The organism is Curtobacterium guangdongense, assembly GCF_049341845.1.
Classification (GTDB): domain Bacteria; phylum Actinomycetota; class Actinomycetes; order Actinomycetales; family Microbacteriaceae; genus Curtobacterium; species Curtobacterium guangdongense.
Window position 1 is genome coordinate 1 of sequence record NZ_JBMPIT010000008.1, and the last position, 57,422, is coordinate 57,422.

The following is a 57,422-nucleotide window of genomic DNA, read 5'->3' on the forward strand; positions in this document are numbered from 1 at the left end:
CAATCACCACCGACCCCACACCGGACTCGGCGGCCAAACCCCATCAGATCGCGTTCACAACCTCACGGGGAACTACAGCTAGGGGGCGAGGGTGGGGACCAGGCCCGAGCCGGTGATGTCCGGCAAGGTGACGCCGGCCGTCGGCAGGACGGCGGTCGCGACGGCCCAGAGCAGCACGAGCGTGCCGACGCCGCCGAGGACGGCCCCGAGGAGCGCGACCGGCCGCTGCCACGTCGCCGCCGGGTTCCGCAGGGTGGCGATCGAGAGCACGACGCCGAGCACACCGATCGCGACACCCGCTGCGTGCACGGACGCGGGAGCGAGGAACCACCACGCCGCGAGTCCGAGCGCCGCGATCCCGGCGACGGCGCCGAGGACAGCACCCGGCGTCGCGCCGAGCGGGCGGCGTGCGGTCCGCTTCGTGGTCGCCTCCACGTCGGACGGGAGGCTCGGCTCGGCCTGGGCGTCGACGGTCGCCTCCGGCTCGTCACGGGTCACGGCGTGGGTCGCCTCGGGAGCGTCCGTGACGATCGGGGCCGGCGCGGCGGCGGTCACGGCGGTCGGGACCGGAACGGCGGGTGCCGGTGCTTCGGCGATCGAGAGCGCCTGGGCGACCTGCTGGTGGGCGAAGCGTGCGGGGGTCCGGTACCCGACGGGACCGACGGGCGCCGGTTCGGTCCCTGCGACGACGACGTGCTCGAGCCCGGGGACCGAGAACCGCGGCTGCCCTGCCTGCGGGACGACGGGGCCGGCGGGCGCGGTGGGACGGGGGGCGGGCGCGCCGACGAGCACCGGCGCGTCGACCGGGGAGACGGGCGCGGGTGACGAGGGGTCGCCGACGAGCTGGTTGAACGGCACGGTGTGCACGGTCGGCGACGTCGGGGCCGGCGGGAGGTGCTCCTCCACGGGCGGGTAGTCGGGCGCGACGGCGTCCGGGTCGAGCACCGCGACGGCGTCGGGAGCGCTGGACGGAGCCGGCGCCGAGACGGCGGCGACCTGCGGCGGGGTGGGCTCGACCGTCTCGGGGACGGGCGCCGAGGTGGCGGACGCGGGTCGGGCCTCCTGATCGGCTGCGCCGTCGACGAACGGGGTCGTCACCCAGGCCGGGACGGGACGGCGGGGTCGTTCGGAATCGGGTAAGCGATGCGACGCCACTGTTCGGCTCCCTCCGTAGGCTGATCCATCGTCAGTTCTAACGGGAACCGGTGCCAGTGTCGCAGCCCCAGTTCCGGGGACGCCGGTACGGTCGGTGCATGGCAGCGATCGAACACCGTCCACTCGGCCCCTCTGGGCTGATCGTCTCCACCGTCGGCCTCGGCTGCAACAACTTCGGCAGGCCGGGCACGGTCACCGAGACGCAGGACGGCACCGACGCCGTCGTGCACGCCGCACTCGACGCCGGTGTGACGCTCCTCGACACCGCGGACATCTACGGCGGGACTCCCGGACAGTCCGAGTCGATGCTCGGCAAGGCGATCGCCGGACGTCGGGACGAGGTGGTCCTGGCGACGAAGTTCGGCATGGACATGCGTGGCGCGAACGGCCCGGACTGGGGCGTCCGCGGCTCCCGTCGGTACGTGCGGCTCGCCGTCGAGTCGTCGTTGCGGCGCCTCGGCACGGACTGGATCGACCTGTACCAGATGCACCGGCCGGACTCGGTGACGCCGATCGAGGAGACGCTGTCCGTCCTCGACGACCTGGTCCGCGAGGGCAAGATCCGCTACGTCGGGCACTCGAACTTCGCCGGGTGGCAGATCGCCGAGGCCGAGCTGACCGCGTCGATCGCCGGCACCACGGCGTTCGTGTCCGCGCAGAACGAGTACAGCCCCCTCGCTCGTGGTGCCGAGGCCGAGGTCCTGCCGGCGGTCCGTGCCTACGCGCTCGGGTTCCTGCCGTTCTTCCCGCTGTACAACGGGCTGCTCAGCGGCAAGTACACCCGCTCCGGCGGCCCCACCGACGGTCGGCTGTCGAAGCTGAAGCCGGAACTCCTCGAGAGCGCGCCGTGGGACGTGCTCGAGGAGTTCCAGGGCTTCTGCGACGAGCGCGGCGTCACGATGCTGCAGGCGACGTTCGCGTGGCTCCTTGCGCAGCCGGGGCTGACGAGCGTGATCGCGGGTGCGACGAAGCCCGAGCAGATCACCCAGAACGTGGACGCCGGCACCGCGTGGACGCCGAGTGAGGACGACATCGCCGAGATGACGGTGATCTTCGACGCGGCCTGATCGCGGGCGCTGTCGCGGCCGCGGGCTCCGCCGAGCCCGCGGCCGCGCAGGGCTCACATGTCGCGGTAGCGCTTCGCGTCGGCCACGGCCTGCTCGAGCTCGACGGCCGCGTACGGCTTGACGTACCCGGGGGTGTCGCGCTGGATGCGCCATCCCTCGGCGAGGCCGCCGATGTCCACCGCGTCGAAGCCGAACTCGTCGAGCAGGTCCGACACGACGCGCTTGGCGTCGGCGTCGTCACCCGCGACGATGAGGGCACGACGACCGGCGGTGCCCGTCGGCGTCCCGGCCGTGGTCAGGTCGCCGGCCGCGATGTGGTTGAAGGCCTTCACGACGCGGGCACCCGGCAGGTGGTCCTGCAGCAGTTCGGCCGTGGTCGTGCGCTCGTCGTCGAGCGCTTCGATGTGTCCGTCGCGCTGCGGGTAGTAGTTGTTCGTGTCGATCACGACCTTGCCGACGAGGGGGTCCACGGGGATCGTCTCGATCGCCGCGAGGGGCGTCGTCACCACGACGAGGTCTCCTGCTGCCGCCGCCTCGTCCCGTGTGACCGCCCGTGCCCGGTCGCCGAGTTCGGACACGAGGTCCGTCAGCGTCTCCGGGCCGCGCGAGTTCGCGATCGCCACGTCGTAGCCGTGCTGCACCGCCAGCCGTGCCAGTTGTCCGCCGATGTTGCCTGCTCCGATGATCCCGATGGTCGTCATGCCCCCAGACAACGCCGTGCCCCTCGGTGCATTCCGAGGCATGATGGCGGCATGGCACACGAGTTCCGCGACGAGGCAGACCGATCGAGGTACGCGATGTACGTCGACGGCGCGCTGGTGAGCGTGCTCGACTACCGCGAGAACGACGACGCCGTCGCGTTCCCGCACACGTACACGGTCCCGGCGCACCGCGGGCACGGCTACGCCGCCGAGCTCGTCGAGTACGCCGTTGCCGACGTCGAGTCCAGGAACGACAAGCGCATCGTCCCGATGTGCTGGTTCGTCGGCAAGTGGTTCGACGACCACCCGGACAAGGCACCGCTCCTCAGCCGCAGCGTGGCGGACTGAGCCCGACGACAGGACCCACCGTGCGACAGATCGTCCCCTTCATCTGGTTCGACGGGCAGGCCGAGCAGGCCGCCACGTTCTACACCTCGGTCATCCCGGACTCGTCCGTCGACCACGTCGAGAAGCTCCCGGACGGCACGACCCTCGTGGTCGAGTTCCGCCTGCACGGCCAGCCCTACCGTGCGATGAACGCCGGTCCGGGGCATCCCCACACCGACGCGATCTCGTTCCAGGTCGACGTGGAGGACCAGGCCGAGCTCGACCGCATCTGGGACGCGTTCGTCGACGCCGGCGGTAGCCCGGTCGCGTGCGGCTGGATCACGGACGCGTGGGGCGTGTCCTGGCAGGTGACCCCGGCGGACATGGGCGAGATCATGAGCGCGGGCGGCGACCAGGAGGGCGCTGCACGGGCGTACGAGGCGATGCGGCAGATGGTGAAGCTCGACATCGCGGCCCTGCACGCGGCGGCACGCGGCGACTAGCCGCGGCTGCGGGTTCGCGCAGACCGGCGCCGGATCGCGCACTGCTCGGCGGTTCACCCGGGCCCGGAGTTGTACCCCACCGGTATCGTGACGGGCACAGAACGACAGGTTGGAGTCAGGATGGACCACCCGAGGTCCGACGTCCGGGACGCTGACATCGGACGCGCCTACACCGAGCTCTCCCGGATCACCCGGCGGGCGAGCATCAGGGCCCGAGGGGACGACGCCGTGCTGAGCGTCGTCGACCAGTCGCTCGTCGACTTCGTCGTGCTCCACCCCGGCTGCATGGCCATCGACATCGCGCGGTACCTCCGGTTGAACCGGTCGACGATCTCCCGGCAGCTCGCCGGGCTGCTCGCCGCCGGACTGATCCGGACGACCGACGGCGGCACGGGGAACGCGAAGCCGCTCGAGGCGACCGACGAGGGACGCGCGGCACTGGCGCGCTCCGTGAAGCTGCACCGCGATGCCCTCGACGAGCGGATCGCGAGCTGGTCCGACGACGACATCGCCCTGCTCGCCGGGCTGCTCGAGCGGCTGGGTGCCTCGGACGAGGCCGGTCTGCCGATGCCGGCCCGGGCGACGGACCCGGACGTGGACCCCGACCTGCCGCGGGCATGACGACCTCGATCGTCCTGCTCTCGGACACGCACCTGCCGAAGCGGGCGAAGGACCTGCCGGCCGGGCTGTGGGACGACATCGACGCCGCCGACCTCGTGGTGCACGCGGGGGACTGGGTGGACCTGGCGACGCTCGACGCCGTCGAGGCCCGTGCCGCGCAGTTCGTCGGGGTTCGCGGGAACAACGACGGCCCCGAGTTCGACGACCGACTGCCGCTCGTCGCGCACGTCGACGTCGAGGGGCTCCGGTTCGCCGTCGTCCACGAGACCGGCGCGGCGACCGGCCGCGAGCGTCGTGCGGCCGAGGCGTACCCGGACGTCGACGTCCTCGTGTTCGGGCACTCGCACATCCCGTGGGACACCATGGCGCCGGGGGGTCTCCGGCTGCTGAACCCCGGCTCGCCGACGGACCGTCGACGCCAGCCGGATCACACCTGGATGCGCTGCACCGCCTCGGGCGGGTCGCTCGACGTCGAGCTCGTCCGGCTGGCGCCGAAGTCCTAGAGCAGGCCGGGCTCGCCGAGCTCGTCGGGCATCAGGAAGAACGCCAGCTCCCACCGGGTCGACTCGCGGAACGCTCGGGCCATGGCGCCCCTGACCGACGGCGGGGCCGCGCGCGCGAGTTCCTCGACGAGATCCGTCGCACGGGCGCTCGCCGCCGCGAAGCCCGGGTCGCCGTATGCCGCGATCCAGTCCGCGAACGGGTGTCCGACCGGTGCGGTGCCGAGCTGTGCGCCGACCCACGCGTACACGCGGAAGCAGGGCAGGACGGCGGCGGCGAGCACGGCCACGTCGGGATGTGTCGCGGCCGCCGCCAGGTGCGCGAGGTAGCCGGCGCACGTCGGGTGCACGGGGTCGTCGGCGTGCGTGCCGGCGAGTCGGCGGTGGTGCAGGGTCGCCGCCTCCTCGCCGCAGCCGGCAGCGGCGGCCTCCCAGAACGCAGCGTCGTCGCCGGTCGTGCGGTGCCCGATCGCCGCGAGGTGCTGCTCGTACGCGCGGAGGTAGTGCACGTCCTGCGCGAGGTAGCCCGCGAACACGTCGGGCTCCAGCGTGCCGTCGGCCATCCGCCGGATGAACGGTGCCGCGATCGTCGCGTCGAGCACCTCGCGGACGTCGTCCCACCAGGCATCGGTGAAGCGGGGTGTCGGCAGCGCGGCACGGACGAGCGCACCGTGGTCGATCGGCCCGTTGCCGCTCCCGACCTCGAGTGCGTCCGCGCCGGCGAGCGCCGCCGTCAGCCAGTCCTTCGCCGCACCGACGGCGACCTCCCAGTCGCCGTGGCGAGCGACGAGCGTCGCGATCGCGCTCGACAGGGAGCACCCGGTGCCGTGGGTGTTGGTCGTGTCCACCCGCGCCGCGGAGAACACCCGGACGGTGCCGTCCGGCGCGACGAGGACGTCGTCCGACCGGTCGCCGCCGGCGTGCCCGCCCTTCGCCAGCACGAGCACGTCCCACGTGGCGGCCACACCCCGTGCCGCCGCGATCGGGTCCGTGTCGTCGACGCCCGCCAGTCCGGCGAGCACCGACAGTTCGGAGCGGTTCGGCGTCACGAGGTCGGCCTGGGCGAACAACCCGGTCATCGCCCGTTCCGCGTCCGCATCGAGCAGCCGGTCGCCGCTCGTCGCGACCATCACGGGGTCGAGGACCACGACCGGCGGCCGGTTCGCCCGGAGCCAGTCGGTGACCTCGCCCATGACCGCGGTCGTGCCGAGCATGCCGATCTTCACCGCGTCCACGACGACGTCGTCCGACACGGCGTCGAGCTGGTCGCGGAGGACACGGACGTCGGGCACGTGCACGGACCGGACCCCGCGGGTGTTCTGCGCGACGACGGCGGTCACGACCGCCATGCCGTAGCCGTCGTGCGCGGCGATCGCCTTGAGGTCGGCCTGCAGTCCGGCACCACCGGTCGGGTCGGTCCCGGCGATGCTCAGCACCCGGGGCGGCCGGCTCACCGCGAGCCGCCCCACGCCGCCACGTACGCCGAGGCCGCCGCGCCGGGGTCCGGTGCCGCACAGATCCCGGAGACGACCGCGACACCCGCGGCACCCGCAGCGCGCAGGGGCGCCACGTCGTCGAGGTCGACGCCGCCGATCGCCACGCACGGCACGTCCGTCGCGGCGGCGAGGCGCGCGAACCCGTCGTGGCCGAGCGCCGGCGGGTGGTCCGCCTTCGTCGCGGTCGGGTGCACGACACCGACGCCCAGCAGGTCCACCGTCTCGTGGGGGAGCCGTGCCACCACGTCGAGGTGCGCCGGGGTGTTCGCGGTCAGCCCGACGTGCGCGTCCGGCCCGAGCAGTGCCCGCGCTGCCGTCACGGGGACGTCCGACTGTCCGAGGTGCACACCGGCGACCCGGTGCCCGGCGTGCCGAGCCGCGAGGGCGACGTCGAGCCGGTCGTCGACGACCACGGCGGCACGGTCACCCACCGCGTCGGCGACGGCGGCCGTCAGCGCGAGGAAGTCCCTGGCGCTCGCGTGCTTGTCCCGCACCTGCACGATCCCGACCCCGGCGTGCACGGCAGCCCGGACGACGCCGAGCACCCCGTGTCCGTGCCGGTCGCAGAGCGCGCCGTCGGTGACCAGGTAGACACCGATGTCGGTCATGCGGCGACCTCCTCGGTGATGCGTGCCGTGGCGACGACGTCGGCGGGTGTCAGCGATGCCAGCCGATCGAGGAACAGCGGCTGGAACGTCCCGGGACCACCGGCGTCCCGCGCGGCGAGCTCCGCGGCGATGGTGTGCACCGCGGTACCGGCGACGGCCGCGGCGAGCGGGTCGTCCGGGGCGATGGACGTGAACGCCGCGATCACCGCGCCGAGTGCACACCCGCCGCCGGTGATCCGGGTGAGGAGCTCCGTCCCGTTCGCGATCCGGACCACCGTGCCGGACCCGCCGGGGGCACCGGTGCCGGCCACCAGGTCGACGGGACCCGACACGGCCACGGTGCCCACGAGCCTCCCGGCAGCGTCGACGGCGGACGCACGCGCGTCGTCGGTGCCGGCCGTGCTGTCGACCCCGCGCCCACCGGCGGAGTCGCCGAGCAGGGCGAGGACCTCGGACGCGTTGCCGCGGAGCACCGTCGGACCGAGGCCCAGCAGCTCGCGGGCCAGGGCGGTGCGCACCGGGAGCGACCCGACCGCCACCGGGTCGAGGACCCACGGGGTGCCGTGCTCGGCCGCGGCGCGGGCGGCCTCGACGGACGCGTCCCGGGGCTCGGCGTGCGGCGTGCCGGTGTTGACGAGCAGTGCGTCGGCGACCCGGGCGAACGGGCCCGCCTCCGTCGGCACGTCGACCATCGCGGCCGAGGCACCGAGTGCGAGCAGCACGTTCGCGGTGACGTTCTGCACCACCGAGTTCGTGATGCACTGCACGAGCGGCGCCCTGGACCTGACGGCCTCGAGCAGTTCGGCGGAACGGTCGGCCCAGGCAGGAGCGGGCGCAGGAGTGTTCATCGGACGATCCCTTCGCGAGTACGAACTCGAGCAGGTTCGACGGGTGTGATCTCAGCCGCCGGATGCGGCACCCCGTGTCTTCGGACGAAACGGTACACGACCTCCGCGGTCACATGACGGGTGCCGTGTGACAGGCTTGGGGCGTGCCAGACGCGCTGCCCCCAGGTCCGCCGCCAGGTCCCCGCGACCCCGGCGACGCCTGGGCGTACGGACCCGACGGCACCAAGGCGTGGGGTGTGTTCGGCGCCGCCGGCCTGCTCGTCGACGACGGCCACGGCCGCGTCCTGCTCCAGCACCGCGTCGAGTGGAGCCACCACGGCGGCACGTGGGGGATCCCCGGCGGCGCCCGGCACGAGCACGAGGACGCGGTCACCGGAGCGCTCCGCGAGTCCGCCGAGGAAGCCGGTGTGCCGCAGGGCGGAGTCGACCTGCGCCACACCTCGGTGCTCGACCTCGGGTTCTGGACGTACACGACCGTGGTGGGGCGGGCCTCTCGTCCGTTCGAGCCGGTCATCGCGGACCGGGAGAGCCTCGCGCTGTCCTGGGTTCCCGTCGACGAGGTCGACGACCTACCGCTGCACCCGGGCTTCGGCGCGTCGTGGCCGGCGCTCCGGGCCGCGATCGAGCTCACCCCGCACGTCGTGGTCGATGCCGCGAACGTCGTCGGCAGCGTGCCGGACGGCTGGTGGAAGAACCGGGCCGGGGCTGCCGCTCGCTTGATCGACGGGGTGACGGCGCTCGCCGCGGTGGGTGTCCCCGCGCCGCTGCTCGACCTCGGGTTCACGCGGTGGTGGCCGCGGTGGACCGTCGTGCTCGAGGGGGACGCCCGTGGGGCCGCTCCTGCGCTGTCCGACGGGGTTGGGGTGGTCCATGCCGACGGTTCCGGGGACGACGCGATCGTCGCCGCTGCCTCGGCTGCGGTCGCCGCCGGGCACGCGCCAGTGGTCGTCGTGACGGCCGACCGGGAGCTCCGCGCCCGCGTCGAGGCGATCGGCGCGTCGACCCGCGGCCCGTCCTGGCTCCGCGACCAGCTGTAGCCGCGGCGCGGCCGCCGCGACTACGCCGGGATGTGGCGGCGGGACGAGACCAGCACCGCGATCCACGACACGACGCCGAGCGCCACGATCACCCAGAGCACGAGCGGCAGCGCCACGACGTTCGCCACCGCGGCGATGACCGCCGGCGCGAGGAACCCCGCGTACGCGGCCGCGTAGAACACCCCGGTCAGCCCGGCGAGGTCCCGAGCGCCCGCGATCCGCTGCACCTCGAGCAAGGACGACACGAGCGCGATGCCGATCCCGACGCCGATCACCACGTTCGCCGCGATGCCGATCCACACCGACTGCAGCTCGATCGCGACGGTGACGATCGCGATCCCGATGGTCATCAGGAGCACCGCGGTCGCGATGCCCCGCGCCGACGTCATCGAGTGCACGTGCTTCGCGAGCGGCTGGACCGCGCTCGACACCCCGAGGGCCACGACCGTCGCCGCCGTGGCGAAGACGAGTCCCCAGGTGCCGGTCGCCCCCTCGAGCCGGGTCGGCAGGTACCCGTACCCGATCGCGGCGGACCCGAAGATCCACGGCGCCCCGACGAGCACCACCCGGGTGAACCGACGGTGCCCGGCGCTCGGGACGCGGAGCTGCCGCCACCACGGGCCGGCGAGCCCACCGGAACGCTGGGTCTCCGGCATCCGCCAGACGATCACGGCGAAGGGCAGCGCGACGGCGATGTGGACGAGGAAGGGCAGGACCTCGGGGATCGGGCCCCACTGCGCGATGAGCCCGGCGACGAGTGCACCGGACGCGGATCCGAGGGTGAACGCGAGCGACGCGCGACGGGCTCCGGATCCGCCGTCCGCCGTCGGGTCGAAGCGGCCCTGCGAGAGCTCCTTCACCCAGCTGTTGCCGACGGCCATCGCGATGCCGACGGTGACCCCCGCGAACAGGCGCCCCGCCATCAGGAAGCCGGGGCCGAACGGGCCGAGCGCGAGCAGGCCGCTGCCGACGACGGCGGAGCCCATGCCCGCGAGCATGAGCGGGCGTCGGCCGTGCCGGTCGGACAGGGACCCGGCGACGAGGAGCGCCGGCGCGAGTCCGAGCACGTACACGCCGAGGAACACGTTCACGAGCACGGACGAGTAGTGCGCGCGCTGTTCGTACATCAGCAGCAGCGGACTGAACTGGTTGCCGCCCCACGAGCACACGAACACGGCACCCCAGGCGGCGACCCACGGCATCACCCGGGCGCTGGACCCGGCCCTGGGGACCGCCAGCGAACCGGTCGTCGGGATCGACCCGGTGGCGCTCACAGTGCGCCCCGGTGCGACGCGACGTGCGCGCTGAGCACCTCGGCGTAGCGTGCGGCGTCGCCGTCGTCGAGCGCTCGGGCGAGTGCACGGTGGTCGTCGAGCGATGCCTGCAGCTGGGACGGTTGCACCCGCATCAGCTGGTGTCGGAGCCGTTGCTGCCGATCCCGCAGCGTCCGGGCGAACAGGACGGCGATCGCGTTCCGCGACGCGCCGATCACGGCACCGTGGAACTCCGCGTCCACCTCGATGAACCGGTCGACGTCGCCGTCGCGGACGGCCGCCTCCTGCTCGGCGAGCATGGCCTGGAGGCTCGGGGCCAGGTCCGCCACGCGGCCGTCGGTGACGACGCGGGTCGCGGCGGTCGACTCGATCGCCTCGCGCATCTCGAGCACGTCCGCCGCCTCGTTCGGGGACATCGGTCGGACGACGGCGCCCTTGCGGGACTCCAGCGCGATGAGCTCCTCGGCCGCGAGGCGGAGGAACGCCTCGTGCACCGGCGTCCGGGAGACGCCGAGGTCCTGGCAGATGGCGTTCTCGCTGATGGCGGTCCCGCCGGCGAGGTCTCCGCGGATGATCGCCCGCTTGACGTGGTCGTAGGCGCGCTCGGATGCCGCCTGGGTCGTCGCCGTGCTGTTCACGGGCACGATCCTACGCCTTGCATGCAACGCTGCATGCTTCCGAGCGCCTGGCCGTTCACCGCACTCGCGCATGCATGCGGATGGATCGCGACATCGCAGCGCCCGGGCGGATACGCTTGCCTCCACGCCGGTGCCCGTCAACGGAGGCTATCGCGCCGGCCATGGCACGTCAACGACGACGACCACGACAGGAGCGGGCACTCATGGAGCGCATCACCAAGGCCGACGACCGGGTCCACCGTCCCGCGGGGCCGTGGACTCCCACCGTCCACCGGCTGCTCGCGCACCTCCACGAACAGGGCTTCGTGGCCGCGCCGGAGCCGATCGAGCTCGACAACACGCTCGAGACCGTGTCGTTCGTCCCGGGGGTCGCGGGGGAGTACCCGTGGACGGAGGACGTCGCAAGCGAAGCCGCACTCGTCACGAGCGCACGGATGCTCCGGCACTACCACGACGCCGCGGCGACGTTCCCGCTCGACCAGGACGCCGACGTGTGGTCGCAGCGCCCGTCCACCCCGGTCGAGACCGTCGTGCACGGTGACTTCGCCCCGTACAACTGCGTCTACGACGGCATCGCCGCGGTCGGCATCATCGACTTCGACACGGCCCACCCCGGCCCGCGGGTCTGGGACGTCGCGAGCGCGGTGTACCGGTTCGCGCCGTTCACCACCGGAGCCGTCGAGGGTGCGACCGCCCCGACGCTCGACGCCCGACTCTCGCGGGCCGCGGAGTTCTGCCGCGCCTACGGGCTCGACGAGGCGTCCCGGTCGGTGCTCGCGCCGACGATGCTCGCCTCGATCACCGCACTCCTCACGCTGCTCGAGACCGAGGCGGCAGCCGGGAACCCGAAGTTCGTCAGCGACCTCGAGCACGGACACGCCGACCTGTACCGCGCCGACGCGGCGTACATCGAGCAGCACGCCGACGACATCACCCGAGCAGTGGCGTGACCCAGGCGCCGACACCGGCGGCCCTCCGCACGATGCGTCTCGCCGCGCAGCGCATCGGGGTCCGGGGCGGAACGGCGCTCGACGTCGTCACCCACATGACGGCACTGCAGGGGCAGGACCTCGGCCAGTCGCTGTGGGCGATCGGGGCCAGGGCCGTCGGCGTGACCCGGGCGGACGTGCACGCCGCCTTCGACCGGGGCGAGTTCGTCCGGTCGTGGCCGATGCGCGGGACCCTCCACGTGCTGCGTGCCGACGATCTCCGGATGCTCCTCTCCCTGACCGGGGCCAGGACCATCCGCCAGACCGCCAGGCGTGCCGCCGAGCTCGGACTCGACGAGGACACCGTGGACCGTGCCCGGGCGCTCACCATCGCGGCGCTCGAGGGCGGTCGTTCCCTGGACCGCGACGGCGTGCTCGCCCGCTACCGGGACGCCGGCATCGACCCGGCCGGTGGGCGCGGCTACCACCTGCTGTTCCGGTTGGCGCAGGAGGGGCTCGTCGCGTGGGGCCCGATGAGCCGCGTCGGGCAGGACCTCGTGCTCCTCGACGAGTGGGCACCCGCGGCGTCGCCCGTCCCGGACCGCGACGACGCCCTGCGCCGCACGATCCTCGGCTTCCTCCGCGGCAGGGGACCGGCGACCGAGGTCGACGCCGCGAGCTGGACGAAGCTGCCCCTCGGGGACGTCCGACGCGGCGTCGCGGCAGCGGGCGACACGATCGAGGACCTCGGCGGAGGACTCCTCGCGCTCGCGGACCGGCCGGCATCCGGCGGCACCGCGACCGGGCAGCTCCTGCCCGGCTTCGACGAGTACCTGCTCGGGTACGCGGACCGCACCGGGCACCTCGACGCCGTGCACGCCGACCGCATCGTGCCCGGCGGAAACGGCATCTTCCTGCCGATGGTCGTGCACCGCGGGCAGGTCGTCGGCACCTGGAAGCGCACCGAACGCACGCGCGACGTCCGCGTCACCGTGACACCGTTCACGCCGCTCACCCCGGCAGCGAGCCGCGCCGTCGAGACGGCAGCGACGGCGTACGCCCGGTTCGTCGGCCTCCCGCTCGCCCTCGACCTGGGCTGATCGTTCCAGCGACTGCCCAGCATCCGTGCGGCTGCTCCCGACGCTCCCTCGGGTAATGTTCCAAGGCCATGACCGACAGCCCGGCCGACGCCACCCCCTACGAAGTCCTCGGCGTCGCCGCGACCGCCGACGACGAGGAACTCCGCCGCGCCTACCGCCGAGCGGCCCGTGAGACCCACCCCGACCTCGGTGGGGACGCCATCCGCTTCCGCCGGGTGCAGGTCGCATGGGAGCGCATCGGCACACCGGCGGCGCGACGCGCCTACGACACGGGGTCGCGCCCCACGTCCGCCCCGTCGGCTCCGTCCGGCAGTTCGTCGTGGAGGCCCGGTTCCGGTCGCGACGAGTACGCGCCGCCCACGGCGCGCCGCGACTCCCGCCCCCGCGCCCGCTCCCACGGACACCCCGGCGGTCGATCGCGTGAGGTTTTCCTCGCTGCCGAGCGCGAATGGGTCGGCCTCGGTGACCCCATCGAGGACCCCTACGCCCCGTCGCTCATCCGATCGGCTCCTCGGCACATCCGACGCCTCCTCGGTGAGGCGCTCGCCGAGGAGGCAACCGCCTCGATCGTCGCGGACATGGGCATCGGCGTGACGGTCTGGCACGACCTCGATGCGGGCGCAGAGGGAAAGCTCGACCACGTCGTGCTCATGCCGAGCGGGTTGTGGGCGCTCGAGTCCATCGACTGGGGCGGGCCGGTGCGGGTCGACCACGGCGAGATCGTCGGCGAGACGCTCGAGCCGGGGGAGCGCCCCGTGAAGGAGCTCGTCCGCGCGGCCCGCGCCGTGCAGAAGCAGACCCGCGTGCGGTTCACCGGCCGACTGCTCGTCGTGCCGGACTCCGCCGTCGACCACGACGTACAACTCGTCGGTTCCCCGAAGAAGCCGACCGCTTACGTGGTCCGGCGCAGTGCGCTCGGGCAGGTCCTCAACGGCGTGTGGTCACCGGAGGGCGCCGTCGACGTGTTCGAGATCCGGGACCGCCTGCAGCAGACCGTCCGGTTCGTCTGAAGCGCTGGACCGTCCGGGCGTTCAGCGCCCGCGGAGCTTCTCGAGGTCCCGGCGCTCGCGCTTGCTCGGACGTCCGGCGCCGCGGTCGCGCATCGGGACGAAGCCGGCCTCTTCCTTCGGCAGGCGCGGTGGGGTCTTGTCCTCGAGGTGCTTCGCCGCCTCGGTGGCTCCGACGCGCTTCAGGATGATGCTCTTCACGACGACGATGCGGTCGAACCCGGCCTGACGGACACGGACCTCGTCCCCGGGGCCGACCGGCTGCGACGGCTTCGCCCGCTCGCCGTTGACCCGCACGTGCCCGGCCTTGCACGCGGTCGTCGCAGCGGACCGGGTCTTGGTGATCCGGACCGCCCAGATCCAGCTGTCCACCCGGGCCTTGTCCATCCCCCCACCCTAGGCGTCCGGTGCCCGGCCCCGGCAGCCCGTAGGGTCGGGGGCGTGGGCGCGGACGAACAGGGGCGGATCGCACGGGCCCTCGCGCTCGGGGTGCTCGCCGACGTCGAGCTGGGGACACGCGTCGTCGTCCGGGCGCACCACGGCGACGGCGCGACCGACGCACTCGGGGACCTCGTCGCACGCACGCCGGACTCGGTCACGATCGACACCCGCCGCGGCCGGGTCGAGGTCGCCCTCGCCGACGTCGTCGCCGCGAAGCGCGTCCCGCCGCCGCCGCGTCGTCCTCGCTGACGAACCGCGCGGTCGCGGCGAGCCGTCGCCGGGCAGGCACCCGTGCCGTCGTAGCCTCTGGCCATGGCAGTCCCCGTCCCACTCGGCACCGAGGACCGCACCGCCCGTGTGACGCTCCGCCGCCCAGACTCCTGGCGACGCGAGGACGCGTCCCACGCCGACCTCAGACTGCGCGGCGACGACGTCGTCCTCACCGTCCGGTCCCGCCCGAGCGACCGCGGCATCGGGGACGAGAACGCCTCCCTCATCGAACGACTCCCGGGGTCCGTCGACGGCCTGCTCCTCGTCGGCTGCGACGTCTGGGGGACGGTCGGCGCACCCGCACGCCTGGTCGAGTACGTCCGCCCCGGCGAGGACGGCGACGACGACCACGAACCGACCGCGATCGTCGGCGCCCACCTGCTGTTCGTCACCGGACGCCACCGCGTCGACGTGACCGTCGAACGTCCGCTCGCGCGGCTCGACGAGACCGACGACGTCGTGTTCGCCGTCCTCGACTCCGTCCGCGCCGTCGGCCCCGTCTCCGCGTCGTCGCCCCGCGACCTCGAGGCGCTGCCGGACGCGCAGCCCACACCGGAGCTCGACGGACCGCACCTCGCCTCCGACGCCCTCACCACGTTGCAGAGCATGGCCGGGAAGCGCTGGAGCCCCACGCTCCTGCGCACCCCCGGTGGACGCGGGCTCGTCGACGCGGGCCTGGTCGGACGCTTCGGGACGGTCCCGCCGACGACCCAGGCCCTCATCGAACCGTGGGCCGGCGACGTGCAGCCGACCATGCTGGAACAGCACCTGCCCGATGGGCGCGTGTCGCGCCTCCAGGCCTGGTCCGGCACCGTCGTGGACGGGACGGACGACGCGGAATCGGTGATCACCCGGCTCGCGCCGGAGCGCGTGGTCGCGATCGCGGCCGGGAGGCTCGGTGTCGGTCCGACTTGGACCTTCCCGTTCCGCACGGGGTCGCTCCGGGCCGACCTGCTCGGCAGGCGGCTGGCGGGTGGCGACGACGCTCCCGACCTGCCGGCGGCGATCGCCGAGGCCGACCCGAGGCTCGCCCGGTTCTGGGCGGCGCCGTGGACGGTGTCGTACCTGCGTCGGCCGGGGAAGCCCCGACCCATCACGATCGTGCACGCGGAGGGCCAGGGCTTCGCCCGCGTCGGACGCACGGAGGCCGGCGCCTCCGCGTTCAGGGCGGAGTCGCCGGCCAACGTGTACCGGTCCTTGGTGCGAGCCTTCCTGCCAGCTCGTACTGACGGGGCCTAGGCGGCGGGGCCCGCGGTGAGCGTCACCGTGACTGTGCTCGCCGTGCCGGCGCTGTTCGTGTAGCCGACGGCGACCTTGTCCCCGACGGACTTCGACTGGATGACCTGCGTCAGCTGGTCCGAGCTCGTGATCGCGGTGCCGTCGATCGACCTGATCGTGTCACCCGCCGCGAGGCCCGCTGCCGCTGCGCCGGACCCCTCGACGGTCCCGGCGACCGCGACCCCGCCCGTGGTGGTGGACGTCCCGCTCACCTGGACGCCCAGGAACGCGGGCAGCCCGATCGTGATCGTCCCGGATGCGTCGCCGGCGAGGATCTTGTCCGCGATCGCCTTCGCCGTGGTGATCGGGATCGCGTAGCCCGTGACGTCCGCCGAGCCCGAGGACGCTGCGGTCGCCATGCCGACGACCTCGCCCTCGCTGTCGAGCACCGGGCCGCCGGAGTCACCGGAGACGATGTCCGCGGCGATCTCGATGAGGCCGGTGAGGGACTCGGTGCCGGTGCCGGACTCGCTCTGCACCTGGATGTCCTGGTCGGTCGCGGTGACGGTGCCCTCCGCGGCGACGAGGTTGCCCGTGCCCTCGGCGTTGCCGACGTCGGTCACGGCGTCACCGGTGCTCGGTTCGCCGTCGTCGTCGAGCGTGACGGTCGAGAGGCCGGACGCGTTCTCCAGCTTGAGGACCGCCACGTCGTTCGTGGCGTCGGCACCGACCACGTCGGCCTTGTACTCCTTGCCCGTGGTCTCGTCGGTGACCGTGATGCTCGTCGCACCCTGGATGACGTGGTTGTTCGTGAGGATCGTGCCGTCCGAGGTCAGGACCATCCCGGTGCCGGCGGCCTGCGACGACTGGTCGTAGTTCAGGATCGTGTTGATCGTGACGACGCCCTTCTTCTGGGCGGCCGTGGCCGCCGTCGCAGCGGACTCGGTGCTCGTGCCGGACGAGCCGCTCCCGCTCCCGCTGCCGTCACCGGGCACCGTGAAGCCGTTCGTGCCGCTCCCGCTGCCGGTGTCCGGCGTGGTCGTCGTGCCCTGGGACTGGCTCGACGTGGTCTCGGTGCCGACCGACGAGAGCCCGAGCGCCGTTCCGCCGGCGGCCCCGACGATCGCCAGGGCGGCGATGCCGGAGCCGATCACCAGCCCGAGCTTGCGCTTCTTCGTGCCGGGGCGGGTGCCGAACGCACCGCTCCACCCCTCCTGCGACGGATACTGCTGTGACGGGTACTGCTGCCCGTGCTGCGCCGCGTGGGCCCAGCCCTGGTGGACGCCGGCGAGGGCGGGGCTGCCGATGAGGTACGGGCCGCGCCCGTCGTGCGTGTAGGCGTAGGGACCGGAGCCGTCCGGGGCGTAGAGGTACGGACCGGAGCCGTCGAACGCGTAGGCGGGGCGGAGCGTGGACGCGTCTGCGTGCGGGGCCTCCCACGTGGAGCGGGAAGCGGCGTCCTGTGCGTCGATCGGGGTCGTGCCCGGTTCGGCGTCGGGGTTCGGGGTCTCGTTCATCGGTGCTCTCCGGTCGCTCTCGACGACCCGGTCGGGCGTCGATGGATACGAGTACAAGCCCGTTTCCCATGACGAAGCTATGAGCGAGCCCTGCGCGCGCTCACGACTCGCTCGGGGATCGCCGAAGAGGAGCGCGGGGGTCGTCGCCACCCGCGAGACGTTAGGGTTGCCTTACTCCTCATGCGTTCCCCGTCACCAGCGCCGCCGGCGCCCCGTTCCGTGCCCCGACTCGTCGGCGCGACGGTCCTCGCCGTCGTGGTGCTCGCCGTGGCGGTCGCCATGAGCGTCGCGTTCGGGTCGCGGCCGATCCCGCTCGGGACGGTGCTCGACACCGTGCTGCACCCGGGCCGGAACGACGAGATCGGGCTCATCGTGCTCGGCAACCGCGTCCCGCGCACGCTCGTCGGGTTGCTCGCGGGTGCCGCCCTCGGGGTCGCCGGCGCCGTGATGCAGGGGGTCACCCGCAACCCGCTCGCCGACCCGAGCATCCTCGGCATCAACTCCGGCGCGGCCCTGGCCGTCGTGACGGGCATCGCGGTCTTCGGCATCAGCGGGACGGCCGCGTACCTGCCGTTCGCCTTCGCCGGTGCCGCGCTCGCCGCACTGCTCGTCTACGGCATCGCCGCGGTCGCCAGGCGGGGGCTGACGCCGGTCGGCCTCGCGCTGTCCGGGGCCGTGGTCGCCGCGGCGCTCGCCTCGATCTCGACGGCGGTCCTCGTGACGAGCCAGAGCCTCCTCGACCAGTTGCGGTTCTGGCAGGTCGGCGCGCTGGCGGGCAAGGACCTCGGGACCGCCGGGGTCGTCACGATCCCGGTGCTCGTCGGACTGTGCATCGCGTTCGCCCTCGGCCGTTCGCTCAACACGCTCGCGCTCGGCGACGAGCTCGCGGCGTCGCTCGGTCAGCGCGTCGTGCTCGTCCGGGCCGTCGGCGGCCTCGTCACCGTGCTGCTCGCCGGCTCCGCGGTCGCCGCTGCCGGGCCCATCGCGTTCGTCGGACTCGCCGTGCCGCACGCCGTCCGGCGGCTGAGCGGCCCCGACCACCGGTGGACGATCCTGCTGTCCGCCATCGTCGCGCCGGCGCTGCTGCTCGTCGCCGACGTCATCGGCCGCGTCGTCGCGTACCCGGGGGAGCTGCAGGTCGGCATCGTCACGGCGCTGATCGGCGCGCCGGTGTTCATCGCGCTGGTCCGGTCGAAGGCGGTGACGGGTCTGTGAGCACCGTCGACCGGACCCGGACCCGGCCCCGACTCGGGGCAGCGCGACGTGAGCTCGTCGTGCTCGGCTCCGTCCTCGTCGTGCTGGTCGGGCTCGTCCTGGTCGGGCTCGGCGTCGGCGAGATCCCGCTGTCGCCCGCTCAGGTCGTCCAGGCGCTGTTCGGCCACGGGGACACGGTCTCGGACTTCGTCATCGGGCAGCTCCGCGGACCGAGGACCCTCGCGGCGCTCCTCGTCGGGGCCAGCCTCGGCGTCGCGGGTGGCATCGTGCAGAGCGTCGTCCGGAACCCCATCGCCAGCCCCGACGTGATCGGCATCACCTCCGGCGCGAGCGCGTCCGGGCTGACCGCGATCGTGCTGTTCGGGGTCTCCGGCATCGGACTGTTCTGGACGGTGCTGGTCGGCGCCCTCGTCGTGTCGCTGGTGATCACCGCGCTCGCGTGGCGGAGAGGCATCACGGGCAACCGCGTCGTCCTCGTCGGCATCGGGGTCGCGGCGATGTCCCTGAGCGTCACCGGGTGGATGCTCACGAGCGGCTCCGTGCAACAGGCAGGGACGGCGCTCCTCTGGCTCTCCGGCAGTCTCAACGCGGTCGACCGGAGTGTCGTCGGCGTCCTCGTGGTGGCCTTCGTCGTGCTGATGGTCCTGGCGCTCCTGCAGTCCCCGCGACTGACCGTCCTGACGCTCGGCGACGACGTGGCCGCCTCGCTCGGCCTGCGACCGAACCGTGCGAAGCTCCTGCTCCTCCTGACCGCCGTGTGCCTCACCGCGGCGGCCGTCGCGACCGCGGGGCCGGTGTCGTTCGTCGCGCTGATGGCCGCGCCGATCTCCAGGCGGCTCGTCGGCGGCGGTCGCGTGGCGCTCGGTGTCTCGGCCGCGGTCGGCGCCGTGATCGTGCTCGCGAGCGACCTCATCGCCCAGTTCGCGATCCCGGGCAACGCCCTGCCGGTCGGCGTCGTCACCGGCGTCGTCGGCGCGCCGTACCTGCTCTGGCTGCTCGCCCGCGGTCGCTGACGACCGCCAGCGGCGACCGCTTGCCGCGACCTCCGTGGCGGAGCCGAGCCGAGCCTCCCGTCCGGCCTGCCGCGACACGCGTTGCACACTGCGATTACGGGGTCCCGCGCGGGATTGCGGAAACCCGCAAAGCAGGCTCCGAACCCCCCGTCCGGGTGTCTGCACGCCGATTCGTGTCCCCCTAACGTCGGACACGACTCCGGACTCCCGACAGCGTTCCACCCCGAACGAACGCTGGTCCGGTCGAACGAAGGACACCCATGCCCGAACAGCATGACGACGCGCCCGTGCGCCGTCGGCAGTGGGGTTCCGAGCGACGTACCCGCCCGCTCGACACCCTCCACGAACGCCCCTCCGACCGGAAGCTCGTCTCCGGTCGCATCGCCATCATCCTCACGATCGCCTTCTGGATCGCGTACGTCGTGTACACCGTGATCCGCCAGTTCCTGGACTACGGCACCGAGAGCTTCCGGTTCACCACCGAAGCGCTCTCGTACCTGGTCGTCGTCACCTTCCTGACCTTCTCGGCGCTCATGCACCTCGTCGCCCGGCAGGGTGCGATGGAGCGCTTCGCCACCCACGTCCGCGTGCCCCGCGCCGAGCTGGACCGCCACTTCGGCACCGGGCACGAGTCGCCGCTGACGGTCCTCGTCCCGAGCTACGCCGAGGAGCCGGACGTCGTCGCGACGACGCTCTGGTCGGCCGCGCTGCAGGAGTACCCGTCGCTCCGCATCGTGCTGCTCGTCGACGACGCGCCGTTCCCGACCGACCCGGAGACCCGCGCGAAGCTCGAGCGGACCCGCGCGGTCGCGACGACCATCCAGACCCAGCTCGCGCCGGCCGCCGAGCGCTTCCAGGAGGCACTGCTCTCCGCCGAGGTCGAGGCGTCGCACACCCCGTTCGCCACCGTCGACTCCCTGCGCACGCTCGTCGAGCACCACCGCTGGGCCGACGCCTGGCTGCGCCGCCACGCCCGCGAGCACGACGTCGTCGACCACGTCGACCACTTCTTCCACGACCAGGTACTGGTCGCGCTGGCCGACGAGTTCCGGCTGACGTCGGAGGCCCTCGAGGCGGCGATCGTCGACGCCCTCGACGCCGCGGCGAGCACACCGTCCGTCGACGGGCGCACCACGCCGCTCGACGGGTCCACGCTGACCGAGATCACCTCGGCCCGGGTCGTGGAGCTCCAGCGCCGTCTCGCGTGGACGTTCACGGCCGAGCTGACCACGTTCGAGCGGAAGCGCTACGCGAACCTCTCCGACGAGGCGAACAAGGCGATGAACCTCAACGCCTACATCGGCCTGCTCGGTGGCGCGTACGCGTTCGACGAGACCGCGTCCGGCACGATCCTCCGCACGGTCGCCGACCCGGCGGACGCGGACCTCGTCGTCCCGGCGTCGGACTACGTCCTGACGCTCGACGCGGACTCGGTGCTGCTCCGTGACTACTGCCTGCGCCTGGTCTACTTCCTCGAGCAGCCGGAGAACGCCAGCGTCGCCGTGACCCAGACCCCGTACTCGTCGTTCCGCGGCGCCGCCACGCGCATCGAGCGGCTCGCCGGGGCCACGACCGACATCCAGCACATCCTCCACCAGGGCATGTCGCGCCACAACGCGACGTTCTGGGTCGGCGCGAACGCGGTCATCCGTACCCGGGCGCTCCGCGACATCGAGGAGGTCGAGACCGTCGGCGGCTTCGAGGTGAAGCGCTACGTGCAGGACCGCACCGTGATCGAGGACACCGAGTCGAGCGTCGACCTCGGCATGCACGGCTGGACTCTCGTGAACTACCCGGAGCGCCTGTCCTACAGCGCCACCCCGCCGGACTTCGGCTCCCTGATCGTGCAGCGGCAACGCTGGGCGAACGGCGGGCTGCTGATCCTGCCGAAGTACCTCAGGCAGGTCCGCGAGCGTCGGCAGCGGGGCGAGCGGGTCGGCATCGTCGAGATGTCCCTCCGCGTCAACTACATGGCGTCGATCGCGTGGGCGTCGTTCGGGCTGATCTTCCTGCTCGCCTACCCGTACGACTCGCGGCTCCTCAGCCCGATGGTGCTCCTCGCCGCGCTGCCGTACTTCTGGCTGCTGTCGAGCGACCTCAAGTACTGCGGGTACAAGCGGACCGACGTCTTCCGGATCTACGGCTTCAACCTGATCCTGATGCCCGTGAACGTCGCCGGCGTGCTGAAGAGCATCCAGCAGGCCCTCACCGCGAAGAAGATCCCGTTCGCCCGCACGCCGAAGGTCCGGGACCGCACCGCATCGCCGGCGCTCTACGTCCTGGCGCCGTACGCGATGGTCGTGTTCTCGGTGTTCACCTTCGTCCGCGACTACCACGCGGAGAACTGGGGCAACGCGGTGTTCGCCGCGTTCAACGCCCTGCTGGCGATGTACGCGATCGTCGCGTACATCGGGATCTGGAACTCGGTCGTCGACGTCTGGATCTGGGCGACGGCGTGGATGTACTACGACCCGAGTGCACGAGCAGCACGCCGCGCCCGTCGCCAGGCAGCACGTGCCACCGCACGGGCGGCCAAGCGCGGCACCCCCGACCTGCAGCCCGCGGCCGAGGACTGGCGCGCCGTCCTCTACTTCGGTGACCGCGGCAAGAGCATGCCGAGGCACCACCACGCGGACGTCGTCGGCGCGGTCCGCGCGACCACCGGCTCCACCACGAACGAGAAGACGGCGGCCTGATCATGTCGACCACGAGACGCCTCTCACCGCTCCGCGTCGGCCTCGCAGCCGTCGTGGCACTCGCCCTCGTCGCCGCCGGGTACGTCGGCTTCGACCGCTGGCAGTCCGCCCAGGCCTCGGAGACCCAGGAGTCCTGGTTCGCCGCCTACACCGACGTCACCGCGACGCCGACGTTCGCGTTCGAGGACGTGAAGTCCGCCAAGGGCCGCGACGTCATGCTGTCCTTCGTCGTCGCGGACCACGACGCCGCCTGCACGCCGACCTGGGGGTCGTACTACTCGCTCCAGGGTGCATCGGACCAGCTCGACCTCGACCGCAGGATCGCCCGTCTGCAACAGCAGAAGGGCGAGGTCGGGGTGTCGTTCGGCGGGCTGTCGAACGACGAGCTCGCCACGACCTGCACCGACCGGAGCGACCTCGTCGACGCGTACAGCACCGTGGTGCAGCGCTACGACGTCAGCACGGTCGACTACGACGTCGAGGGCGACGACCTCACGAACCACGCCGCGGGGGAGCGTCGCGCGAAGGCCGTCGCCGAGCTGCAGCAGCAGCGTCGTGCAGCGGGGCACCCGCTCGCGGTGTGGCTCACCCTGCCGGCCGCGCCGTCCGGACTGACGAGCGACGGCACCACGGCGGTCGCGCAGTTCCTGAAGGCCGGCGTCGACCTCGCCGGCGTGAACGCGATGACCATGGACTACGGCGACGGGAAGGGCGCGAGCCAGAGCATGTACTCCGCCTCGGTGCAGACCCTGCAGCAGGTGCACCGTCAGCTCGGCGTGCTCTACCAGCGCTCCGGCACGCCGCTCTCCGCCGGCACGCTCTGGCACAAGGTCGGGGCGACGCCGATGATCGGGCAGAACGACGTGCAGGACGAGGTCTTCACCCTCGCCGACGCCGAGAAGCTCAACGCCTGGGCGCGGCAGCAGGGCCTCGGCCGGATGTCGATGTGGTCCCTCAACCGCGACACCACCTGCGGGTCGAACTACGTCAACCTCTCGACCGTGTCGAACTCGTGCTCCGGCGTCGACCAGGGCGGGAAGCTCTTCGCCGACGTCCTCGGCAAGGGCTTCACCGGCGGGATCGTCGCCGCGGCGTCGGACGTCACCACGGCGGAGCCCTCGTCCACCGTGCAGCCGACGGACGACCCGGCCACGAGCCCGTACCCGGTGTGGAACGCGGACGCCTCGTACCTGGAGGGCACCAAGATCGTGTGGCACCACAACGTGTACGAGGCGAAGTGGTGGACCTCGGGCGACCTGCCCGACGACCCGGTGCTGAGCGCCTACGAGACGCCGTGGCAGCTCATCGGCCCGGTCTTGAAGGGCGAGAAGCCGGTGAAGCAGGTCACGCTGCCTGCTGGTACGTACGACGCGTGGTCCGGGACGAAGCAGTACGACACCGGCGACCGTGTGCTGTTCAGCGGGGTCCCGTACCAGGCGAAGTGGTGGAACACGGGCGACAGCCCACAGGCCTCCACCAGTGACCCGGACGGCTCACCGTGGGTCAAGCTGAAGGACTCCGAGATCAAGGAGATCCTGTCCGGTCTGCAAGCCGGCAACTGACGGACGGGAGGCTCGGTACAAGCTGGTACCGGGCCTCCAGTCTGTCGCGTGGTCGCGTACCGCTGTCCGCTCGCCGCGGACAGGTCGTGTCACCCGGGTACGGGACTCTCGCTCGGTCGGTCGTTTCCGATACGCTTGGTTGCCAAGAGGAGGAGGTCCACGATGCCAGATCCAGTGGTCCCGCAGCCGGAGGGACAACGAGCCCCGGAGCAGCGGCTGGTCGACACGACGCTGACCTTCAGCATGGACATGGGCGCGGCACTCACGCCCGAGTCCGGTGTCTCGCCGGAAGAACGCGAAGCCATCAACGCCCTGCCCTCCGGGTCGGCGCTGCTCGTCGTCCGTCGCGGCCCCAACGTCGGCGCCCGCTTCCTGCTCGACTCCGACGTCACGACGGCAGGTCGCCACCCCGATGCGGACATCTTCCTCGACGACGTCACGGTGTCCCGGAAGCACGCGCAGTTCCTCCGTGCCGGTACGGCCTTCACGGTCAAGGACCTCGGTTCGCTGAACGGCACGTACTTCGACGGCGACCGCATCGACGAAGCGCCGCTGTCCGACGGTGCAGAGGTCCAGGTCGGCAAGTTCCGCCTGACGTTCTACGCATCCCGGGTCGACCTGGCGCGCCTGGCGAACGCGTAGTGGCCGCCCGCTCGGCCGCAGCGCGGTCGGGTTCGCCGGCCGCGGACCTGCTGACGATCGGCCAGGTCATCGCTCGACTGAAGCCCGACTTCCCGGACCTGTCGAGCTCCAAGCTGCGGTTCCTCGAGGAGCGCGAGCTCGTCACGCCCGTCCGCACGGCGAGTGGCTACCGCAAGTTCTCCCCGGCCGACGTCGACCGGCTGCGTGTCGTCCTCGGCTTGCAGCGTGACCACTACCTGCCGCTCAAGGTCATCAAGGAGTACCTCGCCGACCTCGACGCCGGGCGCGAGCCGGTGCTGCCCGGTGGTGGCGACGGGCCGAAGCCGTCCATCCTCGGCGGCGAGAAGCGGTACTCCCGCGACGACCTCGTCCGAGCGGCCGGCGCCACGCCGATGCTGCTCTCCGACGCGGTGTCGGCCTCGCTGCTGCCGGCGACCGACACCTTCGGCGAGGACTCCGTCGCCGTCCTCAAGGCCCTCGTCGAGCTGCAGCGGACCGGAATCGAGCCGCGGCACCTCCGCACCTTCCGCTCGACCGCCGAGCGCGAGGTCGGGCTCATCGAGTCCGCGCTGATGCCCGTCTCGCGGCGCGGTGACGCGACCTCGAAGGCGAAGGCACTCGAGCTCGCGCGGGAGATCTCCGGGCACCTCGAGGTCATCCGATCCAACCTGATCCGCGCCGCCATCGGCCGGATGGACGCGTGAACCGCTCTGGTGGGGCCCGTGTCGCGGGGCGTATCCTCGACACGCCGGACGCGCCGAGGCGGATGTCCCGCGTCGGAGCCATCGGAGTCGCTACCGTGGACCTCGGCACAACTCTCAACCCGTCGTTGAAGCTTCGGATGAGGGCTCGATCGTCCTGGAAGGCAGTCCAATGAGTGGGAACGAAACCCCCGGTACCCCGTCAGACATGACGCGGTACGACCTCGGGCTGCTCTTCACCGACGGACTCCCGGAGCACGACGAGCAGAACGGCTACCGCGGCACCGTCGCCGCCAAGGCAGCCGGCATCAGCTACCGACAGCTCGACTACTGGGCCCGCACCGAGCTCGTGCAGCCGACGATCCGCGGCGCCGCAGGGTCCGGTTCGCAGCGGCTCTACGGCTTCCGGGACATCCTCGTCCTGAAGCTCGTCAAGCGTCTCCTCGACACCGGCATCTCGCTCCAGCAGATCCGGACCGCCGTCAACCAGCTCCGCGAGTCCGGTGTGTCCGACCTCGCGCAGACCACGCTGATGTCCGACGGCGCCTCGGTCTACCTGTGCACCTCGGACGACGAGGTCATCGACCTGGTGTCCCGCGGGCAGGGCGTCTTCGGCATCGCGGTCGGCAAGGTCCTGCGCGAGGTGGAGTCCTCGCTCGTCGAACTCGACGCGACGCCCGCGGCCGACCCGGCCGACGAGCTCGCCGCACGCCGGGCCACGCGCGCTTCCTGACGCCGCGCGCAGCGCTCCCGTCGGCCCCCGTGCCCGTTGCCGTTGCCGTTGCCCTGAGATCGCACTTCGTGTCGGTCCCCGCGCGCCGATAGCGACACGCACCGCGATCTCACCGAGCCAGCCGTCCGCGGTGGCGCCCCGCGCGCCTGCGCACCACGAGCCTCCCGTGCGCCCGTCGCCCCTGCCATCCCCACGTGAGATCGCACTTCGTGTCGCATCGGGCGAGGCCGATGCGACACGAAGTGCGATCTCACGGAATCGCGGAGCGCCCCGCAGCGCTACTCGGCGATGGCCGCCGCAGCGCCGTCCGCGTAGGGGCCGATCTTGCCGGTCCGCATGATGCGCTCGAGGAGCTGGTCGAAGTTCCGCGCCATCTCCTGCGCGGACTCGCCGGGCCACACGTGCAGGGGCTTCGCGGCACCCTGGGCCTGCTGGAGCGACGTGCGCTCGGGCAGCTGCGGCGAGAGCACGAGCGGACCGAACATGTCGCGGAGTTCCTTGATGCGGAACTGGTGCTCGAGGGACTGCACGCGGGCGCGGTTCACGATGATGCCGAGCGGCTGCAGGCGGGGGGAGAGTCCTCGGCGGATCTCCTCGATCGCGCGGAGGGCACGGTCGGCGGCGGCCACGGAGAAGAGCCCGGGCTCGGTGACGACGGTCACGCGGTCGGACGCGGCCCACGCGGTGCGGGTGAGGGCGTTGAGCGACGGCGCGCAGTCGATGAGGACGAGCTCGTAGTCCTGCTCGACGTTGGCGAGCGCTTCCTCGAGCTTCCAGATGTCGCGGATCGACGGGTGCGGCCCGTCGAAGTTGATGGCGGAGGGGGAGCCGACCATGACGTCGATCTTGCCCTGCGAACCCTTCGTCCAGCCGGACGGCGCGATGGCCTGGCGGACGATCTTCTCCTTCGGGTTCTCGAGCACGTCGGCCACGTTGAGGTGGCCGGCGATGTTGATGTCGAGGCCGGTGGAGACGTCGGACTGGGGGTCGAGATCGACCACCAGCGTTCGCAGACCCTTGGCGAACGCGGCCGAGGTCAGACCGAGTGTGACCGTCGTCTTGCCGACACCGCCCTTGAGAGAGCTCACGCTGAGTACATGCACGTTGAGCAACGTTACCGCCAGTAGGGTTGTCTCACCTGACCCAGCGCTGAAAGGGCCCGCGTGTTCCGCAAGATCCTGGTCGCCAACCGTGGCGAGATCGCGATCCGTGCCTTCCGCGCGGCGTACGAACTCGGCGCCCGCACCGTCGCCGTCTACCCGTACGAGGACCGGAACTCCCTGCACCGTCTCAAGGCGGACGAGGCGTACCTGATCGGCGAGCGGGGCCACCCGGTCCGCGCGTACCTCGACGTGTCGGAGATCATCCGCGTCGCCCGGGAATCCGGCGCGGACGCGATCTACCCCGGCTACGGCTTCCTGTCCGAGAACCCGGACCTCGCCGCCGCTGCCGCCGCGAACGGCATCACGTTCATCGGACCCGGCGAACACGTGCTCGAGATGGCCGGCAACAAGGTCACCGCGAAGGAGCACGCGATCGCGGCCGGCGTGCCGGTCCTCGCGAGCACCCCGGCGAGCCGCGACGTCGACGAGCTCGTCGCCGGCGCCGAGGCGATCGGCTTCCCGGTCTTCGCGAAGGCCGTCGCCGGTGGTGGCGGTCGTGGCATGCGCCGCGTGGAGACCCCGGCCGAGCTGCGTCCGGCGCTGGAAGAAGCGATGCGCGAGGCTGACAGCGCGTTCGGCGACCCGACGATGTTCCTCGAACAGGCGGTCCTGCGCCCGCGGCACATCGAGGTGCAGATCCTCGCCGACGCCACCGGGACCGACACCGGGACGATCCACCTCTTCGAGCGGGACTGCTCCGTGCAGCGCCGCAACCAGAAGGTCGTGGAGATCGCCCCTGCGCCGAACCTCGACCCGTCGATCGCCCGGGCACTGCACCGCGACGCCGTGGCCTTCGCCCGCTCGATCGGCTACGTGAACGCCGGAACCGTCGAGTTCCTGCTCGACACCGTCGGGGAGCGTGCAGGGCAGCACGTCTTCATCGAGATGAACCCGCGCATCCAGGTCGAGCACACCGTCACCGAAGAGGTGACCGACGTCGACCTCGTGCAGTCGCAGATGCGCATCGCGGCGGGGGAGACCCTCGCCGACCTCGGCCTGTCGCAGGACACCGTCTCCGTGCACGGCGCCGCACTGCAGACCCGCATCACGACCGAGGACCCGACCCAGGGCTTCCGACCGGACACCGGGCGGATCACCACCTACCGCAGTCCCGGCGGTGCCGGGGTCCGCCTCGACGGCGGCACCGTCGCCACCGGAGCGCAGATCAGCCCGCACTTCGACTCGATGCTCGCGAAGATGACGTGCCGCGGCCGGGACTTCCCGACCGCCGTCGCCCGTGCCAAGCGTGCCCTCGCCGAGTTCCGCATCCGCGGGGTCAGCACGAACATCCCCTTCCTGCAGGCCGTGCTCGAGGACCCCGACTTCGCGCGGGGCGACATCTCGACCGCGTTCATCGGCGAGCGTCCGCAGCTGTTCAGCGGCCACGTGTCCAAGGACCGCGGCACGAAGGTCGTCAACTGGCTCGCCGACGTCACGGTGAACAAGCCGAACGGCGAACCCGGCGCGCAGATCGTGGACCCGGCGCTGAAGCTGCCGACCGTCGACCTCACGGCCGAGCCACCGGCTGGTCAGCGCCAGAAACTGCTGCAGCTGGGGCCGGCTGGTTGGGCGACCGCCCTCCGCGAGCAGACCGCCCTCGCCGTCACCGAGACGACGATGCGCGACGCCCACCAGTCGCTCCTCGCGACCCGGGTCCGCAGCAAGGACCTCGTCGCGGTGGCGCCGTCCGTGGCGCGGCTGACCCCGGAGCTGCTGAGCATGGAGGCCTGGGGCGGTGCGACCTACGACGTCGCGCTCCGCTTCCTCGGCGAGGACCCGTGGGAGCGCCTGGCGTCCCTGCGCGAGGCGATGCCGAACATCCCGATCCAGATGCTCCTGCGTGGTCGCAACACCGTCGGGTACACGCCGTACCCGACCGAGGTCACCGACGCGTTCGTCGCCGAGGCCGCGGCCACCGGCGTGGACGTGTTCCGCGTGTTCGACGCCCTGAACGACGTGAGTCAGCTGCGACCGGCGCTCGAAGCCGTGCTCGCGACGGGCACCGCGGTCGCCGAGGCTGCCCTCTGCTACTCCGGCGACCTGCTCGACCCCGCCGAGGACCTCTACACGCTCGACTACTATCTGCGCCTCGCGGAGCAGATGGTGGACGCCGGCGCGCACGTCATCGGCATCAAGGACATGGCCGGGCTGCTGCGTGCCGGCGCCGCTGAGAAGCTCGTCACCGCGTTGCGGGAGCGGTTCGACCAGCCGGTGCACGTGCACACGCACGACACCGCCGGTGGACAGCTCGCCACGCTCCTCGCTGCCGCGCGTGCCGGCGCCGACGCGGTCGACGTCGCGGCGGCACCGATGGCGGGCACGACGAGCCAGCCGAGCATGTCCGCCCTCGTCGCGGCGCTCGCGCACACCGAGCGCGACACCGGCATCTCGCTGGACGCCGTCGGCGACCTCGAGCCCTACTGGGAAGCGGTCCGTCGCGTGTACGCGCCGTTCGAGTCCGGTCTCGCGGGTCCGACCGGCCGGGTCTACAAGCACGAGATCCCGGGCGGGCAGCTGTCGAACCTCCGGCAGCAGGCCATCGCGCTCGGCCTCGGCGACCGCTTCGAGCAGGTCGAGGACTGGTACGCCGAAGCGAACCGGATCCTCGGTCGCCCGACGAAGGTCACGCCGTCGTCGAAGGTCGTCGGCGACCTCGCGCTGCAGCTCGCGGCCGTGGACGCCGACCCGGCCGACTTCGAGGAGAACCCGCAGAAGTACGACATCCCGGACTCGGTGATCGGCTTCATGGCCGGCGAGCTCGGTGAGCTCCCCGGCGGATGGCCGGAGCCGTTCCGGACGAAGGTGCTGGCAGGACGCGACATCGTCCCGACCATCACCCCGGTGCCGGACGAGGAGCGCACGGCACTCGAGACCCCGGGCGCCGACCGCAGGCAGGCCCTCAACCGGCTGCTGTTCGCCGGCCCGACGAAGGCGTTCCAGCAGGTCAGGGACGACTTCGGCGACCTCTCCGTCGTCTCGACCGTCGACTACCTCTACGGGCTGCGTCCGGGCGAGGAGCACGTCGTGCCGCTCGGCAAGGGCGTGAACCTGCTCGTCGGGCTCGAGGCGATCGGTGAAGCCGACGAGCGGGGCATCCGGACGGTCATGGCGACGCTCAACGGGCAGCTCCGCCCGGTGTCCGTCCGCGACCGGTCGATCCACGTCGAGACGAAGGCCGCCGAGAAGGCGGACAAGTCCGACCCGAAGCACGTCGCGGCGCCGTTCTCCGGCGTGGTGACGCTCAAGGTCGCCGTCGGTGACGTCGTCGAGGCCGGTGCGCCGGTGGCGAGCATCGAGGCGATGAAGATGGAAGCGGCCATCACGGCGCCCGTCGCGGGCACCGTCGGCCGTCTCGCGATCCCGGCGACCCAACAGGTGGACGCCGGCGACCTCCTGGTGGTGCTGCAGTAACGTGACCGTCCGTCCCATCCGCCTCTTCGGCGACCCCGTCCTCCGCTCCCCGGCGGACCCGATCCGACCCGAGCAATTCGGCAGCGCCGGCATCCGCGACCTCGTGCAGGACCTCGTCGACACCGTCAAGGAGCCCGGGCGCGCCGGCGTCGCGGCCCCGCAGATCGGGGTCGGCCTGCGCGCGTTCTCCTACAACGTCGACGGCGAGGTCGGCTACGTCCTCAACCCGGAGCTCGTCGAGACGACCGGTGAGCCCGAGCTCATGGACGAGGGCTGCCTGTCCGTCCCCGGGCTCTCGTACCCGACGACCCGCCACCCCTACGCCAAGGTCCGTGGAGTGGACGTCGACGGCAACGAGGTCGTGCTCGAGGGCACGGGGCTCATGGCCGAGGCGCTCCAGCACGAGGTCGACCACCTCGACGGCACCGTCTACGTGATGACGCTGGCGCCGGAAACCCGGCGGCAGGCCCTCCGCGACATCCGCGAACAGGACTGGTTCCACTGATCGGACTGCGGTTCTCCGCATGATCGTGACACCCGGACGCGGGATTGTCGCCATGTCCTGACGAAGAGGTACCGTGTCCGGGTCGGGATCCCCACCGACACGGTTTCCCACCCCCACAGGACGCACGATGGCACCTCAGAACGACGAGCTCAGCTCGCACCGCACCCGCACGAACCGCCGCCCGGAGCCGGTCCAGTCGACGACGTCGGCGACCGCCGTGCTCGAGCCCACGGACGTGCAGCAGCCGCAGAACGGCTGACTCGCGCGCGGTGCCGTCGACGACGCACCGTACGCCCTGAACGCACCGCACTGGAGGCCCGGTGCCGGTCCCAGGGACCGGCACCGGGCCTCCAGTGCGTTCCGACCCATCGCACCCGCAATCGAAAGCCGATTCGTGCGTAGGAGGCCGGAACAACCGACCTCCCACGCGCGATTCGACCTCCTACGCGCGGGACCGCCTGCGTCCCGGGACCACCGGCGTCGCCGTCGTCTGCACCTTCGAGCCCGAGTAGATGTGCTCGATGTCCGCCGCGAAGTCCTTGAGCACGACGTTCCGCTTGATCGTCAGCTTCGGCGTGAGGTGCCCGGACGCCTCGGTCAGCTCGGTGTCGAGGATCGTGAACGACCGCACGGACTCGGCACGGGAGACCCGTCCGTTCGCGGTGTCGATGGCGTCCTGCACGGCGGCGAGCACGCGCTCGTCGTAGGCGGCCTCGTGGGCGGACAACGCCGGGCTGATCCCGCGTGCCTCGCACCACCCCGGGAGCATGTCCCGGTCGAGGGTCACGAGCGCCGCCACGAAGGGCTTGCCCTCGCCGACCACGACGACCTGTCCGACGAGCGGGTGCTCGCGCACACCGTCCTCGAGCGGCGCGGGTGCGACGTTCTTGCCGCTCGCCGTGACGATGAGCTCCTTGGCGCGTCCGGTGACCGTGAGCACGCCGTCGCCCTCAAGCCGACCGAGGTCGCCGGTGCGGAACCAGCCGTCGGCGAAGGCCTTCGCGGTCGCCTCGGGGTTCTTCCAGTACCGGTCGAAGACGTCGACGCCGCGGATCAGGATCTCCTCGTCGTCGGCGATGCGGATCTCCACGCCGGGGAGTGCGCGACCGACGCTCCCGATGCGGAGCTCGGCCGCGCGGTTCACGGTGGCGGGCGCGGTGGTCTCGGTGAGACCGTAGCCCTCGAGGATGAGCACCCCGATGGAGCGGAAGAAGTGCGACAGCCGGGGCGACAGGGGAGCGGAGCCACTGATGGCGTACCGGACGCGTCCACCGATCGCGTCGCGGAGCTTGGCGTAGACGAGCTTGTCGAACAGGCGGAACTTCAGCGACAGCACGAGGGGCACCTTGCCGGCAGCGAGGGCCTGCGAGTGCGCGACGGCGGTGTCGGCCGCTGCACGGAAGATCTTCCCCCGTCCACCGAGGTCCGCCTTCTGCTCGGCGGAGTTGTAGATCTTCTCGAACACCCGCGGCACGGCGAGCAGGAACGTCGGCTTGAACGTCGACACGGCCTGCATGAGGTCCTTCGTGTCGGGCTCGTGGCCGACGAGGACGCCCTCGGCGATGCTCATCACGGCGATGAACCGTGCGAACACGTGGGCCATCGGGATGAAGAGGAGTGTGGACGCGTCGTCGGCGACGACCTCGGGCATCGCCTCGGCGGCCCCTTCCACCGTGCCCGTGAAGTTGTCGTGCCGGAGCACGCACCCCTTCGGGCGACCGGTGGTGCCCGAGGTGTAGATGATCGTGGCGTCGTCGTGCCCGTGCACCGCGGCGGTGCGCGCGTCGAGCTCCTCGTCGGTGACGTCCTCGCCGAGCCGGGTCAGGTCGTCGAGTCCGCCGCCGTCGATCGTCCAGTGCTGCCCGAGGTGCGGCAGGTCGGGCGCGATGCCGGCGACGCGGCGTGCGTGCTCCTCCTGCTCGACGACGATCGCCACGGACTCGGAGTCCCCGAGGATCCACCGGATCTGGTCGGGCGAACTCGTCTCGTAGACCGGGACCGAGACCAGCCCGGCGGTCCACACCGCGAAGTCGACGAGGGTCCACTCGAGTCGCGTCCTCGAGAGGATCGCGACGTGGGCGCCGGGTTCGAGCCCGGCGGCGACGAACCCCTTGGCGATGCCGCGGACGCGTGCCAGGACGTCGGACGCTGGGATCGTCGTCCAGGTGTCGCCGTGGCGTTCACCGAGGATCGGACGGTCCGGCGTGAGCCGTGCGCGGTCGGCGAGCAGACGCGCTGCCGAACCGTGGTCGGGCGCGACGGGGGTCGGGCTGGACGGGGTGGTGGCTGCGCTGGTTGTGGCGGGCCGCTGATCGTTCACGGTGACTCCCTTGTCGGCCGATTCGATTCGAGTGCATCTCATCTTCGAGAGCTCTGCTCCCAGCATAGGGCCCGAGATCGCGCGTTCGATGAGTACGCACCGAACCGGTAGGCTCGGTCCTCGTGCACGCCATCGGAATCGACATCGGGGGCACCAAGATCGCGGGAGCGGTCGTCACGGAGCTGGGCGAGATCATCGCCGAGGACCGTGTGGCCACGAACGCTGCGGACCCGGACGCAATGCTCGACGACGTCGTCGCGATGGTCTCGCGACTTCGTGACTCCCAGGACGTCGGGGCCGTCGGCGTCGCGGCGCCGGGGTTCATCGACGCGTCGCAGTCGATCGTCTACTACACGCCGAACATCCGCTGGCGGAACGAACCGCTCCGCCAGAAGCTGCAGCAGCGGCTCGGCGACCTGCACATCACCGTCGACAACGACGCGAACGCCGCCGGCTGGGCGGAGTTCCGCTTCGGTGCCGGGCGGCTCGTGTCGGACATGACGATGCTCACCATCGGCACCGGTGTCGGCGGGGCCATCGTGACGGAGGACCGCCTGTTCCGCGGCGGATTCGGCACCGGTGGCGAGATCGGGCACCTGCGCATCGTCCCGAACGGCCTGCCCTGTGGGTGCGGCGCCCGCGGCTGCATCGAGCAGTACGGCTCCGGTCGTGCCCTGCAGCGCATGGCGAACGACGTCGCCGACGCCGGCGGCATCGGTGTCGCGCTCGCCCAGGCCCGTGACGACAACGGTGGGCACCTGGACGGCAAGGTCGTCGGCGACCTGATCCTGGCCGACGACCCCGGTGCGCTCGCGGCGCTCCGTCGTCTCGGCCGGCACCTCGGTGAGGCGTGCGCCTCGCTGTCCGCCGTGCTCGACCCGCAGCTGTTCGTCTTCGGCGGCGGCGTCGCGAGCGCGGGGGAGCGGCTGCTCGACCCCATCCGCCAGGCGTACCTCAACAACCTGCCGGCCCGCGGGTACCACCCGGAGCCCGAGTTCGTCATCGCCGAGCTGGTCAACGACGCCGGCGTCGTCGGTGCCGCTGACCTCGCACGGATCCACGCCCGCACCGCCTGACGCACCACCCGAACCGGAGTCGACGATGCTCTACTGGCTGCTGAAGAACTTCCTGCTCGGCCCGCTCATCCTCACGCTGTTCCGGCCGTGGGTCGTCGGGCGCGAGTACGTCCCGACCTCGGGGCCGGTGATCTTCGCGTCCAACCACGTGTCGTTCATCGACTCGGTGATCCTGCCGGCCGTGCTGGACCGCCGGATGTCGTTCCTCGCGAAGAGCGACTACTTCACCGGCCGCGGGCTCAAGGGCTGGGCGACGAAGACGTTCTTCAACGCGATCGGTCAGCTGCCGATCGACCGCTCCGGCGGCAAGGCGTCAGAGGCCTCGCTCCGCACCGGGCTCCAGGTCCTGGCGCGTGGGGAACAGCTCGGCATCTACCCGGAGGGCACACGTAGTCCCGACGGCAAGCTCTACCGGGGCCGCACCGGCATCGCGCGGATGATCCTCGAGGGTCGCGTCGTGGTGATCCCCGTCGCCATGATCGGCACGCGAGAGGTGCAGCAGATCGGGCAGCGCATCCCGAAGTTCAAGCGCGTCGGCGTCGTCTTCGGCAAGCCGCTCGACTTCTCCCGCTTCCAGGGGTTCGAGACCGACCGCTTCATCCTGCGGAGCGTCACGGACGAGGTCATGCACGAGCTCGCCGGGCTCAGTCGGCAGGAGTACGCCGACGTCTACGCGACGAGCGTCAAGGAGCGTGCGAGCTCGGCGCGTGAGAAGGTCATGCGGGAACGCCAGGGCACGCCTGCACGTTAGGCTCTGATGGTCCCGGCATCCCCGCCGGGACGACCATCTCCCAGAACACCGAGGTACTCCCTTGTTCGAGTCGACCGACTTCGTCGCCCTGCAGGATCCGGACGTGATCGAGGGCCTCGACTATTGGCGGACGCTCCCGATCAAGCAGCAGCCGAGCTGGCCCGACCAGGCCGCCGCAGAAGCCGCCTCGGCCGAGCTCGCCACGCTCCCGCCGCTCGTCTTCGCGGGCGAGGTGGACCAGCTCCGCGACCGGCTCGCTGCTGCTGCGCAGGGCAAGGCCTTCCTGCTGCAGGGCGGTGACTGCGCCGAGACCTTCGCCGGTGCCACGGCGGACTCGATCCGCGACCGGGTGAAGACGATCCTGCAGATGGCCGTCGTGCTGACGTACGGCGCCTCGATGCCCGTCGTCAAGATGGGCCGCATGGCCGGGCAGTTCGCCAAGCCGCGCTCGAGCGACTTCGAGACCCGCGGCGACGTCACGCTGCCTGCCTACCGCGGCGACATCGTGAACGGGTACGACTTCACGCCGGAGAGCCGCCAGGCCGACCCTCGCCGCCTCGTGCAGGGGTACCACACGGCAGCGTCCACGCTGAACCTCGTCCGCGCCTTCACACAGGGCGGCTTCGCGGACCTCCGCCAGGTGCACTCGTGGAACAAGGGCTTCGCGTCGAACCCGGCGAACGCCCGCTACGAGCACCTCGCGAAGGAGATCGACCGCGCCATCCGGTTCATGGGTGCGTGCGGCGCGGACTTCGACCAGCTCAAGCACGTCGAGTTCTTCGCCTCGCACGAGGGCCTGCTCATGGACTACGAGCGCCCGATGACCCGGATCGACTCCCGCTCCGGCCAGGCGTACGACACGTCGGGGCACTTCATCTGGATCGGGGAGCGCACGCGTGACCTCGACGGCGCGCACGTGGACTTCCTGTCCCGCGTGCGGAACCCGATCGGCGTCAAGCTCGGCCCGACGACCTCGGTCGCCGACATGGAAGCGCTCATCGAGAAGCTCGACCCGAACCGTGAGCCCGGCCGTCTGACGTTCATCACCCGCATGGGTGCCGGCAAGATCCGCGACGAGCTGCCGAAGCTCCTCGAGGCGATCAAGGGCATGGACGCGAACCCGCTGTGGGTGACCGACCCGATGCACGGCAACGGCCTGACGACGCCGACCGGGTACAAGACGCGCCGGTTCGACGACGTCGTGGACGAGGTCCTCGGCTTCTTCGAGGTCCACCGCGAGGCGGGCACCTACCCGGGTGGCATGCACGTCGAGCTCACGGGCGACGACGTCACGGAGTGCCTGGGCGGCTCCGAGCAGATCGACGAGGCCACCCTCGCGACCCGCTACGAGTCCCTCTGCGACCCGCGCCTGAACCACATGCAGTCGCTGGAGCTCGCGTTCCTCGTGGCGGAGGAACTGAGCGCGCACCCGCACACCGCGCGCTAGCCGCGCCGAGACCGACGGGAGGCCCGGTGCCAGCTGGCACCGGGCCTCCCGTCCGTCGTTTCGCGCGGAGCGGGCCGTGGGCCCTTTCGCGCGTGGTGAGCGGAATCGCGCGGAGGAGGCCGGAGAAAGAGGCCTCCTACGCGCGATTCGGCTTCCTATTGCGGGCGTTGTGGGAAGGAACGCGCGACTACTGGTCGTAGGCCAGGGTGATCGTGTCGCCCTTGTGGACGGTGGTGCCGGCGGCGGGGTCCGTGGACTTGACCGGCAGGCTCGCCTTCCAGTCGTAGAAGCCGCAGAGGATGTTCGTGCAGTCGGGCACCGAGACCTTCAAGCCGAGGTTCTCGAGGGTCGATGTCGCCTGGTTGATCGTCTTGCCGTGGACGTCCGGCAGCGCGATCGGCGCAGGACCCTTCGACACGACGAGGTCGACCGCGGTGCCCTTCACCGCGGGGTCGGCTTGCGGCTTCGCGGAGATGACCTGCCCCTCCGGCACGTCGTCGCTGTACTGCTCGTCCTGCGAACCGACCGTGAGCTCGACGGCCTCGAGCGCCGCCTGGGCATCGGCGGCGGTCTTGCCGACGACGTCGGGGACGGGGCCGAGCGACACCGTGAGGGTGATCGGGCCACGTTCGCCGTACTCGGTGACCGTGGTCAGGTCGACGCCGTTGCCGTTCGCGTCCCGCCCGGTCGCCGCGATGACAGTGTCCTTCGCGACGTCGGCCGAGAACTGGTACTGCGGGTCCTGTAGGTCGAAGTCGTCGTCGAGCGCGGCCTGAGCGGTCGACACCGACTGCCCGACGATCGCGGGGAGGGCGATCATCTTCGGGCCGTTCGACACCAGGATCTGCACGGAGGTGCCCTTGCGGACCTCTCGGGACGCCGCGGGGGCCGTCGCCGACACCTGTCCCTTCGCCACGACGGCGTCGAACCGGGTACCGGTCTTGTCCGCCGCCTGCAGGCCCTGTGCCTCGAGCAACTGGCGCGCCTGGGACACGGACTTGCCGGCGACCTGCGGGATCCGCACGTTGCCACCAGGGCCGGGGCCGAGGTACCAGCCGATGCCGGCACCGATGAGCGCCAGGACGACCACGACGACGAGGAGGATCCAGCCGCGCTTGCGCCGCTTGGTGGACTTGTCCGCGAGCCGTTGCCCGGCGGGGGACAGCGCGTGGGGATCCACGCCCGTGCGCCGCGGCCCCGGGGTGTTCTTCCCAGGTCGCTTCGCGACAGGGGTCTCGCCGGACGGCTGCCGTCCGCCGTGCGGCTCGAGGACCGTCGTGGCGTCGGACGCGTCCGGACCGGGAGCGCCGGCCGGGAGGATCGCGGTGGCGTTCTCCGGCCGGAGCACCGCCGTGCGGTACTGCCCCGTCGCGCGCTGCTGGTTCCCGGTGATGTGGTCGAGCATCTCGCGGGCATCGCGCGGGCGGTCGTCGGGGTCGCGCGCCGTTGCCCATGCCACCAGGTCGTCGAGCTCCGACGGGACCCCGGGCACCACGGCGCTCGGGGCGGGGACGGTGTCGTTGGCGTGCTGGTATGCGATCTGCATCGGCTGCTCGCCCTTGTACGGCTGTTCGCCGGTGAGCATCTCGTACAGCATGATGCCGACGGCGTAGATGTCGCTGCGGGAGTCGGCGGCGCCGCGTGTGACGAGCTCGGGGGAGAGGTACGCGATCGTGCCGAGGAGTGCGGCCCCGGTCGCCGTGTTCTGCGTCGACGCGCGAGCGAGCCCGAAGTCGCCGAGCTTGATGCGGCCGTCGTCGGCGAGCAGCACGTTCTCGGGCTTGAGGTCGCGGTGCACGATCCCGGCGCGGTGTGCGGACGCCAACCCGGCGAGCACGGCGCGGATGATGTCGGTCGCCTGTTCCGGTGTCAGCGCGCGGTGCTCCTGCAGGAGGTCGCGGAGCGTGATGCCCGGGATATACTCCATGACGATGTAGGCGGTGTCGCCCTCTGCGCCCTGGTCGTACACGCCGACGAGGTTCGGGTGCGACAGCCGTGCCGCGGAACGGGCCTCTTGGATGAAGCGCTCGCGGAAGGCCGCGTCGTCGGCCAGGTGGCCGTGCATGATCTTGATCGCGACCCTGCGCTCGAGTCGGACGTCGGTCGCGAGGTACACGGTCGCCATGCCCCCGCGCGCGATGCGGGATCGGACGCGGTACCGCTGATCGATCATGCGACCGATCATCGGATCCGTGGCGGCGTTCGTGCTCATCGGCGGCATTCTACGAATCCGGAGTCCACGACACCGCATCGGCGCACCGGTCGTGATGCAATCTCGATCGAACGGATGACCCCGGGCCGCGGACGGGACCGGTGGCCGGGCCCGCTCGCGGCCGTGTTCAGAGCGTCGCCAGCCAGGCGGTCGCCGACTTCTCCCACTGTGCGTACGCCTTCGGGTACGCGGAGAGCTGCACGGCCTGTGCGGCGTCCGTCACGCTCTTCGTGGACCAGCCGGGGATGTCGAGCAGTCCCGCGGTCTTGCCCGCGTTCGGGTTCGACTTGCCGCCGAAGAACAGCCTGGACGCGTAGGTCGGGTCCTGCAGCTGCGCAGCCGTGCCCCAGCCCTGGCTCGGCCGCTGCTGGAACAGCCCCACCGAGTCCCGGTCGCCGTGCGACAGGTTCCGGAGACCCGATTCCTGCATGGCGGCGGCCAGCGCGATGACCAGCCCACGGTCGGAGACGCCGAGCGAGCGCCCGACGCTGACGATGGTCTCGGCGTTCGCGCGCTGCTCGGTGGTGAGCGACGGTCCGGACGACGGCAGGACGAGTGTCTTGCCGGCGTAGATCGTGCTCGTGTAGGTCAGGCCGTTGGCGGACAGCAGCGCCGAGACGGACACCCCGTGCGAGGCCGCGATCGACGCGATGGTGTCACCGTTGCCGATGGTCACCGATCCGCCCTTCGACGCGGCCGGAGCAGCGGCGGCCGGGGCAGCGGCGGCCGGGGCAGCGGCGGCCGGGGCAGCAGCGGCCGGAGCAGCCGCAGCTGCCGAGGACCCGGCGCGGGGCACCGCGAGCGACTGGCCCGGGTAGATGACGCTGCCGAGCGAGAGCTTGTTCGCGCCGAGCAGTGCGCTGGTCGACACGCCGACCCGGGCCGCGATGCCCGAGATCGTGTCGCCCTGCTTGACGTGGTACGTCGCGCTCGACGAGGTGGTCGCGCTGGCGGTGGTCGCGACGGGTGTCGAGGCGAGGTGGAGCGACTGCCCCGGGTGGATGATCGTGTTCCAGCCCAGGCCGTTGCGCACGAGGATCTCCTGCGCGGAGAGGCCGTAGCGGGCGGCGATGCCCGAGACGGTGTCGCCCTGGCGCACGGTGTACGTCGTCGGGGCCTTCTGCACCGCGGCGACGGTGGTCACGGTGGTCTGGGACGGGCGTGCGACCGCGGTGCCGAAGACCGAGCGGTGTCCGACGTTCTGGTCCTCGTCCACGTGGCGCTTGTTGTTCGAGTCGTCGTCGTGACGGGGTTCGGCGTGGGCGACCGGGCCGGTGAGGCCGGCGGTCACGGCGATCGTCCCGGCGAGGACGATCGGCATGGTGGCGAATCGTGCAGATCGTGCGCGTCGAGCGCGGTCCTGGGCTTCGGTGTCCACGGTGTGCTCCTGTCTCCGGGTGAGCCGTGCGCACGCAGGCGCGCACTCACAGGTGGCTCCACGCTGGCATGTCGTGAATCGCAAGTCAACCAGAGAGTCGAGTGTGAAGTGTGTGACGAATGTGACTCGTGAGTTGGTGCTCGGTTCCGCAGCACTCTGGCAACATGGGCGTGTGAGTGCCACACCCACGGATGACATGACCCTTTCCGAACGCTGGTTGACGGTCCCGGACCTCGTCGAGATGCTCGGCGTGAGCCCCGGCCGCGTCCACCGCCTGTTCGAGCAGCGCACCCTGCTGCCCGCCCGCATCGGCGGCGTGCTGCGCGTCCCGAGCGAGTTCTTCGAGGACGGAGAACCGCGGCCGGAGCTGCGCGGCACGCTGATCGTGCTGAACGACAACGGCTTCTCGGACGACGAAGCCGTGCGCTGGATGCTCACGGTGGACGACGCGATCGGCGACTCGCCGATCAACGCGCTGCGCGCCGGCCGCAAGGCCGAGGTGCGCCGCATCGCGCAGTCCCTGCTCTAGCCGCCATCGGACTGGAGGCACGGTGCCAGCTGGCACCGTGCCTCCCTTTCGACTGGTGGTTACGACTAGGCCACGCGGCGGCTGACCGTGTCGGCCAGCGTCGCGAGCTGCTCCCGCGCCGACGGCGTGAGCGGAGCGGCGTCGAGCGCCGCCTTCGCACGCTGCACGTGCCGGTCGATCGAGCGCTCGACAGCGGTGACGGCACCCGACTCGGTGAGGGTCGCGCGGAGCATCTGCACCTGGTCCTCGTCGAGGTCCGGGTCGCCCAGCAGCTCGTCGAGGAGCGAGCGTGCACCACCCGGCAGCGCCTTGCGTGCCGTGGCGATCAGGACGGTGCGCTTGCCCTCGCGGAGGTCGTCACCGGCGGGCTTGCCCGTGAGCTCCGGGTCGCCGAAGACGCCGAGCATGTCGTCGCGAAGCTGGTACGCGACGCCGAGCGGCAGGCCGAAGGCGCGGAGGCCCTCGAGCTGGGACTCGGTCGCGCCGGCGACGAGCGCACCGATGACGAGGGGCGCCTCGACCGAGTACTTCGCCGACTTGAAGACGATGACCCGCTGCGCGCGGAGGAGCTGTTCGCTCTCGTCCACGGTCGGCCAGGCCGTCTCCTCGTGGATGTCGAGGTACTGCCCCGCCGTGACGTCGAGCCGCATGGCGTGGAACTCCTGGCGGACGATGCGTGCCCGGACCGGGTCGAGGAGCGCGAGGCCTTCGTCGAAGACGGCGTCGCTCAGGGAGAGCAGCAGATCGCCGAGGAGCAGCGCGGAGTTGGTGCCGTAGAGCGCGCGGTCGCCGACCCACCCGGACTCCTCGTGGCGGGACTCGAAGCGGCGGTGTGCGGCGGGACGGCCGCGACGGGTGTCCGAGCGGTCCATGATGTCGTCGTGCACCAGGGCTGCGGCGTGGAAGACCTCGAGCGCGGCGGCGACGGTGACGACCGCTTCTGCCGTGGTCTGCCTGGCGCCCTCGGCGAGGGGGTCGAACGAGCCGGAACGGCCCGCGACGGACTGCCATCCCCAGTAGCAGAACAGCGCCCGGAAGCGCTTGCCGCCGGACAGCAGGTCCCGCGCGTACTCGTTGAACGGAGCCAGGTCGGGACTGATCGCGAGGAGGCGATCACGTTGCTCGTCGAGCGCTCGATCGATCCGAGCCGAAACGAGGTCCACTAATCGCGTACTCTCAGCCACGATCCCTACCCTAGTGGGTGGCCGAGACATACAATCGGTCCACTGACCACGCGTTGATCCCAGGGACAAAGAGGGAATCAAGATGCCACTCTCGGAGCAAGAGCAGCGACTTCTCGAAGAGATGGAGCGCAGCCTCTACCAGAACGACTCCGACTTCGTGGCGCGCGTCACCCGGCGACAGGGGCGACCGACCTACACGTCGATCACACTCGGTGTCCTGGGCGCGCTCGCTGGAGTCGCCGTCGTCATCCTCGGGTTGGTCATGCGCCAGCCCCTCATCGGCATCGTCGGCTTCGTCGTCATGCTCGCGGGCGTGCTCTTCGCGCTGCGCCCGGGGATGCGAGCGCCGAAGGCCAAGGCCCCCCGGACGCCGTCGTCCGGTGGTGCTCGCGGGTCGTCGGCGTCGGGCGGCTCCTTCATGGACCGCATGAACGACCGCTGGGACAAGCGGAACGACCAGAGTCAGTAGGACTCCACTCCACACTCCTCCACGGGGTCGGCCCACACGGGCCGGCCCCGTTTTTTCGTGCTCGGACGTGCTCGCGCGGCACCCGCCACGCGCCGAGGGCTGCGATAACCCTCCACTTTCCTCCCCAGGTGGCCCAACCCGGAAGAACCGCGGGATTCCGGGCCTGAGCTGCCGACCCAAGGTGATGGGAGCCTCCCGTCTTCGCCCCAAAAGGGGTGTCAGGGGTGTTTTGGGGAGTGGATTTCCACCGCGGTGGAGGGAAGTGGAGTACCGTGGGGCCCATCGACAACCGGTGGAGCTGAGGGGAGGCCCCGACGTGCTGCTCGGTACCCATGCCCCGAAGCTGGACGAGAAGGGTCGCGTGATCCTCCCCGCCAAGTTCCGGGACGAACTGTCCGGGGGTCTCGTGATGACCCGTGGGCAGGAGCGCTGCGTGGTGGTCTTCAGTGCCAGGACGTTCGAGGAACTCCACGAACGCATCCGTCAGGCGCCGATGACGTCGAAGCGCACCAGGGACTACATGCGCCTGTTCCTCTCGGGGGCCAGCGCAGAACAGCCCGACAAGCAGAACCGCGTGACGATCCCGCAGAACCTCCGTGAGTACGCGGGGCTGGAGCGGGACCTCACGGTCATCGGCAGCGGTGACCGTGCCGAGATCTGGTCGACCACCGCGTGGGAGGCCTACTACGCCGAGGCCGAAGAGGCCTTCGCCGAGAACGACGAGGAGGTGATCCCGGGCATCTTCTGATCCGCGGATCGGGACTCCCAGCCGTCCGCCCTGATGCACCTTCCCCGGTGTCAGGTCGGTATGGATGGGGATCCGGACCCGCGGCCCACGAAGAGCAGGGCTGGACATGGCAGAGACCGAACGATTCCCGCACACCCCCGTCATGCTCGAGCGCATCGTCGACCTCTTCACGCCGACGCTCGAGGGACCCGGCAAGGTCGTCGTCGACGCGACGCTCGGCATGGGCGGACACTCCGAGGGGCTGCTCGAGCGGTTCCCGGAGCTGACGCTCATCGGCCTCGACCGCGACACCGACGCTCTCGGCATCGCGGGGGAGCGGCTCGCTCGCTTCGGCGACCGGGTGCGCCTCGTGCACACCGTGTACGACGAGATCGTCGACGCGATCCGCGGTGAGGGCTTCGACGAGGTGGACGGCGTGCTGTTCGACCTCGGCGTCTCGTCGCTGCAGCTGGACCGTGCCGAGCGAGGCTTCGCCTACAGCCAGGACGCGCCGCTCGACATGCGGATGGACCGGACGCAGGGCATCACCGCCGCCGAGGTCCTCGCCGAGTACGACGAGGGCGAACTCCGGCGGATCTTCCAGCGCTACGGCGAGGAGAAGCTCGCCGGCCGGTACGCCAAGGCCATCGTCGAGCGCCGTGCCGAGACGCCGTTCACGATGTCCGGCGACCTCGTGCAGGTCCTCCACGACGCCACCCCCGTGGCGATCCAGCGGCAGGGCCACCCGGCGAAGCGCGTGTTCCAGGCGCTCCGCATCGAGGTCAACACGGAGCTCAGCGTGCTCGAGCGGGCGATCCCCGCGGCACTCGACTCCATCGCCGTGGGTGGCCGCATCGTCGTCGAGTCGTACCAGTCGCTCGAGGACCGCATCGTCAAGCGGGCCCTCGTCAAGCGGACGACCTCGAGCGCACCGGCGGACCTGCCCGTGGAGCTCCCCGAGCACGCCCCCACCTTCTCCCTGATCGTCAAGGGCGCGGAACTGGCCGACGAGGCCGAACGCGCCGCCAACCCCCGAGCAACACCCGTGCGACTCCGCGCGGCCGAGCGGATCCGGAAGTGACATGAGCACGAACCTCGCACTCGTCGACCCCGTCGTCGCCCCGTCGCGCGCACCGCGCCCGTCCCGCAACCGACCGGAGCTCGTCGAGGTCACCCCGACCAGGGCACAGCGTCGAGCACGTCCGCGCATCGCCTACGCGATCGTGGCGGTCGCGGCGCTCGGCATCCTGCTCCTGGCGCAGCTCGGCATCAGCATGGTGCTCAGCCAGGGCGCCTACGAGCTGAACTCGCTCACGGCGGAGCAGACCAAGCTCAGCCGCACCCAGCAGTCGCTGTCCGAGGACCTCCGGGTGCTCGACTCGCCGCAGAACCTGGCGCGCAACGCCCAGGCCCTCGGGATGATCGCGAACTCGACGCCGGTGTACCTCGACCCGAAGACCGGCCGGGTGTACGGCACGCCCACCCCGGCGACCCCGGACGAGGCGACGGGCAACACCGCGAACCAGGTCCCCAACTCGCTGCTCGACGACGTCCCCCTGGTCGCGAAGCAGGGTGACACGTCGACCAGCAAGGAGAACGGGGCGGCGACCGGATCGACGGACAGCTCGGCGACGGCCACGGACGACGCTGGGAACACGAGCGGCGCCAGCGCGTCGGACTCGGGTTCGTCCAAGTCGTCCGTAGAGTCCGACCCGAACCAGCTCCAGGCGCCGTCCACCAGGTGACCACGGGGTCAGTACCGCCCGGGAAGGACCGCACCGCGTGACGAAGACGATCCGCAACCGTCGACTCCGATACAGCGTCGTGATCGTCGCCGTGATCGCCCTCGTGGCGGTGTTCGTGATCCGCCTGGTCGACATCCAGGTCGTGCAGGCGGCCGAGCTCAACAAGGCCTCCAGCGCCAAGCGCAGCATCCCCGTGACGCTGTACGGCGCGCGCGGGTCGATCGTCGACCGGAACGGCACCGAGCTCGCCGACAGTGTCACGCGGTACAACATCACGACGGCCCCGCGCCTGGTGAAGGACTTCGAGGGCAAGCTCGGCGGGACCCGCACGAAGGACATCACCGTGTCCGATGCACTGAAGGCGATCGCCGACGCGTCCGGTGGGGACGCCGCAGCGATGCAGAAGGCCATCGAGGCGAACCCGAAGTCGGACTTCGCCTACCTGGTCAAGGGGCTCGACGTGAAGCACTACGAGGCGGTCCAGGCCCTCGACGTACCGTGGCTGTACCCGCAGCAGCAGTCCGCCCGGACGTACCCGACCGGTGCGACGACGGGCAACATCACCGGGTTCATGGGCACCGACGGCGCCCAGGCCGGTCTGGAGTACGCGTACAACAAGTGCCTCGCCGGCACGAACGGCTCCGAGACGTACGAGCGCGGTGAGGACGGTGTGCAGCTCCCGGGCAGCACGGTCACCACGAAGGAAGCCAAGGACGGCGGCACGCTCGAGACCACGATCGACAGCGACCTGCAGTACATGGCCGCGCAGGACATCGCCGACGCCGCGCAGCAGCTCGGTGCGGTGTCCGCGACCGCCACGGTGGTGAAGGCGAAGACCGGCGAGGTGCTCGCGGTCGCCGACTACCCGACGGTCGACCCGAACAACGTCGACGGCACGACCGACAAGGGCGCGTTCGGGTCCAGGGCGTTGACCGACACGTACGAGCCGGGGTCGACGATCAAGGCGGCCATCGCGGCCGCGCTGATCGACCAGGGCAAGGCCACCCCGACGACCGGTGTCACCGTGCCGTACTCACGCACGTTCCCGTGGGGCGGCACGATCCACGACTCCGAGTTCCACGAGACCGAGAACCTGACGCTCACGGGCATCCTCCGCGACTCGTCGAACGTCGGCATCACCGAGCTCGGCTCCCGCCTGACCGAGCAGCAGCGCTACGACGTCATGAAGAAGTTCGGTCTGTTCCAGCCGGAGTCCGCGATCGACTACCCGGGTCAGCCCGGGATGCAGTACGGGGCGAGCCCGAACTGGGACCAGCAGACGGACATCAACTCGATGTTCGGGCAGGGCATCTCGACGACGGCCATGCAGGTCGCCAGCATCTACCAGACCATCGCCAACGACGGTGTCCGCATCCCGCTGCACTTCGTCAAGGGCTGCACCACGGCCGACGGCACCACGATCGACGCGCCCGACGTGCAGAGTGAGCGCGTCGTGTCCGCGAACGCGGCGACCCAGGTCACCGACATGCTGCAGAGCGTGGTCACGGGTGGCACGCTCGTGGGCATGAAGCCGATCTCCGGCTACAACATCGCCGCGAAGACGGGGACCGCCGAGGTCGCCGAGGGCTCGAAGGGCTACGGCTCGGAGCGCATCACCTCGGTGGCCGGAATGGCACCCGCGGAGGACCCCCAGTATGTTGTCACGGTGACGTTCACGAAGCCGCAGGCCAACAAGTGGTCCAGCGGAGCGGCTCCGGCGTTCCGCACACTCATGTCCCAGGTGCTCGAGAAGTACCGTGTCGCCCCCTCCACGACCGAGGCACAGACTTATCCATCGACGTGGTAGGCCTACCCGTCGACGTGGTAGACGCACCCGTCCACGTGGAGAGGAAGAAGGAGCACTTGTCCGCACGGATCCCCCCGGTCCTCCGACCCGAACACCCGACCCCGAGGGCCGTGGCCGAGCTGGCCAACGCCTTCGGCCTGCGGGTCGTCGGTTCGCTCGACGCGGTCGAGACGACCGGTGTCACGCTGAGCGCTGCCGAGGTGCAGCCGGGTGACCTGTTCGTCGGCGTGCACGGTGCGAACCGGCACGGCGCGGAGTTCGCGACTCAGGCAGCCGAGCGCGGTGCCGTCGCGGTCCTGACCGATGCCGACGGCGTGGCACTGGCCCAGCCGTCCGGGCTGCCGGTCCTGGTCGTCGACGACCCCCGAGCGGCGCTCGGCGACGTCTCGGCGTGGGTCTACCGCACGCACCCGGACGAGGCGACCGACCTGCCGCAGCTCTTCGCGGTCACGGGCACGAACGGCAAGACCAGCACGTCCTACATCCTCGAGGGGATCCTCAAGCAGCTCGGCCTGGTCTCCGGCCTCAGCTCCACCGCGGAGCGCCACATCGGCTCGCTCAGCGTCACGAGTCGGCTCACGACCCCCGAGGCGAGCGAGATGCACGCGCTCCTCGCCCGCATGCGCGAGAGCGAGGTCCGCGCGGTCGCCGTCGAGGTGAGCGCGCAGGCCCTCAGCCGGCACCGTGTCGACGGCATCGTCTTCGACGTCGTGGCGTTCACGAACCTCAGCCACGACCACCTCGACGACTACGCCGACATGGAGGAGTACTACCAGGCGAAGCTGCCGCTGTTCCAGCCGGAGCACGGTCGTCGCGGCGTCGTCTCGCTCGACACCGACTGGGGTCAGCGCGTCGTCCAGGACTCCCGCATCCCCGTCACGACGATCACCGTGCACCCCGAGGTCGATGCCGAGTGGCACGTCGACATCGTCGACGCGCACGCCGCGTACACGGAGTTCCGTCTGACCGGCCCCGAGGGTCGCGAGCTCACCACCCGTGTGCCCCTCATCGGCTGGCACATGGCCGCGAACGCCGCGCTGGCCATCGTGATGCTCGTCGAGGGCGGGTTCGAGCTGGGCGCCATCGCGCACGCGCTCGAGAGCAACCACCGGCACTACGAGGACGGTGCAGACCAGACGGTCAGCGCCATCGAGTGCTACCTGCCCGGCCGCACCGAGCGGGTCTCCGGCGACCGCGGGCCGAGCGTCTACGTGGACTTCGGGCACAGCCCCGACGCGTTCCTCAACACCCTCGCCGCCGTGCGCCAGTTCACCCCCGGCAAGGTCGTCATGCTGTTCGGCGCCGACGGCGACCGCGACACGACGAAGCGCGGCGACATGGCCCGCGTCGCGGCCGAGGGCTCCGACATCCTCGTCGTGACCGACCACCACCCCCGCTTCGAGGACGCCGCGTCCATCAGGAAGACCCTGGTCGACGCCGCTCGCGAAGCGTTCCCGGACCACGAGATCCACGAGGTCAGCCCGCCGGAAGCGGCGATCCGCACCGCGGTGGGACTCGTCGGCGAAGGGGACTCGATCCTGTGGGCCGGCCCCGGTCACCAGGACTACCGCGACATCCAGGGGGTCAGGACCCCGTACTCCGCCCGCGACGAGGCCCGTGCGGCCCTCCGCGAGGCCGGCTGGGAGCCGAACGCCGGCCCGGTGGAGGAAGTGCGATGATCGCCCTCTCCCTCGCCGAGATCGCCGCCGCGGTCGACGGCGAGCTCGTTCGCGGTGCCGCCGAGACGGTCGTGGACGGCTCCGTCGAGACCGACTCCCGTCTGGTCGGCGCCGGCAGCGTCTTCTTCGCCCTGCTCGGCGAGGAGACCGACGGACACCGGTTCGTGCCGTCGGCCGCCGAGTCCGGTGCAGCCCTCGTGATCACCGAACACGAGACCGAGCTGCCGGACGGCTCCGCGACCGCTCAGATCGTCGTCGCCGACGGGTACGCCGCCCTCGCCGCACTGGCACACGAGGTGGTCGCCCGCGTCCGTGCCGGTGGCGACCTCAAGGTCGTCGGGATCACCGGATCGAACGGCAAGACGAGCACGAAGAACATGCTGCGGACCATCCTGCAGCAGCACGGCGAGACCGTCGCGCCGGAGGGGTCGTTCAACAACCACGTCGGCGCACCGATCTCGATGCTCCGGATCACGCACGACACGCGCTACCTGGTCGTCGAGATGGGTGCGAGCGGCATCGGCCACATCGCCGCGCTCGTCCGCATCGCCGAACCCGACGTCGGTGTCGTCCTCAAGGTCGGCCTCGCCCATGCTGGGGAGTTCGGCGGCATCGAGGCGACGCAGCGCGCGAAGTCCGAGATGGTCACCGACCTGCCGGCCAGCGCGACCGCGCTCCTCAACGTCGACGACGACCGCGTCGCCGCCATGCGCGGCCTCACGGCCGCATCCGTCGTGGGCTTCGGCACGTCGGACGACGCCGACTACCGCCTGTCCGGTGTGTCCACGGACCGCGACGGCACGCGCTTCACGCTCACCGCGCCTCCCGTCCGACCTGACCAGGACCAGGACCAGGACCGGCCAGGAGGCTCGGGGCAGGTCCCCGAGACCGTCGACGTCAGCCTCGCCATCCTGGGCGAGCACCACGCGATGAACGCGACGGCCGCGCTGACCGTCGCGCACCGCTGGGGTGTGCCACTGGCCGACGGCGCCGCCGCGCTCGCGTCGATGACGCGCGCCGAGCGCTGGCGCATGGAGCTCCTCCAGGGCGGTCCGGACGGCGTCACCGTGATCAACGACGCGTACAACGCGTCGCCGGACTCGACCGCCGCTGCGCTCCGCACCCTCGCGCAGATCGTGCGCCCGGGGGAGCGGACCATCGCCGTGCTCGGCGAGATGGCCGAGCTCGGGGAGTACTCCGTCGAGGAGCACGACCGCATCGGTCGGCTCGTCGTGCGTCTCGGCATCGGACAGCTCGTGGTCGTCGGCCGCGGCGCGATGCCCATCCACCAGGCCGCCACCCTCGAGGGATCGTGGGACGGCGAGTCCGTGTTCATCGAGGACGTCGACGACGCCGTCCACACCCTGCAGGAGATGGTCCGCCCCGGCGACGTCGTCCTCGTCAAGTCCTCGAAGTCGGCCGGGCTGCGATTCCTCGGCGACCGTCTCGGAGGTGTCTCCGTATGATCGCCCTCTTGATCGCCGGCGCCGTGTCGCTGGTGTTCACACTGCTGCTCACGCCCTTGTTCATCAAGCTGTTCCACCGTCTCGGCTGGGGACAGTTCATCCGCGACGATGGGCCGCAGTCGCACCACACCAAGCGCGGCACCGCGACGATGGGCGGCATCGTCCTGATCCTCGGCACGGTGCTCGGGTACTTCGTCGGTCACCTGATCGGGCGGGACTCGATCACGCTGTCCGGCGTGCTCGTGCTGTTCCTGATGGTCGGGCTCGGGCTCGTCGGCTTCGTCGACGACTTCCTCAAGGTCCGGCGCCAGCGCAGTCTCGGTCTCGGCGGATGGGCGAAGATCCTCGGCCAGGTCATCGTCGGCGTCATCTTCGCCACGATCGCGCTCGTCGTCCCGAGCGGGAACGGCAAGCCGCCGGCATCGACGATGGTGTCCGCGATCCGCGACATCCCGTGGCTCGACTTCATGGCGCTCGGGACGGTCATCGGCACGATCCTGTTCCTGGCGTGGATCGTCTTCCTGACGGTCGCGACGTCGAACGGCGTGAACGTGGCCGACGGCCTGGACGGGCTCGCGACCGGATCGAGCATCCTCGCGATCGGGTCCTACGTCATCATCTCGTTCTGGCAGTCCAACCAGATGTGCGGCGGTGCGCGGCTCGACGCGAGCACGGAGCACGCCTGTTACACGGTGGCGAACCCGCTCGACCTCGCGGTCGTGGCGGCCGCGGTCTGCGGCGGCCTGATCGGGTTCCTCTGGTACAACACGTCCCCCGCGCAGATCTTCCTCGGCGACACCGGCTCGCTCGGCCTCGGTGGCGCGCTGGCCGGTCTCGCGATCCTCAGCCGCACCGAGCTCCTGCTCATCCTGATCGGCGGCCTGTTCTTCATCGTCACCGGCTCGGTCATCCTGCAGCGGGCGTACTTCAAGATCACGGGCGGCAAGCGCATCTTCCGGATGAGTCCGCTCCACCACCACTTCGAGCTCAAGGGCTGGGCGGAGGTGACGGTCGTCGTGCGGTTCTGGATCATCGCCGGACTCTGCGTCGCGGCCGGCATCGGCCTCTTCTACCTGGAATGGATCGCGCGCGTTGGCTGACCGTCTGGATGGTCTCGACAGCTGGTACTCGGAGGGCTGGAAGGGCCTCGACGTCGCCGTGCTCGGCCTCGGCGCGACCGGCTTCTCGGTCGCGGACACGCTCGTCGAGCTCGGCAGCACCGTCACGGTGTACTCCACGGACGCGCCGTCGGACAGCGTCGAGCTCCTCGCGGTGATCGGGGCCCGCTTCGTGCAGACGCCGCTCGACGTGGTGCCCGCAGCGCTGCAGGAGCAGGCACCGGACCTCGTCGTGGTCTCGCCGGGCCTGCCGCCGCACAACCCGACCGTGCGGTGGGCGGTGGAGCACAGCAGCGTCTGGGGCGACATCGAGCTCGCCTGGCGCGTACGCGACAAGGTCGTCCGCGGCCCGGTCGCCGCGCCGTGGGTGACGATCACCGGGACCAACGGCAAGACCACCACGACGCAGCTCACCACCGCGATGTACGAGGCCGAAGGACTGCGCGCGGTCGCCTGCGGCAACATCGGCGTGCCCGTGCTCGACGTCGTGCGCGACCCGGACGGCTTCGACGTCCTGGTGGTCGAGCTCTCCAGCCACCAGCTGCACTACATGGCCGACTCCGGCGACGGCGCGGTGCTGCCGCTCGCGTCGGCGTGCCTGAACATCGCCGACGACCACCTCGAGTGGCACGGGTCCGCCGCGGCCTACCGCGCCGCGAAGGCGAAGGTCTACGAGCGGACCGTCTTGGCGTGCGTGTACAACGTCACCGACGAGGTGACCCGCGCGATGGTCGAGGACGCCGACGTCGTGGAGGGCTGCCGTGCCGTGGGCTTCACTCCTGGCATCCCCGCACCCGGCGAGGTCGGGGTCGTCGAGGACGTGCTCTGCGACCGGGCCTTCACCGAGGACCGGCAGAAGAGCGCGCTCGAGCTGGCCACGCACGCCGACCTCGAGCAGGCCGGGCTCGCGAGCCCGCACATGACGATGAACGTCCTGGCCGCCGCTGCCCTGGCCCGTGCCGGTTCCGTCCGCCCGAGCTCGATCCAGAGCGCGGTGCAGGCCTTCCGCGCCGACCACCACCGCACCGAGCTCGTGGCGACGGCCGACGGCATCGCCTGGGTCGACGACTCGAAGGCCACGAACCCGCACGCCGCGACCGCGTCGCTGTCGTCGTTCGAGTCCGTGGTCTGGGTCGTCGGCGGCCTGTTCAAGGGCGTCGACATCGACGGGCTGGTCGAGCGCTTCGGCCCCACCGCACGCGGCGTCGTCGTGATCGGGACCGACCGAGGCCCCGTGCTCGAGGCATTCGCGCGACACGCGCCGTCGGTGCCCGTCCTGCAGGTCGAAGCATCGGACACTGATCAGGTCATGCCCGAGGCGGTCCGGCATGCCGCGTCGGTCGCGAGACCGGGCGACACGGTCCTCCTCGCCCCGGCTGCAGCGTCGTTCGACCAGTTCGGCTCCTACGCGGACCGAGGCGAGCGCTTCGCGGCGGCGGTCCACGAGCACCTGGGAGGAAACGCCGATGGCGACGACGGATCTTCCGAACGGCCGTAGCGGCCGCGTGACCACGTCCACCCAGAACGCCGCACGTCGCACGAACGGCGCGGTCGTCGCCGTCAAGAACGTCTTCGTCGCCGAGTCCAGCTCGTTCTACACGATCCTCGGTGTCACCCTGTTCCTCGTCGTCTTCGGCGTCGTGATGGTGCTGTCCTCGTCGAGCGTCGAGCAGTACAAGGAGACGCACGACTTCTTCGGCGCCTTCACCAGGCAGGGCATGTACGCGATCATCGGTGTTCCGCTCATGCTCATCGCGAGCCGCATCCCGACGGCGTTCTGGCGGCGGTACTCGCGCTGGGTGATCGTGCTCGGGCTCATCGTGCAGGCCGCGGTCGTCCTCACGCCGCTCGGCTACTCGATCCAGGGCAACCGGAACTGGATCAAGCTCGGCTCCTTCACCGCGCAGCCGTCCGAGATCCTGAAGCTCGCACTCGTGCTCGGCATCGGCACGATCATCTACCAGAAGCGGAACCGCCTGGACGAGTGGAAGCAGATCCTGCCGCCCATCGCCCTCGTCGTGGCCGGCGCGATCGGCCTGGTGCTGTTCGGCGGAGACCAGGGAACGGCGATGGTCATGATGATCCTGGTCTTCGGCGCGATGTTCGTCGGTGGGGTCCGCCTCCGCCACCTCGGGATCGGTGTCGGCGCGATCCTCGTCCTCCTGCCGTTCGTCACCATGGCGTCGAGTTCCCGGTCGTCCCGCATCAGCGCGTGGCTCTCCGGCTGCACCGACACCAGCCAGTACCAGGACCTCTGCTGGCAGCCGGTCCACGGCATGTGGGCACTGGCCTCCGGTGGGGTGTTCGGCGTCGGGCTCGGCAACTCCAAGGCGAAGTGGTCCTGGCTGCCGGAGGCCGACAACGACTACATCTTCGCGATCATCGGTGAGGAGCTCGGCCTCATCGGCGCCGTCGTGGTGCTCGCCCTCTTCGTGGTGCTCGCCATCAGCATGGTCCGCATCATCCGCGTGTCCGACGACGCCTTCGTCCGGACGGTCACCGGCGGTGTGCTCGCCTGGATCATCGGGCAGGCACTCGTCAACATCGGCGTCGTCCTCGGGCTGCTGCCCGTGCTCGGCGTGCCGTTGCCGCTCATCTCCGCCGGTGGATCCGCGCTCATCATGACCCTGGTCGCGATCGGCGTCGTGCTGTCCTTCGCCCGCGAACTCCCCGGGAAGCACGGTCTGCCCCGGACGAACGACCTTCGGAACGGATCCCTCCGGTGAGCACCTACCTCTTCGCCGGCGGCGGCACCGCCGGACACGTCAACCCCCTGCTCGCGGTCGCGGACCGGCTGACCGAGCGTTCCCCGGAGGACTCCGTCATCGTGCTCGGCACCGCGGAGGGACTCGAGTCGCGACTCGTCCCGATGCGCGGCTACGAGCTGCTGACCATCCCGCGGCTGCCCTTCCCGCGGAAGCCGAACGCCGCGGCGCTGCGGTTCCCGACGGCGTTCTGGGCGGCGGTCAAGCGCACCGAGCAGATCATCCGCGAGCGAGAGGTCGACGTGGTCCTCGGCGTCGGCGGCTACGCGTCCGCACCGGCGTACATCGCCGCGAAGCGGACCGGCACGCCGATCGTCGTGCACGAGCAGAACGCCAAGCCCGGGCTGGCGAACCGGCTCGCCGCCTTCCTGACCAAGTACGTCGGCGTGACGTTCTCGAACACCCGCCTCCGGAACTCGCGCGTCGTCGGCATGCCGCTGCGGCGCGAGATCGAGTCGCTCGACCGCCGGGCGAGCCGTGCGGAGGGCCTGGCCGAGTTCGGCCTCGACCCCGCACGACCGGTGCTGCTCGTCACCGGCGGGTCGTCCGGCGCCCGGAGCATCAACCGCACGATCAACCGTACCGCCGCGACGATCGTCGGTGCCGGCTGGCAGGTCCTGCACGTCGTCGGCGGCAAGTCGGACATCGGTCCGAGCGAACTCGACGGGTACACGGTCCTGCCGTACTGCGACCGGATGGACCTGGCGTACGCCGCGTCCGACTTCGTGGTCTCGCGCTCCGGCGCCGGCATGGTCTGCGAGCTCACGGCCGTCGGGCTGCCGAGCGTCCTGGTGCCGTACCCTGTCGGCAACGGCGAGCAGCGGCACAACGCCCGCGACGTCGTCGGCGCCGGGGGAGCGGTGCTCGTCGCGGACGAGGAATTCGACCAGGACTGGGTGACGTTCCAGCTGCTGAGCATCCTGCAGGACCGCTCCCGCATCGCGAACATGGCGGTGCAGGCCGGCAGCGTCGGCCACCGCGACGGCGCGGACCGGATGACCGACCTCGCCCTCGACGCAGCGCGAGCGAGCAGCAGGAGCGCCAGCAGCACGAACGCGAGCAGCACGGACACCGGCAGCACCACGGAGGAACCATGACCATCAAGCCGGACCTGACCCAGCCGATCCCGGACGACCTCGGCACGGTCCACTTCGTCGGCATCGGCGGCTCCGGCATGAGCGGCATCGCCCGGATGTTCCTGGCAGCAGGACACACCGTCACGGGCAGCGACTCCCGCGAGACCGCGACGACCGGTCGGATGCGCGAGCTCGGTGCCGACGTCCGCATCGGGCACGACGCCGCGAACGTCGGCGATGCCGACACGATCGTCGTGACGAGTGCGCTCTGGCCGGACAACCCCGAGCTCCTCGAGGCGCAGCGCCGCGGACTGCCGGTGCTGCACCGCTCCCAGGCACTCGCCGCGTTGATCGCCGAGCACCGGCTGGTCGCCGTCGCCGGGGCACACGGCAAGACCACCTCGACGGGCATGATCGTCACCGCGATGGTCGAGCTCGGCCTGGACCCGAGCTTCGTCAACGGCGGCGTGATCCAGTCCCTCGGCACCAGCTCGGCCCCCGGTTCGAGCGACCTGTTCGTGGTCGAGGCCGACGAGTCCGACGGCTCCTTCCTGCTCTACGACGTCGCCGTCGCGCTCATCACGAACGTCGACGCCGACCACCTCGACCACTACGGCAGCGAGGACGCCTTCATCGACGCCTTCGTCGAGTTCGCGGCGAAGGCGAGCGAGACCGTGGTCGTGTCGAGCGACGACGCCGGCGCGAAGCGCGTGACCGATGGTGTCCGCTCCCGACCGGACGCCCCGGCGATCACCACGTTCGGCGAGGCCGCCGACGCCGACGTCCGCATCGAGCGCATCGTCGAGTCAGCCGGCGTCGAGGTCGACTTCCGGGCGGCGGGCGAGTCCCACCACCTGACCCTCCGCGTCCCCGGCCGGCACAACGCCATCAACGCCGTCGGCGCCTTCGCGGTGCTCACCGGCCTCGGCGTCGCCCCCGCCGACGCGATCCGCGGCATCGAGGCCTTCGGTGGTACCGAGCGTCGCTTCGAGCTGCACGGCGTCGAGCGCGGCGTCTCGGTCTACGACGACTACGCCCACCACCCGACCGAGGTCGCCGCGGCGCTCAAGGCGGCGAGGAACGTCGTCGGCGACGGCCGGATCATCGCGATCCACCAGCCGCACCTGTACTCGCGCACCCAGCTGATGGCCGGTGACTTCGCGAAGGTCTACGAGGAACTCGCGGACCACACCGTCGTGCTCGACGTCTACGGCGCGCGGGAGGACCCGGTCCCCGGCGTCACCGGCGCACTCGTCCAGGAGCGCTTCGCCGACCAGTCCCGCGTCGAGTTCCTGCCCGACTGGGCAGAGGCGTCCGCGCGCGCGGCGGCGGTCGCCCGTGACGGCGACATCATCATGACGCTCAGCTGCGGCGACGTGTACCGCATCATCCCGCAGGTCCTCGAGGCGCTGTCGCGGTGAAGCGACCAGAGGGCTTCGACGAGGGTCCGGCCCAGCCGGAGGCCCCGGTCGAGCACGACCGCGCACCGCGTGAGCGACGGGTACCGCGCCTCCCGCGGCTGCCCGTCCGCCGTGGTGCCGGCACCGATCAGGAGGCCCGGCCCACCCCCGCAACGTCGGATCCCGCACCGACGGACCCGGCTCCGGCGACCACCGGACTCCGCGCATCGCACCCCGTTGCGGACGTCGCGCCCCGACGCGACGGGGCGCGACGTCCGCAGGAGGGCGCGACGTCGGACGCCGGCGCGCTCGGCGAGCACGAGCACGAGCGCGAGCACGGCGATCGTGAGCACGTCGCGACCGTGACGGACGTGGTCGACGCGACCACTGCCTCCCGTCCGGAGCACGCCGAGGAGACGCCCATCGGCGCCCGCGTCCGCGCCGCGGAGACCGCGCGCGAAGCACGCGTCGCCCGCAAGCGCCGGAAGCTCCTCGAACGAGCCGAGGTCCGTCGATTCACCCGCCGCTCGCGCCACCGTCGCGTCGCGTGGGCCACGGCGGGGGGTGTGGTCGTCGTCCTCGGCGTCTCCATCCTCGTCGCCGTGTACTCGCCGCTGATGGCCCTGCGGACGATCGAGATCAAGGGCACCAGCCGTGTCGACGACGCGGCGCTCCGCCAGGCCCTGTCCGAGCAGATCGGCACGCCGCTCGCCCGGCTCGACTTCGGTGCGATCAAGAAGGACATCGCGGGCTTCCCGCTCATCGAGAGCTACGTCACCGAGGAGGAGCCGCCGAACACGCTCGTCGTCACCGTGACCGAGCGCTCCCCGGTCGTCGCCGTGAAGACCGGCGACTCGTTCTCGCTCGTCGACCCCGCCGGCATCGTCGTGCAGTCCTCGCCGACGCAGCCGGACACGATGCCCCTGGCGGACATCGGTTCCGCGAAGCTCGGGTCGAGCGTGTTCCGCACCATGACCGAGGTCGTCCTCGCGCTGCCGTCCACGGTCCGCTCGCAGGTGTCCGGGGTCTCGGCCACCACGGCGGACGACGTCACGCTGACCATGAAGGACGGCTCCCGGGTCGTGTGGGGGAGCCCGGACGAGTCCGACGCCAAGGCCGCACTGCTCGACGCCCTCGTGAAGGACCACGCGACGCGCGACCCGAGCACCGCGGTCGAGTACGACGTCTCCGCACCGGACAACGGCATCATCCGCGCCCAGTCGTAGGCTGGCCGGGGAATTGCGGGACCGCATCTCCCGACACGCGGCGTGGCGGCACGACAGCGCAGCGAGCGCACCCGTAGCGTCGTTGCAAGCACCACACCTAGCAGCAAAGACCCTGAACTTCAAGTAGAGGTTGAGGGTTCAACCGGAGG

52 protein-coding genes and 1 riboswitch are annotated in these 57,422 nt (G+C 71.3%); of the genes, 38 read left to right on the forward strand and 14 right to left on the reverse strand.

Features of this window, described 5'->3' with window-relative positions; translation table 11 throughout:
• Positions 1-78 precede the first annotated feature (78 nt).
• Positions 79-1,098, reverse strand: a complete 1,020-nt coding sequence (locus ACO0E1_RS13740; RefSeq protein ID WP_422874715.1) for a hypothetical protein — start codon at positions 1,096-1,098, stop codon at positions 79-81.
• Positions 1,099-1,253: 155 nt separating this feature from the next.
• Here ACO0E1_RS13740 and ACO0E1_RS13745 point away from each other — a divergent pair, with 155 nt between their 5' ends.
• Positions 1,254-2,222 (forward strand): aldo/keto reductase, encoded by a 969-nt coding sequence (locus ACO0E1_RS13745; RefSeq protein ID WP_422874716.1) that lies wholly within the window; start codon positions 1,254-1,256, stop codon positions 2,220-2,222.
• Positions 2,223-2,275: 53 nt separating this feature from the next.
• Here the strand turns inward: ACO0E1_RS13745 and ACO0E1_RS13750 are convergent, their stop codons facing one another.
• Positions 2,276-2,923, reverse strand: a complete 648-nt coding sequence (locus ACO0E1_RS13750; RefSeq protein ID WP_422874717.1) for an NADPH-dependent F420 reductase — start codon at positions 2,921-2,923, stop codon at positions 2,276-2,278.
• Between the two features lie 51 nt (positions 2,924-2,974).
• Here ACO0E1_RS13750 and ACO0E1_RS13755 point away from each other — a divergent pair, with 51 nt between their 5' ends.
• The 4 genes from ACO0E1_RS13755 to ACO0E1_RS13770 all read left to right on the forward strand — a co-directional run bounded on the left by ACO0E1_RS13755 (position 2,975) and on the right by ACO0E1_RS13770 (position 4,877).
• A complete protein-coding gene (locus ACO0E1_RS13755; RefSeq protein ID WP_281264140.1) occupies positions 2,975-3,271 on the forward strand; it encodes a GNAT family N-acetyltransferase in 297 nt (98 codons plus the stop codon).
• Positions 3,272-3,291: 20 nt separating this feature from the next.
• A complete protein-coding gene (locus ACO0E1_RS13760; RefSeq protein ID WP_422874718.1) occupies positions 3,292-3,753 on the forward strand; it encodes a VOC family protein in 462 nt (153 codons plus the stop codon).
• A 120-nt stretch (positions 3,754-3,873) separates the two neighbouring features.
• A complete protein-coding gene (locus tag ACO0E1_RS13765; RefSeq protein ID WP_422874719.1) occupies positions 3,874-4,374 on the forward strand; it encodes a MarR family winged helix-turn-helix transcriptional regulator in 501 nt (166 codons plus the stop codon).
• On the forward strand, positions 4,371-4,877 hold the full coding sequence (locus ACO0E1_RS13770; RefSeq protein ID WP_422874720.1) for a metallophosphoesterase family protein: 507 nt from the start codon (positions 4,371-4,373) through the stop codon (positions 4,875-4,877). Before ACO0E1_RS13765 ends, ACO0E1_RS13770 begins: the two co-directional genes overlap by 4 nt.
• On the opposite strand, the gene thiD is transcribed toward ACO0E1_RS13770, so the two are convergent.
• From thiD to thiM, 3 genes are all read right to left on the reverse strand, one after another.
• Complete coding sequence (thiD, locus tag ACO0E1_RS13775) at positions 4,874-6,328, reverse strand: bifunctional hydroxymethylpyrimidine kinase/phosphomethylpyrimidine kinase (protein WP_422874721.1); 1,455 nt, start codon at positions 6,326-6,328, stop codon at positions 4,874-4,876. The genes ACO0E1_RS13770 and thiD overlap by 4 nt on opposite strands.
• Positions 6,325-6,978, reverse strand: a complete 654-nt coding sequence (gene thiE, locus ACO0E1_RS13780; protein ID WP_422874722.1) for a thiamine phosphate synthase — start codon at positions 6,976-6,978, stop codon at positions 6,325-6,327. The genes thiD and thiE overlap by 4 nt, the downstream gene beginning before the upstream one ends.
• Complete coding sequence (thiM, locus tag ACO0E1_RS13785; RefSeq protein WP_422874723.1) at positions 6,975-7,826, reverse strand: hydroxyethylthiazole kinase; 852 nt, start codon at positions 7,824-7,826, stop codon at positions 6,975-6,977. The genes thiE and thiM overlap by 4 nt, the downstream gene beginning before the upstream one ends.
• Positions 7,816-7,911: riboswitch (TPP riboswitch) on the reverse strand. (Overlaps the previous gene by 11 nt.)
• Before the next feature lie 58 nt (positions 7,912-7,969).
• Between thiM and ACO0E1_RS13790 the strand changes: the two genes are divergently transcribed.
• Positions 7,970-8,863 (forward strand): NUDIX domain-containing protein, encoded by an 894-nt coding sequence (locus ACO0E1_RS13790; protein WP_422874724.1) that lies wholly within the window; start codon positions 7,970-7,972, stop codon positions 8,861-8,863.
• Between the two features lie 20 nt (positions 8,864-8,883).
• Here the strand turns inward: ACO0E1_RS13790 and ACO0E1_RS13795 are convergent, their stop codons facing one another.
• Together ACO0E1_RS13795 and ACO0E1_RS13800 are read right to left on the reverse strand one after the other, a co-directional pair.
• Positions 8,884-10,137 (reverse strand): MFS transporter, encoded by a 1,254-nt coding sequence (locus ACO0E1_RS13795; protein ID WP_422874725.1) that lies wholly within the window; start codon positions 10,135-10,137, stop codon positions 8,884-8,886.
• Positions 10,134-10,775, reverse strand: a complete 642-nt coding sequence (locus ACO0E1_RS13800) for a GntR family transcriptional regulator (RefSeq protein WP_422874726.1) — start codon at positions 10,773-10,775, stop codon at positions 10,134-10,136. Before ACO0E1_RS13800 ends, ACO0E1_RS13795 begins: the two co-directional genes overlap by 4 nt.
• Before the next feature lie 203 nt (positions 10,776-10,978).
• Here ACO0E1_RS13800 and ACO0E1_RS13805 point away from each other — a divergent pair, with 203 nt between their 5' ends.
• From ACO0E1_RS13805 to ACO0E1_RS13815, 3 genes are all read left to right on the forward strand, one after another.
• Entirely contained in the window at positions 10,979-11,725 is a 747-nt protein-coding gene (locus ACO0E1_RS13805) for a phosphotransferase (protein ID WP_422874727.1), read from the forward strand.
• On the forward strand, positions 11,722-12,804 hold the full coding sequence (locus tag ACO0E1_RS13810) for a winged helix DNA-binding domain-containing protein (RefSeq protein WP_422874728.1): 1,083 nt from the start codon (positions 11,722-11,724) through the stop codon (positions 12,802-12,804). Before ACO0E1_RS13805 ends, ACO0E1_RS13810 begins: the two co-directional genes overlap by 4 nt.
• Positions 12,805-12,872: 68 nt before the next feature.
• Positions 12,873-13,814 carry a DnaJ domain-containing protein gene (locus tag ACO0E1_RS13815; RefSeq protein WP_422874729.1) on the forward strand — a complete coding sequence of 314 codons (942 nt, stop codon included), beginning with the start codon at positions 12,873-12,875 and terminating at the stop codon, positions 13,812-13,814.
• Positions 13,815-13,835: 21 nt separating this feature from the next.
• Here the strand turns inward: ACO0E1_RS13815 and ACO0E1_RS13820 are convergent, their stop codons facing one another.
• Positions 13,836-14,198, reverse strand: a complete 363-nt coding sequence (locus tag ACO0E1_RS13820; RefSeq protein ID WP_422874730.1) for an RNA-binding S4 domain-containing protein — start codon at positions 14,196-14,198, stop codon at positions 13,836-13,838.
• Positions 14,199-14,252: 54 nt separating this feature from the next.
• Between ACO0E1_RS13820 and ACO0E1_RS13825 the strand changes: the two genes are divergently transcribed.
• The gene (locus ACO0E1_RS13825) at positions 14,253-14,501 is read left to right on the forward strand and encodes a putative acetyltransferase (RefSeq protein WP_422874731.1); all 249 of its coding nucleotides are present in this window, start codon (positions 14,253-14,255) and stop codon (positions 14,499-14,501) included.
• Between the two features lie 63 nt (positions 14,502-14,564).
• On the forward strand, positions 14,565-15,761 hold the full coding sequence (locus tag ACO0E1_RS13830) for a hypothetical protein (protein ID WP_422874732.1): 1,197 nt from the start codon (positions 14,565-14,567) through the stop codon (positions 15,759-15,761).
• On the opposite strand, the gene ACO0E1_RS13835 is transcribed toward ACO0E1_RS13830, so the two are convergent.
• Positions 15,758-17,257: a S1C family serine protease gene (locus ACO0E1_RS13835; RefSeq protein WP_422874733.1), complete on the reverse strand. Its 1,500-nt coding sequence runs from the start codon at positions 17,255-17,257 to the stop codon at positions 15,758-15,760. The genes ACO0E1_RS13830 and ACO0E1_RS13835 overlap by 4 nt on opposite strands.
• Positions 17,258-17,476: 219 nt before the next feature.
• Here ACO0E1_RS13835 and ACO0E1_RS13840 point away from each other — a divergent pair, with 219 nt between their 5' ends.
• The 7 genes from ACO0E1_RS13840 to ACO0E1_RS13870 all read left to right on the forward strand — a co-directional run bounded on the left by ACO0E1_RS13840 (position 17,477) and on the right by ACO0E1_RS13870 (position 25,819).
• Entirely contained in the window at positions 17,477-18,472 is a 996-nt protein-coding gene (locus ACO0E1_RS13840) for a FecCD family ABC transporter permease (RefSeq protein WP_422874734.1), read from the forward strand.
• Entirely contained in the window at positions 18,469-19,485 is a 1,017-nt protein-coding gene (locus ACO0E1_RS13845) for a FecCD family ABC transporter permease (RefSeq protein ID WP_422874735.1), read from the forward strand. Before ACO0E1_RS13840 ends, ACO0E1_RS13845 begins: the two co-directional genes overlap by 4 nt.
• A gap of 260 nt (positions 19,486-19,745) precedes the next feature.
• Entirely contained in the window at positions 19,746-22,181 is a 2,436-nt protein-coding gene (locus ACO0E1_RS13850; RefSeq protein ID WP_422874736.1) for a glycosyltransferase family 2 protein, read from the forward strand.
• Between the two features lie 2 nt (positions 22,182-22,183).
• On the forward strand, positions 22,184-23,743 hold the full coding sequence (locus tag ACO0E1_RS13855) for a chitinase (RefSeq protein ID WP_422874737.1): 1,560 nt from the start codon (positions 22,184-22,186) through the stop codon (positions 23,741-23,743).
• Positions 23,744-23,905: 162 nt separating this feature from the next.
• The gene (locus ACO0E1_RS13860; protein ID WP_422874738.1) at positions 23,906-24,385 is read left to right on the forward strand and encodes an FHA domain-containing protein; all 480 of its coding nucleotides are present in this window, start codon (positions 23,906-23,908) and stop codon (positions 24,383-24,385) included.
• The gene (ftsR, locus tag ACO0E1_RS13865; protein ID WP_422874739.1) at positions 24,385-25,089 is read left to right on the forward strand and encodes a transcriptional regulator FtsR; all 705 of its coding nucleotides are present in this window, start codon (positions 24,385-24,387) and stop codon (positions 25,087-25,089) included. The genes ACO0E1_RS13860 and ftsR overlap by 1 nt, the downstream gene beginning before the upstream one ends.
• A 205-nt stretch (positions 25,090-25,294) precedes the next feature.
• The gene (locus ACO0E1_RS13870; protein ID WP_144759900.1) at positions 25,295-25,819 is read left to right on the forward strand and encodes a MerR family transcriptional regulator; all 525 of its coding nucleotides are present in this window, start codon (positions 25,295-25,297) and stop codon (positions 25,817-25,819) included.
• Between the two features lie 278 nt (positions 25,820-26,097).
• On the opposite strand, the gene ACO0E1_RS13875 is transcribed toward ACO0E1_RS13870, so the two are convergent.
• On the reverse strand, positions 26,098-26,922 hold the full coding sequence (locus ACO0E1_RS13875) for a ParA family protein (RefSeq protein ID WP_281264164.1): 825 nt from the start codon (positions 26,920-26,922) through the stop codon (positions 26,098-26,100).
• A gap of 60 nt (positions 26,923-26,982) precedes the next feature.
• On the opposite strand from ACO0E1_RS13875, the gene ACO0E1_RS13880 reads away from it, so the two are divergent.
• From ACO0E1_RS13880 to ACO0E1_RS13890, 3 genes are all read left to right on the forward strand, one after another.
• Entirely contained in the window at positions 26,983-30,393 is a 3,411-nt protein-coding gene (locus ACO0E1_RS13880) for a pyruvate carboxylase (RefSeq protein ID WP_422874740.1), read from the forward strand.
• A gap of 1 nt (position 30,394) precedes the next feature.
• The gene (locus tag ACO0E1_RS13885; RefSeq protein WP_422874741.1) at positions 30,395-30,898 is read left to right on the forward strand and encodes a peptide deformylase; all 504 of its coding nucleotides are present in this window, start codon (positions 30,395-30,397) and stop codon (positions 30,896-30,898) included.
• A 127-nt stretch (positions 30,899-31,025) separates the two neighbouring features.
• Positions 31,026-31,157, forward strand: coding sequence for a hypothetical protein (locus tag ACO0E1_RS13890; RefSeq protein WP_281264168.1), 132 nt, complete (start codon positions 31,026-31,028; stop codon positions 31,155-31,157).
• A gap of 183 nt (positions 31,158-31,340) precedes the next feature.
• Here the strand turns inward: ACO0E1_RS13890 and ACO0E1_RS13895 are convergent, their stop codons facing one another.
• Complete coding sequence (locus ACO0E1_RS13895; RefSeq protein ID WP_422874742.1) at positions 31,341-33,218, reverse strand: AMP-dependent synthetase/ligase; 1,878 nt, start codon at positions 33,216-33,218, stop codon at positions 31,341-31,343.
• A 122-nt stretch (positions 33,219-33,340) separates the two neighbouring features.
• Here ACO0E1_RS13895 and ACO0E1_RS13900 point away from each other — a divergent pair, with 122 nt between their 5' ends.
• From ACO0E1_RS13900 to ACO0E1_RS13910, 3 genes are all read left to right on the forward strand, one after another.
• Positions 33,341-34,294: an ROK family glucokinase gene (locus ACO0E1_RS13900; protein WP_422874743.1), complete on the forward strand. Its 954-nt coding sequence runs from the start codon at positions 33,341-33,343 to the stop codon at positions 34,292-34,294.
• A 25-nt stretch (positions 34,295-34,319) separates the two neighbouring features.
• Positions 34,320-35,045 (forward strand): lysophospholipid acyltransferase family protein, encoded by a 726-nt coding sequence (locus ACO0E1_RS13905; RefSeq protein ID WP_281264171.1) that lies wholly within the window; start codon positions 34,320-34,322, stop codon positions 35,043-35,045.
• Positions 35,046-35,148: 103 nt separating this feature from the next.
• Entirely contained in the window at positions 35,149-36,492 is a 1,344-nt protein-coding gene (locus ACO0E1_RS13910; RefSeq protein WP_281267567.1) for a class II 3-deoxy-7-phosphoheptulonate synthase, read from the forward strand.
• A gap of 187 nt (positions 36,493-36,679) precedes the next feature.
• Here the strand turns inward: ACO0E1_RS13910 and pknB are convergent, their stop codons facing one another.
• On the reverse strand, positions 36,680-38,704 hold the full coding sequence (gene pknB, locus ACO0E1_RS13915) for a Stk1 family PASTA domain-containing Ser/Thr kinase (RefSeq protein WP_422874744.1): 2,025 nt from the start codon (positions 38,702-38,704) through the stop codon (positions 36,680-36,682).
• A 127-nt stretch (positions 38,705-38,831) separates the two neighbouring features.
• A complete protein-coding gene (locus ACO0E1_RS13920) occupies positions 38,832-40,025 on the reverse strand; it encodes a LysM peptidoglycan-binding domain-containing protein (protein ID WP_422874745.1) in 1,194 nt (397 codons plus the stop codon).
• A gap of 253 nt (positions 40,026-40,278) precedes the next feature.
• On the opposite strand from ACO0E1_RS13920, the gene ACO0E1_RS13925 reads away from it, so the two are divergent.
• Entirely contained in the window at positions 40,279-40,611 is a 333-nt protein-coding gene (locus ACO0E1_RS13925; RefSeq protein ID WP_281264174.1) for an Rv2175c family DNA-binding protein, read from the forward strand.
• Positions 40,612-40,676: 65 nt separating this feature from the next.
• Here ACO0E1_RS13925 and ACO0E1_RS13930 read toward each other — a convergent pair whose 3' ends face one another.
• Complete coding sequence (locus tag ACO0E1_RS13930) at positions 40,677-41,795, reverse strand: polyprenyl synthetase family protein (RefSeq protein WP_422874746.1); 1,119 nt, start codon at positions 41,793-41,795, stop codon at positions 40,677-40,679.
• Between the two features lie 82 nt (positions 41,796-41,877).
• Between ACO0E1_RS13930 and ACO0E1_RS13935 the strand changes: the two genes are divergently transcribed.
• The 13 genes from ACO0E1_RS13935 (at position 41,878) to ACO0E1_RS13995 (ending at position 57,273) form a co-directional block, all read left to right on the forward strand.
• Positions 41,878-42,264: a DUF3040 domain-containing protein gene (locus ACO0E1_RS13935; RefSeq protein WP_422874747.1), complete on the forward strand. Its 387-nt coding sequence runs from the start codon at positions 41,878-41,880 to the stop codon at positions 42,262-42,264.
• Positions 42,265-42,580: 316 nt separating this feature from the next.
• Complete coding sequence (gene mraZ, locus ACO0E1_RS13940; RefSeq protein ID WP_144759890.1) at positions 42,581-43,012, forward strand: division/cell wall cluster transcriptional repressor MraZ; 432 nt, start codon at positions 42,581-42,583, stop codon at positions 43,010-43,012.
• Between the two features lie 106 nt (positions 43,013-43,118).
• A complete protein-coding gene (gene rsmH, locus ACO0E1_RS13945) occupies positions 43,119-44,072 on the forward strand; it encodes a 16S rRNA (cytosine(1402)-N(4))-methyltransferase RsmH (RefSeq protein WP_422874748.1) in 954 nt (317 codons plus the stop codon).
• A 1-nt stretch (position 44,073) separates the two neighbouring features.
• Complete coding sequence (gene ftsL / locus ACO0E1_RS13950; protein ID WP_422874749.1) at positions 44,074-44,736, forward strand: cell division protein FtsL; 663 nt, start codon at positions 44,074-44,076, stop codon at positions 44,734-44,736.
• A 37-nt stretch (positions 44,737-44,773) separates the two neighbouring features.
• Positions 44,774-46,543: a peptidoglycan D,D-transpeptidase FtsI family protein gene (locus tag ACO0E1_RS13955; RefSeq protein WP_422874750.1), complete on the forward strand. Its 1,770-nt coding sequence runs from the start codon at positions 44,774-44,776 to the stop codon at positions 46,541-46,543.
• 56 nt (positions 46,544-46,599) lie between these two features.
• Entirely contained in the window at positions 46,600-48,222 is a 1,623-nt protein-coding gene (locus tag ACO0E1_RS13960; protein WP_422874751.1) for a Mur ligase family protein, read from the forward strand.
• A complete protein-coding gene (locus ACO0E1_RS13965; protein ID WP_422874752.1) occupies positions 48,219-49,688 on the forward strand; it encodes a UDP-N-acetylmuramoyl-tripeptide--D-alanyl-D-alanine ligase in 1,470 nt (489 codons plus the stop codon). The genes ACO0E1_RS13960 and ACO0E1_RS13965 overlap by 4 nt, the downstream gene beginning before the upstream one ends.
• Positions 49,685-50,788 (forward strand): phospho-N-acetylmuramoyl-pentapeptide-transferase, encoded by a 1,104-nt coding sequence (gene mraY, locus ACO0E1_RS13970; RefSeq protein WP_422874753.1) that lies wholly within the window; start codon positions 49,685-49,687, stop codon positions 50,786-50,788. Before ACO0E1_RS13965 ends, mraY begins: the two co-directional genes overlap by 4 nt.
• Positions 50,781-52,304: a UDP-N-acetylmuramoyl-L-alanine--D-glutamate ligase gene (gene murD, locus ACO0E1_RS13975; RefSeq protein ID WP_422874754.1), complete on the forward strand. Its 1,524-nt coding sequence runs from the start codon at positions 50,781-50,783 to the stop codon at positions 52,302-52,304. Before mraY ends, murD begins: the two co-directional genes overlap by 8 nt.
• Positions 52,273-53,532 carry a putative lipid II flippase FtsW gene (gene ftsW, locus ACO0E1_RS13980; protein ID WP_479723423.1) on the forward strand — a complete coding sequence of 420 codons (1,260 nt, stop codon included), beginning with the start codon at positions 52,273-52,275 and terminating at the stop codon, positions 53,530-53,532. The genes murD and ftsW overlap by 32 nt, the downstream gene beginning before the upstream one ends.
• Positions 53,529-54,668 carry a UDP-N-acetylglucosamine--N-acetylmuramyl-(pentapeptide) pyrophosphoryl-undecaprenol N-acetylglucosamine transferase gene (locus ACO0E1_RS13985; RefSeq protein WP_422874756.1) on the forward strand — a complete coding sequence of 380 codons (1,140 nt, stop codon included), beginning with the start codon at positions 53,529-53,531 and terminating at the stop codon, positions 54,666-54,668. Before ftsW ends, ACO0E1_RS13985 begins: the two co-directional genes overlap by 4 nt.
• Entirely contained in the window at positions 54,665-56,068 is a 1,404-nt protein-coding gene (murC, locus tag ACO0E1_RS13990) for a UDP-N-acetylmuramate--L-alanine ligase (RefSeq protein WP_422874757.1), read from the forward strand. The genes ACO0E1_RS13985 and murC overlap by 4 nt, the downstream gene beginning before the upstream one ends.
• Complete coding sequence (locus ACO0E1_RS13995; protein WP_422874758.1) at positions 56,065-57,273, forward strand: cell division protein FtsQ/DivIB; 1,209 nt, start codon at positions 56,065-56,067, stop codon at positions 57,271-57,273. The genes murC and ACO0E1_RS13995 overlap by 4 nt, the downstream gene beginning before the upstream one ends.
• Positions 57,274-57,422 lie beyond the last annotated feature (149 nt).

Coding starts and splice junctions, on each gene's coding strand:
- ACO0E1_RS13855 (WP_422874737.1), top strand. CDS start 22,184: ATGTCGACCACGAGACGCCTCTCACCGCTCCGCGTCGGCCTCGCAGCC.
- pknB (WP_422874744.1), bottom strand. CDS start 38,704: ATGAGCACGAACGCCGCCACGGATCCGATGATCGGTCGCATGATCGAT.
- ACO0E1_RS13850 (WP_422874736.1), top strand. CDS start 19,746: ATGCCCGAACAGCATGACGACGCGCCCGTGCGCCGTCGGCAGTGGGGT.
- ACO0E1_RS13890 (WP_281264168.1), top strand. CDS start 31,026: ATGGCACCTCAGAACGACGAGCTCAGCTCGCACCGCACCCGCACGAAC.
- ACO0E1_RS13905 (WP_281264171.1), top strand. CDS start 34,320: ATGCTCTACTGGCTGCTGAAGAACTTCCTGCTCGGCCCGCTCATCCTC.
- ACO0E1_RS13925 (WP_281264174.1), top strand. CDS start 40,279: ATGACCCTTTCCGAACGCTGGTTGACGGTCCCGGACCTCGTCGAGATG.
- ACO0E1_RS13755 (WP_281264140.1), top strand. CDS start 2,975: ATGGCACACGAGTTCCGCGACGAGGCAGACCGATCGAGGTACGCGATG.
- thiE (WP_422874722.1), bottom strand. CDS start 6,978: ATGACCGACATCGGTGTCTACCTGGTCACCGACGGCGCGCTCTGCGAC.
- ACO0E1_RS13920 (WP_422874745.1), bottom strand. CDS start 40,025: ATGCCGATCGTCCTCGCCGGGACGATCGCCGTGACCGCCGGCCTCACC.
- ACO0E1_RS13770 (WP_422874720.1), top strand. CDS start 4,371: ATGACGACCTCGATCGTCCTGCTCTCGGACACGCACCTGCCGAAGCGG.
- ACO0E1_RS13965 (WP_422874752.1), top strand. CDS start 48,219: ATGATCGCCCTCTCCCTCGCCGAGATCGCCGCCGCGGTCGACGGCGAG.
- ACO0E1_RS13745 (WP_422874716.1), top strand. CDS start 1,254: ATGGCAGCGATCGAACACCGTCCACTCGGCCCCTCTGGGCTGATCGTC.
- ACO0E1_RS13750 (WP_422874717.1), bottom strand. CDS start 2,923: ATGACGACCATCGGGATCATCGGAGCAGGCAACATCGGCGGACAACTG.
- ACO0E1_RS13815 (WP_422874729.1), top strand. CDS start 12,873: ATGACCGACAGCCCGGCCGACGCCACCCCCTACGAAGTCCTCGGCGTC.
- thiM (WP_422874723.1), bottom strand. CDS start 7,826: ATGAACACTCCTGCGCCCGCTCCTGCCTGGGCCGACCGTTCCGCCGAA.
- ACO0E1_RS13820 (WP_422874730.1), bottom strand. CDS start 14,198: ATGGACAAGGCCCGGGTGGACAGCTGGATCTGGGCGGTCCGGATCACC.
- ACO0E1_RS13860 (WP_422874738.1), top strand. CDS start 23,906: ATGCCAGATCCAGTGGTCCCGCAGCCGGAGGGACAACGAGCCCCGGAG.
- ACO0E1_RS13935 (WP_422874747.1), top strand. CDS start 41,878: ATGCCACTCTCGGAGCAAGAGCAGCGACTTCTCGAAGAGATGGAGCGC.
- rsmH (WP_422874748.1), top strand. CDS start 43,119: ATGGCAGAGACCGAACGATTCCCGCACACCCCCGTCATGCTCGAGCGC.
- ACO0E1_RS13830 (WP_422874732.1), top strand. CDS start 14,565: ATGGCAGTCCCCGTCCCACTCGGCACCGAGGACCGCACCGCCCGTGTG.
- mraY (WP_422874753.1), top strand. CDS start 49,685: ATGATCGCCCTCTTGATCGCCGGCGCCGTGTCGCTGGTGTTCACACTG.
- ACO0E1_RS13870 (WP_144759900.1), top strand. CDS start 25,295: ATGACGCGGTACGACCTCGGGCTGCTCTTCACCGACGGACTCCCGGAG.
- ACO0E1_RS13805 (WP_422874727.1), top strand. CDS start 10,979: ATGGAGCGCATCACCAAGGCCGACGACCGGGTCCACCGTCCCGCGGGG.
- ACO0E1_RS13835 (WP_422874733.1), bottom strand. CDS start 17,257: ATGAACGAGACCCCGAACCCCGACGCCGAACCGGGCACGACCCCGATC.
- ftsW (WP_479723423.1), top strand. CDS start 52,273: ATGGCGACGACGGATCTTCCGAACGGCCGTAGCGGCCGCGTGACCACG.
- ACO0E1_RS13765 (WP_422874719.1), top strand. CDS start 3,874: ATGGACCACCCGAGGTCCGACGTCCGGGACGCTGACATCGGACGCGCC.
- murC (WP_422874757.1), top strand. CDS start 54,665: ATGACCATCAAGCCGGACCTGACCCAGCCGATCCCGGACGACCTCGGC.
- ftsL (WP_422874749.1), top strand. CDS start 44,074: ATGAGCACGAACCTCGCACTCGTCGACCCCGTCGTCGCCCCGTCGCGC.